This window comes from Klebsiella sp. HMSC09D12 (genome assembly GCF_001808475.1).
Classification (GTDB): domain Bacteria; phylum Pseudomonadota; class Gammaproteobacteria; order Enterobacterales; family Enterobacteriaceae; genus Klebsiella; species Klebsiella oxytoca.
This window is the reverse complement of sequence record NZ_KV793388.1, coordinates 1-57,671: the sequence shown is the minus strand read 5'-3', so window position 1 is coordinate 57,671 and position 57,671 is coordinate 1. Positions and strand designations below refer to the sequence as shown.

The 57,671-nt window shown below is 56.4% G+C and carries 50 protein-coding genes (1 of these 50 running past the window's edge); 37 read left to right on the top strand and 13 right to left on the bottom strand.

Features of this window, described 5'->3' with window-relative positions; all coding sequences use genetic code 11:
• The 4 genes from HMPREF3178_RS02915 to glnB form a co-directional block, all read left to right on the top strand.
• On the top strand, positions 1–580 hold the final stretch of the coding sequence (locus HMPREF3178_RS02915) for a sensor histidine kinase (protein ID WP_024274562.1). Its footprint begins 857 nt before the window's first position; the window shows 580 of its 1,437 coding nt (coding positions 858–1,437); the start codon falls outside the window, past its left edge; its stop codon occupies positions 578–580.
• Positions 581–593: 13 nt separating this feature from the next.
• Positions 594–1,298 (top strand): two-component system QseEF-associated lipoprotein QseG, encoded by a 705-nt coding sequence (qseG, locus tag HMPREF3178_RS02910; RefSeq protein ID WP_017145533.1) that lies wholly within the window; start codon positions 594–596, stop codon positions 1,296–1,298.
• On the top strand, positions 1,285–2,622 hold the full coding sequence (gene glrR, locus HMPREF3178_RS02905; protein ID WP_017145534.1) for a two-component system response regulator GlrR: 1,338 nt from the start codon (positions 1,285–1,287) through the stop codon (positions 2,620–2,622). The genes qseG and glrR overlap by 14 nt, the downstream gene beginning before the upstream one ends.
• Before the next feature lie 65 nt (positions 2,623–2,687).
• A complete protein-coding gene (gene glnB / locus HMPREF3178_RS02900; protein WP_002914032.1) occupies positions 2,688–3,026 on the top strand; it encodes a nitrogen regulatory protein P-II in 339 nt (112 codons plus the stop codon).
• A gap of 57 nt (positions 3,027–3,083) precedes the next feature.
• Here the strand turns inward: glnB and hmpA are convergent, their stop codons facing one another.
• Complete coding sequence (gene hmpA / locus HMPREF3178_RS02895) at positions 3,084–4,274, bottom strand: NO-inducible flavohemoprotein (RefSeq protein ID WP_017145535.1); 1,191 nt, start codon at positions 4,272–4,274, stop codon at positions 3,084–3,086.
• A gap of 325 nt (positions 4,275–4,599) precedes the next feature.
• Between hmpA and glyA the strand changes: the two genes are divergently transcribed.
• Positions 4,600–5,853: a serine hydroxymethyltransferase gene (gene glyA, locus HMPREF3178_RS02890; protein WP_004104543.1), complete on the top strand. Its 1,254-nt coding sequence runs from the start codon at positions 4,600–4,602 to the stop codon at positions 5,851–5,853.
• Between the two features lie 55 nt (positions 5,854–5,908).
• Here the strand turns inward: glyA and HMPREF3178_RS02885 are convergent, their stop codons facing one another.
• Both HMPREF3178_RS02885 and HMPREF3178_RS02880 read right to left on the bottom strand, forming a co-directional pair.
• A complete protein-coding gene (locus HMPREF3178_RS02885) occupies positions 5,909–6,331 on the bottom strand; it encodes a DoxX family protein (RefSeq protein ID WP_024274561.1) in 423 nt (140 codons plus the stop codon).
• A 74-nt stretch (positions 6,332–6,405) separates the two neighbouring features.
• Positions 6,406–7,602, bottom strand: a complete 1,197-nt coding sequence (locus HMPREF3178_RS02880) for an ROK family transcriptional regulator (protein WP_017145536.1) — start codon at positions 7,600–7,602, stop codon at positions 6,406–6,408.
• A 112-nt stretch (positions 7,603–7,714) separates the two neighbouring features.
• Between HMPREF3178_RS02880 and HMPREF3178_RS02875 the strand changes: the two genes are divergently transcribed.
• The 4 genes from HMPREF3178_RS02875 (at position 7,715) to HMPREF3178_RS02860 (ending at position 14,544) form a co-directional block, all read left to right on the top strand.
• Positions 7,715–10,990, top strand: coding sequence for a DUF5107 domain-containing protein (locus tag HMPREF3178_RS02875; RefSeq protein WP_029496793.1), 3,276 nt, complete (start codon positions 7,715–7,717; stop codon positions 10,988–10,990).
• Between the two features lie 70 nt (positions 10,991–11,060).
• Positions 11,061–12,497 (top strand): sugar porter family MFS transporter, encoded by a 1,437-nt coding sequence (locus tag HMPREF3178_RS02870; RefSeq protein ID WP_017145538.1) that lies wholly within the window; start codon positions 11,061–11,063, stop codon positions 12,495–12,497.
• Positions 12,497–13,333 carry an aldose 1-epimerase gene (locus tag HMPREF3178_RS02865; RefSeq protein ID WP_017145539.1) on the top strand — a complete coding sequence of 279 codons (837 nt, stop codon included), beginning with the start codon at positions 12,497–12,499 and terminating at the stop codon, positions 13,331–13,333. Before HMPREF3178_RS02870 ends, HMPREF3178_RS02865 begins: the two co-directional genes overlap by 1 nt.
• A 77-nt stretch (positions 13,334–13,410) precedes the next feature.
• Positions 13,411–14,544 carry a 3-phenylpropionate MFS transporter gene (locus tag HMPREF3178_RS02860; RefSeq protein ID WP_004104522.1) on the top strand — a complete coding sequence of 378 codons (1,134 nt, stop codon included), beginning with the start codon at positions 13,411–13,413 and terminating at the stop codon, positions 14,542–14,544.
• Here HMPREF3178_RS02860 and csiE read toward each other — a convergent pair.
• The gene (gene csiE / locus HMPREF3178_RS02855) at positions 14,541–15,818 is read right to left on the bottom strand and encodes a stationary phase inducible protein CsiE (RefSeq protein ID WP_004104520.1); all 1,278 of its coding nucleotides are present in this window, start codon (positions 15,816–15,818) and stop codon (positions 14,541–14,543) included. The genes HMPREF3178_RS02860 and csiE overlap by 4 nt on opposite strands.
• Positions 15,819–15,942: 124 nt before the next feature.
• On the opposite strand from csiE, the gene HMPREF3178_RS02850 reads away from it, so the two are divergent.
• Positions 15,943–16,581 carry a DUF1007 family protein gene (locus HMPREF3178_RS02850; protein ID WP_004114434.1) on the top strand — a complete coding sequence of 213 codons (639 nt, stop codon included), beginning with the start codon at positions 15,943–15,945 and terminating at the stop codon, positions 16,579–16,581.
• Positions 16,572–17,552 (top strand): nickel/cobalt transporter, encoded by a 981-nt coding sequence (locus tag HMPREF3178_RS02845; RefSeq protein ID WP_004104516.1) that lies wholly within the window; start codon positions 16,572–16,574, stop codon positions 17,550–17,552. The genes HMPREF3178_RS02850 and HMPREF3178_RS02845 overlap by 10 nt, the downstream gene beginning before the upstream one ends.
• 54 nt (positions 17,553–17,606) lie before the next feature.
• Here HMPREF3178_RS02845 and suhB read toward each other — a convergent pair whose 3' ends face one another.
• A complete protein-coding gene (suhB, locus tag HMPREF3178_RS02840) occupies positions 17,607–18,410 on the bottom strand; it encodes an inositol-1-monophosphatase (protein ID WP_004104514.1) in 804 nt (267 codons plus the stop codon).
• Between the two features lie 120 nt (positions 18,411–18,530).
• Between suhB and trmJ the strand changes: the two genes are divergently transcribed.
• The 11 genes from trmJ to sseB all read left to right on the top strand — a co-directional run bounded on the left by trmJ (position 18,531) and on the right by sseB (position 27,428).
• Positions 18,531–19,268 carry a tRNA (cytosine(32)/uridine(32)-2'-O)-methyltransferase TrmJ gene (gene trmJ, locus HMPREF3178_RS02835; protein ID WP_004104512.1) on the top strand — a complete coding sequence of 246 codons (738 nt, stop codon included), beginning with the start codon at positions 18,531–18,533 and terminating at the stop codon, positions 19,266–19,268.
• A gap of 251 nt (positions 19,269–19,519) precedes the next feature.
• Positions 19,520–20,011 carry a Fe-S cluster assembly transcriptional regulator IscR gene (gene iscR / locus HMPREF3178_RS02830; RefSeq protein WP_004104510.1) on the top strand — a complete coding sequence of 164 codons (492 nt, stop codon included), beginning with the start codon at positions 19,520–19,522 and terminating at the stop codon, positions 20,009–20,011.
• Between the two features lie 175 nt (positions 20,012–20,186).
• Complete coding sequence (gene iscS / locus HMPREF3178_RS02825; protein WP_004134936.1) at positions 20,187–21,401, top strand: cysteine desulfurase; 1,215 nt, start codon at positions 20,187–20,189, stop codon at positions 21,399–21,401.
• A 26-nt stretch (positions 21,402–21,427) separates the two neighbouring features.
• Positions 21,428–21,814, top strand: coding sequence for a Fe-S cluster assembly scaffold IscU (gene iscU / locus HMPREF3178_RS02820; protein ID WP_002913991.1), 387 nt, complete (start codon positions 21,428–21,430; stop codon positions 21,812–21,814).
• 19 nt (positions 21,815–21,833) lie between these two features.
• Complete coding sequence (gene iscA / locus HMPREF3178_RS02815) at positions 21,834–22,157, top strand: iron-sulfur cluster assembly protein IscA (protein WP_004104506.1); 324 nt, start codon at positions 21,834–21,836, stop codon at positions 22,155–22,157.
• A gap of 75 nt (positions 22,158–22,232) precedes the next feature.
• Positions 22,233–22,748, top strand: a complete 516-nt coding sequence (gene hscB / locus HMPREF3178_RS02810) for a co-chaperone HscB (protein WP_004104505.1) — start codon at positions 22,233–22,235, stop codon at positions 22,746–22,748.
• A 15-nt stretch (positions 22,749–22,763) separates the two neighbouring features.
• Positions 22,764–24,614, top strand: coding sequence for a Fe-S protein assembly chaperone HscA (gene hscA, locus HMPREF3178_RS02805; protein WP_004104504.1), 1,851 nt, complete (start codon positions 22,764–22,766; stop codon positions 24,612–24,614).
• Between the two features lies 1 nt (position 24,615).
• Complete coding sequence (fdx, locus tag HMPREF3178_RS02800) at positions 24,616–24,951, top strand: ISC system 2Fe-2S type ferredoxin (protein WP_004104503.1); 336 nt, start codon at positions 24,616–24,618, stop codon at positions 24,949–24,951.
• Between the two features lies 1 nt (position 24,952).
• Positions 24,953–25,153, top strand: coding sequence for a Fe-S cluster assembly protein IscX (gene iscX / locus HMPREF3178_RS02795; RefSeq protein ID WP_004104502.1), 201 nt, complete (start codon positions 24,953–24,955; stop codon positions 25,151–25,153).
• Positions 25,154–25,260: 107 nt separating this feature from the next.
• The gene (gene pepB / locus HMPREF3178_RS02790) at positions 25,261–26,547 is read left to right on the top strand and encodes an aminopeptidase PepB (RefSeq protein ID WP_004104501.1); all 1,287 of its coding nucleotides are present in this window, start codon (positions 25,261–25,263) and stop codon (positions 26,545–26,547) included.
• Positions 26,548–26,651: 104 nt separating this feature from the next.
• On the top strand, positions 26,652–27,428 hold the full coding sequence (sseB, locus tag HMPREF3178_RS02785; protein ID WP_004104500.1) for an enhanced serine sensitivity protein SseB: 777 nt from the start codon (positions 26,652–26,654) through the stop codon (positions 27,426–27,428).
• Between the two features lie 39 nt (positions 27,429–27,467).
• Here the strand turns inward: sseB and sseA are convergent, their stop codons facing one another.
• The 3 genes from sseA to HMPREF3178_RS02770 form a co-directional block, all read right to left on the bottom strand.
• Positions 27,468–28,313 carry a 3-mercaptopyruvate sulfurtransferase gene (gene sseA, locus HMPREF3178_RS02780; RefSeq protein WP_004104499.1) on the bottom strand — a complete coding sequence of 282 codons (846 nt, stop codon included), beginning with the start codon at positions 28,311–28,313 and terminating at the stop codon, positions 27,468–27,470.
• Between the two features lie 124 nt (positions 28,314–28,437).
• On the bottom strand, positions 28,438–29,622 hold the full coding sequence (locus tag HMPREF3178_RS02775) for a M20 family metallopeptidase (protein ID WP_004104498.1): 1,185 nt from the start codon (positions 29,620–29,622) through the stop codon (positions 28,438–28,440).
• 35 nt (positions 29,623–29,657) lie between these two features.
• Positions 29,658–30,869: a hypothetical protein gene (locus HMPREF3178_RS02770; RefSeq protein WP_004104497.1), complete on the bottom strand. Its 1,212-nt coding sequence runs from the start codon at positions 30,867–30,869 to the stop codon at positions 29,658–29,660.
• Positions 30,870–31,290: 421 nt separating this feature from the next.
• Between HMPREF3178_RS02770 and HMPREF3178_RS02765 the strand changes: the two genes are divergently transcribed.
• From HMPREF3178_RS02765 to HMPREF3178_RS02705, 13 genes are all read left to right on the top strand, one after another.
• Positions 31,291–36,237 carry an alpha-2-macroglobulin family protein gene (locus HMPREF3178_RS02765; RefSeq protein WP_017145540.1) on the top strand — a complete coding sequence of 1,649 codons (4,947 nt, stop codon included), beginning with the start codon at positions 31,291–31,293 and terminating at the stop codon, positions 36,235–36,237.
• Positions 36,238–38,562: a peptidoglycan glycosyltransferase PbpC gene (gene pbpC / locus HMPREF3178_RS02760; RefSeq protein WP_017145541.1), complete on the top strand. Its 2,325-nt coding sequence runs from the start codon at positions 36,238–36,240 to the stop codon at positions 38,560–38,562.
• 170 nt (positions 38,563–38,732) lie between these two features.
• Positions 38,733–39,164: a nucleoside-diphosphate kinase gene (gene ndk / locus HMPREF3178_RS02755; RefSeq protein WP_004114414.1), complete on the top strand. Its 432-nt coding sequence runs from the start codon at positions 38,733–38,735 to the stop codon at positions 39,162–39,164.
• A 353-nt stretch (positions 39,165–39,517) separates the two neighbouring features.
• Entirely contained in the window at positions 39,518–40,684 is a 1,167-nt protein-coding gene (locus tag HMPREF3178_RS02750; protein WP_004104488.1) for a dual-specificity RNA methyltransferase RlmN, read from the top strand.
• Positions 40,685–40,958: 274 nt separating this feature from the next.
• A complete protein-coding gene (gene rodZ / locus HMPREF3178_RS02745; protein ID WP_004104487.1) occupies positions 40,959–41,948 on the top strand; it encodes a cytoskeleton protein RodZ in 990 nt (329 codons plus the stop codon).
• 26 nt (positions 41,949–41,974) lie between these two features.
• Positions 41,975–43,096: a flavodoxin-dependent (E)-4-hydroxy-3-methylbut-2-enyl-diphosphate synthase gene (ispG, locus tag HMPREF3178_RS02740; protein ID WP_004104485.1), complete on the top strand. Its 1,122-nt coding sequence runs from the start codon at positions 41,975–41,977 to the stop codon at positions 43,094–43,096.
• A 91-nt stretch (positions 43,097–43,187) separates the two neighbouring features.
• Positions 43,188–44,462: a histidine--tRNA ligase gene (gene hisS, locus HMPREF3178_RS02735; RefSeq protein ID WP_004104483.1), complete on the top strand. Its 1,275-nt coding sequence runs from the start codon at positions 43,188–43,190 to the stop codon at positions 44,460–44,462.
• A 34-nt stretch (positions 44,463–44,496) separates the two neighbouring features.
• The gene (locus HMPREF3178_RS02730) at positions 44,497–45,117 is read left to right on the top strand and encodes a YfgM family protein (protein WP_004104480.1); all 621 of its coding nucleotides are present in this window, start codon (positions 44,497–44,499) and stop codon (positions 45,115–45,117) included.
• 10 nt (positions 45,118–45,127) lie between these two features.
• Positions 45,128–46,306: an outer membrane protein assembly factor BamB gene (gene bamB, locus HMPREF3178_RS02725; RefSeq protein ID WP_004104478.1), complete on the top strand. Its 1,179-nt coding sequence runs from the start codon at positions 45,128–45,130 to the stop codon at positions 46,304–46,306.
• A gap of 114 nt (positions 46,307–46,420) precedes the next feature.
• The gene (gene der / locus HMPREF3178_RS02720; protein WP_004104476.1) at positions 46,421–47,899 is read left to right on the top strand and encodes a ribosome biogenesis GTPase Der; all 1,479 of its coding nucleotides are present in this window, start codon (positions 46,421–46,423) and stop codon (positions 47,897–47,899) included.
• A gap of 156 nt (positions 47,900–48,055) precedes the next feature.
• Positions 48,056–48,433 carry a TonB family protein gene (locus tag HMPREF3178_RS02715; RefSeq protein WP_023321425.1) on the top strand — a complete coding sequence of 126 codons (378 nt, stop codon included), beginning with the start codon at positions 48,056–48,058 and terminating at the stop codon, positions 48,431–48,433.
• Between the two features lie 57 nt (positions 48,434–48,490).
• Positions 48,491–48,883, top strand: coding sequence for a cell envelope integrity TolA C-terminal domain-containing protein (locus HMPREF3178_RS02710; RefSeq protein ID WP_004104474.1), 393 nt, complete (start codon positions 48,491–48,493; stop codon positions 48,881–48,883).
• A gap of 118 nt (positions 48,884–49,001) precedes the next feature.
• Complete coding sequence (locus HMPREF3178_RS02705; protein ID WP_004104473.1) at positions 49,002–49,217, top strand: zinc ribbon domain-containing protein; 216 nt, start codon at positions 49,002–49,004, stop codon at positions 49,215–49,217.
• On the opposite strand, the gene HMPREF3178_RS02700 is transcribed toward HMPREF3178_RS02705, so the two are convergent.
• From HMPREF3178_RS02700 to xseA, 3 genes are all read right to left on the bottom strand, one after another.
• Entirely contained in the window at positions 49,214–49,558 is a 345-nt protein-coding gene (locus HMPREF3178_RS02700; RefSeq protein WP_004104472.1) for a protealysin inhibitor emfourin, read from the bottom strand. The two genes, HMPREF3178_RS02705 and HMPREF3178_RS02700, sit on opposite strands and share 4 nt — an antisense overlap.
• Positions 49,555–50,583, bottom strand: a complete 1,029-nt coding sequence (locus HMPREF3178_RS02695; RefSeq protein WP_004104471.1) for a M4 family metallopeptidase — start codon at positions 50,581–50,583, stop codon at positions 49,555–49,557. Before HMPREF3178_RS02695 ends, HMPREF3178_RS02700 begins: the two co-directional genes overlap by 4 nt.
• An 81-nt stretch (positions 50,584–50,664) precedes the next feature.
• Positions 50,665–52,038 (bottom strand): exodeoxyribonuclease VII large subunit, encoded by a 1,374-nt coding sequence (xseA, locus tag HMPREF3178_RS02690; protein ID WP_023321423.1) that lies wholly within the window; start codon positions 52,036–52,038, stop codon positions 50,665–50,667.
• Positions 52,039–52,196: 158 nt separating this feature from the next.
• Here xseA and guaB point away from each other — a divergent pair, with 158 nt between their 5' ends.
• Positions 52,197–53,663: an IMP dehydrogenase gene (guaB, locus tag HMPREF3178_RS02685; protein ID WP_004104469.1), complete on the top strand. Its 1,467-nt coding sequence runs from the start codon at positions 52,197–52,199 to the stop codon at positions 53,661–53,663.
• Positions 53,664–53,731: 68 nt separating this feature from the next.
• The gene (guaA, locus tag HMPREF3178_RS02680) at positions 53,732–55,309 is read left to right on the top strand and encodes a glutamine-hydrolyzing GMP synthase (protein WP_004104468.1); all 1,578 of its coding nucleotides are present in this window, start codon (positions 53,732–53,734) and stop codon (positions 55,307–55,309) included.
• A 164-nt stretch (positions 55,310–55,473) separates the two neighbouring features.
• Here the strand turns inward: guaA and HMPREF3178_RS02675 are convergent, their stop codons facing one another.
• Together HMPREF3178_RS02675 and HMPREF3178_RS29345 are read right to left on the bottom strand one after the other, a co-directional pair.
• Complete coding sequence (locus HMPREF3178_RS02675) at positions 55,474–56,178, bottom strand: fimbrial biogenesis chaperone (RefSeq protein ID WP_004104466.1); 705 nt, start codon at positions 56,176–56,178, stop codon at positions 55,474–55,476.
• A gap of 173 nt (positions 56,179–56,351) precedes the next feature.
• On the bottom strand, positions 56,352–57,524 hold the full coding sequence (locus HMPREF3178_RS29345) for a fimbrial protein (RefSeq protein WP_077270096.1): 1,173 nt from the start codon (positions 57,522–57,524) through the stop codon (positions 56,352–56,354).
• Between the last annotated feature and the right edge of the window lie 147 nt (positions 57,525–57,671).

Below are 57,671 nucleotides of genomic sequence, written 5' to 3'. Positions count from 1 at the left end.
GCAGCAGGAGATCGTGGAGATTCTGGATAACAGCAGCCGCAACCTGCAAAAGCTGATTGAGCAGCTGCTGGACTATAACCGCAAACAGGCCGATGGCCCGATTGCGCGCGAGACGGTCAACCTGGCCGAACTGATGGAAAATGTGGTTTCTGCCCATAGCCTGCCGGCAAGAGCTAAAATGATGCATACCGAACTTTTGCTCAGCGAGCGTTTTTGCGAAGCGGAGCCCGCTCTGCTGGTGAGCGTACTGGATAATCTCTACTCCAATGCGGTGCACTATGGTGCTGAATCCGGTAACATTCGAATCCATAGCTATCGGCACGGCGAGCAGGTGCGCATTGACGTCATTAACGACGGCGAGCCGATCCCGTCCGCAGAAAGAAACATGATTTTTGAGCCTTTTTATCAGGGAAGCCACCAGCGTAAAGGGGCGGTAAAAGGCAGCGGTCTGGGGCTGAGCATTGCCCGCGACTGCGTACGGCAAATGCAGGGCGAGCTGAGCCTGGTTGATGAGAAGTCAGGGCTAATCTGTTTTCGTATCACGCTCCCCGTCGCCGAGTCTGGAAAAAATAACGTCTAACTATCGGGTGAATATGTCCCACTTCTTCGCATTTGTCCGTCCCCTCAGGGGATGGCTGCTGTCAGGCATTTCCTGCCTGGCGCTGGCGGGATGTTCCGCCTCTACATCACCATACGCCGCGGATGGCAAAACGCTCTCCGCGCTGCCGCAGCATCAGGTCGCCGATTTTCTTTCGGTGGAGTGCGCTGATATCTGGAATCTGCAAAGCGAAGCCAGCGACAAAAATCCGCTCTACTGGCTGCGTGGAATTGACTGCGCCGATCGTCTTGCTCCGGTGCAGGCACGGGCGGAGGCCCGGCTGCACAGCGGCGACAGCTGGCAGGATGCCTTTAAGCGCGGCATTTTACTGGCTGATGCCAAAATTACGCCTAACGAGCGCCGGGAACTGGTCGCCAGTCTGGATAGCTTCAGCCCGCAAATCGCCCCTCAGGTGCGCCCGCTCTATCAGCTCTGGCGCGATGCCCAGGGCCGGCAGCTTCAGCTGATTGACGAGCGTTCCCGCTACGCCAAACTGCAGCAGTCAAACGATGCGGAGCTGGAGACGCTGCGACAGCAGGAAATTGAGCTACGCAGTCAGCTCGAACTGACGACCCGCAAGCTGGAGAATCTCACCGATATCGAGCGTCAGCTCTCCAGCCGTAAACCCGGCGGGAACTTCAGCTCTGACGCCGGGCACGGCGGCGATAAAGTCCCGGAGGTGATTCATGACGATCCGTAAACCCGCCCGTCTGCTATTAGTGGACGACGATCCGGGGCTGCTGAAGCTGCTGGGTATGCGTCTGGTCAGCGAAGGGTATAGCGTAGTGACCGCCGAGAGCGGGCCGGAGGCGCTGCGCACGCTAAGTCGCGACAAGGTCGATCTGGTGGTCAGCGACCTGCGGATGGATGAGATGGACGGACTCCAGCTGTTCAGCGAAATCCAGAAGGTTCAGCCGGGGATGCCGGTGATCATTCTCACTGCGCACGGTTCCATTCCGGACGCCGTTGCCGCGACCCAGCAGGGCGTGTTTAGCTTTCTCACCAAGCCGGTGGATAAAGACGCCCTTTATAAAGCGATTGATGACGCGCTGGAGCAGAGCGCGCCAACCACCGACGAGCGCTGGCGTCAGGCGATTGTGACCCGTAGCCCGCTGATGGAGCGACTGCTGGAGCAGGCCGGGATGGTGGCGCAGTCGGACGTCAGCGTGCTGATTAACGGCCAGAGCGGTACCGGCAAGGAGATTGTCGCCCAGGCAATTCATAACGCCAGCCCGCGCCGTGATAAACCTTTTGTCGCCATTAACTGCGGCGCGCTTCCCGAACAGTTGCTGGAGTCAGAATTGTTCGGCCACGCGCGCGGCGCTTTTACCGGCGCAGTCAGCAATCGCGAGGGGCTATTCCAGGCCGCGGAAGGCGGGACCCTGTTTCTTGATGAAATTGGCGATATGCCGGTTGCGCTACAGGTGAAACTGCTGCGCGTTCTGCAGGAACGTAAAGTGCGCCCGCTGGGCAGCAATCGCGATATCGATATTGATGTGCGGATTATTTCTGCGACCCATCGCGACCTGCCGAAGGCCATGGCGCGAGGCGAATTTCGTGAAGATCTGTTCTATCGTCTCAACGTGGTGAGTCTGAAAATCCCGCCGCTGGCTGAGCGTACGGAAGATATTCCGCTGCTGGCGAACCATCTGCTGCGCCAGTCTGCCGATCGCCATAAACCTTTTGTCCGCGCATTTTCCACGGATGCGATGAAGCGGCTGATGGCCGCTAAATGGCCGGGCAACGTGCGCCAGCTGGTGAACGTGATTGAGCAGTGCGTGGCGCTGACCTCTTCGCCGGTCATTAGCGACGCCCTGGTAGAGCAGGCGCTGGAAGGGGAAAACACCGCGCTGCCGACGTTTGTCGAAGCGCGGAATCAGTTTGAGCTCAATTACCTGCGCAAGCTGCTGCAAATTACCAAAGGGAACGTCACGCATGCGGCCCGGATGGCCGGGCGCAATCGCACCGAATTTTATAAGCTGCTGTCGCGCCACGAGCTCGACGCTAACGACTTTAAAGAGTAGCTCCGGATGGTGGCGCAAGTTATGATACGGTTAGCAACCGGTTACGCGACTAAAACAGGAACACCATGAAAAAGATTGATGCGATTATTAAACCCTTCAAACTGGATGACGTGCGTGAAGCGCTGGCCGAAGTCGGCATCACCGGTATGACGGTAACGGAAGTGAAAGGCTTTGGCCGTCAGAAGGGGCATACCGAGCTGTATCGCGGCGCGGAGTATATGGTCGATTTTCTGCCGAAAGTGAAAATCGAAATCGTTGTTACCGATGATATCGTCGACACTTGCGTGGATACCATTATCCGTACGGCGCAGACCGGCAAAATCGGCGACGGTAAGATCTTTGTCTTTGATGTCGCGCGCGTGATTCGTATCCGTACCGGCGAAGAAGACGACGCGGCGATTTAAGCTGTCAAACCGGATGGCGGTCCGGAATTCCCGGGCCGCCTGCATTTATCGCTCCGTTTACAGCACCTTGTGCGGGCCGAAGCACTCATAATGAATGTTGCCGCTGCTCACGCCCAGATCTACCAGCTGCTTCGCAGCAAACTGCATAAACGCCACCGGGCCGCAGAGATAGAACTGCATTTGCGGGTCGCCGATTTTGTCGGCCAGCGCCGTTAAATCCATCAAACCTTCACTATCAAACGCGCCGGATTCACGGTCCGCTTCGCTCGGGCTGCGGTACCAGACGTGAGAAGTAAACTTCGGCAGCGTTTCACCCAGCGTTTTCACTTCGTCCGCGAAGGCGTGCACGTCGCCGTTCTCTGCCGCGTGGAACCAGTTCACCTGCGCCGGATGCTGCGCTTTTGCCAGCGTGTCCAGCATTGCCAGCATCGGCGTCTGACCGACGCCGCCGGAGAGCAGCGTGACCGGGGTTTCCGGCGCCACGTTGAGGAAGAAATCACCGGCCGGCGCGGCCAGATAAATCACGTCGCCTTCTTTCGCTGAATCATGCAGCCAGTTTGAAACCTGGCCGCCGTTTTCACGTTTAACCGCGATACGATAGCCTTTACCGTCGGGTTTGCGGGTCAAAGAGTACTGGCGAATTTCCTGATGCGGAAAACCTTCCGGCTTCAGCCAGACCGCCAGATACTGGCCTGGATGATATTCCGCTACCGAGCCGCCGTCGACCGGCTCAAATTCAAAGCTGGTAATCAGCGCGCTGCGCGGCGTTTTTTTGACGATGCGGAATGCGCGGGTGCCTTCCCAGCCGCCGGTTTTGCTGGCGCTTTCGTTATAGATTTGCGCTTCACGATTAATAAAGACGTTGGCCAGCACCCCGTAGGCCTTGCCCCAGGCATCCAGTACTTCCTGGCCCGGACTGAACATCTCATCGAGGGTCGCCAGCAGGTGAGTACCAACAATATTGTACTGCTCGGGTTGAATCTGGAAGCTGGTGTGCTTCTGGGCGATTTTCTCTACCGCCGGCAGCAGGGCGGGCAGGTTCTCGAGATTGCTGGCATAGGCGGCAATAGCGTTGAACAGCGCCTCGCGCTGGTCGCCGTTGCGCTGATTGCTCATATTGAAGATTTCTTTTAATTCGGGATTGTGAGCAAACATGCGGTCGTAAAAATGAGCGGTCAGTTTTGGACCGGTTTCAACCAGCAGGGGGATGGTGGCTTTCACCGTAGCGATGGTCTGGGCGTCGAGCATAGCAGCTTCCTTTATAAGTTATCTTAATGATGCATATTAAATGCATCTTATAAAAATACCCCTGCTTTGTAAATGGTTCTTTAACGCTTTACCTTAAGACAGTTACAACATGAATTATTTGCATCACAAACCTGAAAAGAAATCCGTTGATAATCGAAGGTGCTTTATTGCTCAAAGCCTTGTGTAATGCGGAGCCAATCGTTTGCGTAAAATCCTTTGTCAAGACCTGTTATCGCAGAATGATTCAGTTATACTGTGGGCCGTTGTCCAGGTGGACCGCCTTTTTAGGCCGAAATTTTATTGTTAGCTGAGTCAGGAGATGCGGATGTTAAAGCGTGAAATGAACATTGCCGATTATGATGCCGAACTGTGGCAGGCTATGGAGCAAGAAAAAGTACGTCAGGAAGAGCACATCGAATTGATCGCCTCCGAAAACTACACCAGCCCGCGCGTAATGCAGGCGCAGGGCTCTCAGCTGACCAACAAATACGCTGAAGGATACCCGGGCAAGCGCTACTACGGCGGCTGTGAATACGTCGATATCGTAGAGCAGCTGGCTATTGACCGCGCTAAAGAACTGTTCGGCGCTGACTACGCTAACGTGCAGCCGCACTCCGGCTCCCAGGCGAACTTCGCGGTCTATACCGCTCTGCTGCAGCCGGGCGATACCGTTCTGGGTATGAACCTGGCGCAAGGTGGCCACTTGACTCACGGCTCTCCGGTCAACTTCTCTGGCAAACTGTACAACATCATCCCTTACGGTATCGATGAGTCCGGTAAAATTGACTATGACGATATGGCTAAGCAGGCTCAGGAACATAAACCGAAGATGATTATCGGTGGTTTCTCGGCTTATTCCGGCGTGGTTGACTGGGCAAAAATGCGTGAAATCGCTGACAGCATCGGCGCATACCTGTTCGTCGATATGGCTCACGTTGCCGGTCTGATCGCCGCAGGCGTTTACCCGAACCCGGTTCCGCATGCTCACGTCGTGACCACCACCACCCACAAAACCCTGGCTGGTCCGCGCGGCGGCCTGATCCTGGCGAAAGGCGGCAGCGAAGAGCTGTACAAAAAACTGAACTCTGCCGTATTCCCGAGCGCCCAGGGCGGCCCGCTGATGCACGTTATCGCGGCGAAAGCCGTCGCGCTGAAAGAAGCGATGGAGCCAGAGTTCAAAGTTTACCAGCAGCAGGTAGCGAAAAACGCTAAAGCGATGGTCGAAGTGTTCCTGAACCGCGGCTACAAAGTGGTTTCCGGCGGCACTGAAAACCATCTTTTCCTGCTGGATCTGGTCGATAAAAACCTGACCGGTAAAGAAGCTGACGCAGCCCTGGGCCGCGCCAACATCACCGTCAACAAAAACAGCGTGCCGAACGATCCGAAGAGCCCGTTTGTGACCTCCGGTATCCGTATCGGTTCTCCGGCGGTGACCCGTCGCGGCTTTAAGGAAGCAGAAGTCAAAGAGCTGGCCGGCTGGATGTGCGACGTGCTGGACAACATCAATGACGAAGCGGTCATTGAGCGCGTGAAGGGTAAAGTGCTGGATATCTGCGCACGCTTCCCGGTCTATGCGTAAGCGTTAGCGTTGAGCTAAAAAAGGCCGCTGATGCGGCCTTTTTTGTGCCTGTTGATTAGCGGCGGTCGAGCGAAATCGCTCCGGGCCCGGTTATTGCCAGCAGCAGGAAGGCTCCGGCAATACTGACGTTTTTCCAGAAGTTAATCATGTTCGGTAGTACCGCATCGCCGGACATATTCCAGTAGTGATGGCCAATCACCGCGGTGCCAAGAGTATAAAAAATAAAGATCACCGCCAGCGGGCGGGTGAAAAAGCCCAGCACAATTAAAATGGCCGCCGGCACCTCCATAATAATGGCAATGATGGCCGCAAGCGTTGGCATCGGCGCGCCGGAGGAGGCCATATACTGCACCGTGCCGCTAAAGCCGAGCAGCTTGGGATAACCGAAAAGAATAAACAGCACCACTACCGCGATACGCGCAATCAGCAGCAGCAGAGAGCGGGAGGAACCAAAGTCAAAGTAGCGTAGAGTGTTCATGATCAGCTCGTTATGAGAGACGTGTGATTTAAACGTAATACACAAATTTGCGCTCCGCCACGTCCCCCTGACGATTAACGCAGCGTCTGCAGTTGCTCCTCAACATACAGATAACCGATCCCCATCAGCTGCTGAGCGCGGGTCAGTGTGCCAAAACCGATTTGGGTGGCATGCGCTCTCGGCGTATCGCCGTGGTCAAACGGATTAAAGCCGGTTTGTTTGACGATACTCTCCAGCCACTGTTCGCCAAAAGCACAGCTGCGACCGTATAGCCAGATCTGGTTAATATTCAAAATATTTAAGAAATTATAAAGACTTAAGCCAATAGCGTTGGCGGCGTTATCAACCCATGCGCGAATATGCACGTCTCCCTGTTCCCAGGCCTCAATGAGCGATGCCGTGGTTAACTGCTCCGGAGATCGCTGCGCCTCAGGCTGGGTTTTAAGCCACATCCGCGCCTGTTTTTTCAACGCGCTGAGGGAGGCTACGGTTTCAAGACAGCCATATCTCCCGCAGTCGCAGGCTTTGCCGTCAGGGTTCACAATCGTGTGTCCAATCTGCCCGCTGCCGTAGAGGCTTCCTCGATAAATCTGATCGTTAATCACAAACGATGATCCAATACCGTAATCGACGTTGATCACGCAAAAATCCGGTTGTGGGCCCGGATGCTGCCATTTCTCCGCCAGCGCCAGCATCACGCAGTCATTATCTACCCGTACCTGCACGCCGAGCTGTTCTTCCAGCAGATACTTTATTTCAATCGGCGTTTTCCAGCGCGCCTGGGGCATGGTTTGTGAAACGCCGGTGATCGGATCAACCTGACCATGGACGCCAAGGGCGAGATTGATGCTGTGCTGCGGGTAGAGGCGGTGGATACGCCGCCAGCATTCCACGATGGCCTCCAGAAGGGCCTGCGGCGTAGGGGCATCGATGGGCAAATGCTGGTGGCCGTCAACCGCCAGTAGACGGGCATCGGCAAGCTGATACTCAATACTGGTCGGCGTAATATTCATGCATAGCGTCCAGGCTCCGCGCGCGGGGATCTGGTAGCTTCCGCTGTTCACGCCGCGTTTGCTCATTTTTTCCGTGGAGTGATCGATCAGTCCCTCGCTGAGCAGCTCTTCAAGAATATTGCTCACCGCCGGAATAGAGAGTCCGGTGAGCTGAGAAAGCTGGGATTTACTCAGCTGCTTCTCCCGCCAGAGATGAGCCAAAAAAATGGATTTATTGGCCTGTCTGACCCGGGCATTATTTAAACCGGTACGCTGCATACACTTAACTCCCTTAACTTTATTGCGTGAGCATTGCGCATTTTAGCAGCTAAGTGACGATATAAACTCCTCTCATAGCGAATTTTACCTTACTTTGTTTAGTGGAGGCGTCATGTACGGTTCGGTTAAGGTCTGGCAGGAAATAATTACATTACCTACGTGGACAACGGGGGCGGAGGATCCGAACCCCATGTTTCTGGAAAAACGCGTTTATCAAGGTTCTTCAGGTAACGTCTATCCCTACGGCGTGATTGACACCCTGACCGGCGAACGTGAGATGCGCGATTATCAGGCAGTATGGATGGAGAATGATTTCATTCGAATTATGCTGTTACCGGAACTCGGCGGCCGTATACATCGGGCGTATGACAAGGTTAAACAGCGCGATTTCGTGTATTACAATGAAGTTGTGAAGCCCGCCCTGGTGGGGCTGCTGGGGCCATGGATCTCCGGCGGTATCGAGTTCAACTGGCCGCAGCATCATCGCCCGACGACCTTTATGCCGGTCGACTTTTCGATCCAGTGCGGGGAAAACGGCGTGCAGACCGTATGGATGGGGGAAGCGGAGCCCATGCGCGGTTTGCAGGTCATGACCGGGTTTACTCTCTATCCTGACCGCGCGCTGATTGAAATTACCGGTAAGGTCTTTAATGGTAACGCCACGCCGCGCCATTTCCTGTGGTGGGCCAACCCGGCGGTAAAAGGCGGCGATGCTCACCAGAGCGTTTTCCCGCCCGACGTCACCGCCGTGTTCGATCACGGCAAGCGCGATGTTTCCGCTTTCCCTATTGCCACCGGTACCTACTACAAAGTCGACTATTCTGCGGGCGTCGATATCTCCCGTTATAAAAACGTTCCTGTGCCCACCTCGTATATGGCGGAGAAATCGGATTACGATTTTGTCGGCGCTTATCACCATGACGAGCGCGGTGGGCTACTGCATGTTGCCGATCATCACATCTCTCCGGGCAAAAAACAGTGGAGCTGGGGCTATGGCGACTTTGGCCAGGCATGGGACCGCAATCTGACCGACGAAAATGGCCCTTATATTGAGCTGATGACTGGCGTCTACACCGATAACCAGCCTGACTTTACCTGGCTTGCGCCTTATGAAGAGAAGATTTTTGTGCAAAATTTCCTTCCCTATAGCGAGCTGGGAATGGTGCAAAATGCCAATACGCAGCTGGCGCTGAAGCTGGTTCGCGAGTCTGAGCAGCTACAGCTCGGCGTTTACGCCATTGCGCCGCTGGAAAATATCGTTGTTGAACTCAGTGCTGAACAGCAGCCGCTGTATGAAACTCAGCTTACGCTGAAGCCCGGCGAGAGTTGGCGGCATACGCTGCCGGAACATGACGTCGGTCGCTTGACCATCAAGGTGAAAAGTGCAGACAAGCAAGTGCTACTGGATTATCACGAACATATTACTCAGCAGACGCCGCTGCCCGAACCGGCCTCAGCGCCAGCGATGCCGGAAGAGATTCACAACGGTGATGAGCTCTATTTTATCGGCCAGCATCTTGAACAATACAATCACGCCAGCCGCTATGCCGCAGATTACTATCGCCGGGCGATAGCCCTCGATCCGCAGGATTATCGCAATAATGTTGCCCTCGGGACGCTGGCGTTTAACCAGGCCGACTGGGTTTTAGCGGAGCAATGCTCCCGCGCCGCGCTACTTCGCGCCCATCGTCTGAATAAAAATCCGCGCGATGGCGAAGCCAGTATGCTGCTTGCCAGCGCGCTGGAAAGGCAGGGAGATGAACAAGGCGCCTGGGATCACTATTACAAAGCATCCTGGAGCGGTAACTGCCGCGATGCTGCATGGTGGGCGCTGGCAAGGCTGGCGATGAAGCGTGGTGATACGGCCGACGCGCTGGAAAAGGTCAACACCAGTCTGCAGTTCAACGCCAGCAACAATCTGGCTATGGGGCTGAAAGCGCTGGCGTTAGCGGACAGCGGGCGGACGAAAGCGGCGCAGGAGTATATTTTCGCCTGTCTTAAACAATACCCGTTGAGCTATCCGCTGCACTGCGCGCGCTGGATGATTGAGCCCAGCGACGAAGCGCGAGAGAACCTACTGCGGGTAACGGGGCGCAGAGGGATCAACGGCAGCCTGCTGGCGGGCTGGCTGCTTTCTATCGGACAGAAGCAGGCGGCGAAAGAGATGCTTGAGGTGCTGGATTGCCAGGAAGCGCTGCCGATGCTGTGGCGAGCCTCGTTAAGCGATGACGCAAATAAACGGCAATGGTTGATTGCCGAAGCCGAGCGCTGCCATCCGCAAAAAGTGCGTTTCCCCAATACGCTCGAAGAAGTTCAGATGCTGCAAACCCTGAGCGACAGCGCTTTCGCCCGCTATCTGCTCGGTTGCTTCTGGTACAGCAAACGACGCTATGAAGAGGCGGTCAGTTGCTGGCGCGAGACGCTGGCAAAATCACCCGACTATGCGCCCGCTCATCGCCTGCTCGGGGTTTACGCCTGGAACAAACAACAAGATGCAGCGCAGGCGCTGGCTTATCTACAGCGCGCCGTAGAGCTTGAGCCCGAAAACGCGCGCTTCCTCTTTGAGCTTGATTTTCTGCAAAAATCACTGGGTACGCCGGTAAACGAACGACTGGAGAAGCTGGCGGCGCGCAAATCGGTGGTGCTGAAGCGGGACGATCTGACCGCTGAGCTGCTAAGCCTGTGGAATGCTTCCGGCCATTATGCCGATGCCGCCGCTATTCTCGGTACGCGCGTGTTTCATCCCTGGGAAGGCGGGGAAGGGAAAATCACCGGTCAGTATTTGCTCAATCAGCTGCATCGGGCTTTGCAGTTTATTGAACGCGAGGCGTTTAGGCAGGCTGCGGACTGTCTGAAAGACGCATTACGCTATCCCGATAATCTGGGGGAGGGGCGACTGCCCGGGCAGACGGACAACGATATCTGGTATTTGCTGGGCTACTGCACGGAACAGGCTGGGGATGCGCAGCAGGCAGAGGAATATTATCAGCTTGCCCTACAAGGAGGCTCAACGCTGGACGCCGGGCGTTACTACAACGATCAGCCCGCTGATTACCTTTTCTGGCAGGGCATCGCGCTGCGTAAGAGCGGTAACCCGGCGCAGGCCGAGCAGCACTTCCAGAATTTTATCACCTGGGCCGGGCAGCATCGGGATGACGTTCCGCAAGCCGACTTTTTTGCCGTCTCTCTTCCGGATTTGGTGGTGCTTGATGTCTCAGCGCAGCAGCAACATCAGCAGCACTGCTTGTTTATTGAAGCGCTGGGCCATCTGGGGCTGGGGAATGTATCCGCCAGCCAGCAGGCGATGCAGCGGCTTCTGCAACTGAACCCGGCTCATGATAAGGCGCATTTGATTCGTCATGCCCTGCAAAGCGGCATTTTTTCCTGAACCTCAAATGGGCGGGCCTGGCTCGCCTGTACCCTACTGTTCCCTGCGTTTCCCTTATAGAGGAATCATTATGAATAACGCGCAGACACATCTCAAAATGGGCTACGTCTGGACTATCTGTCTGGTCGCCGCCTGCGGTGGTTTACTGTTTGGCTATGACTGGGTAGTCATCGGCGGCGCTAAGCCATTTTATGAAGCCTGGTTTTCCATTACCGACCCGGCACAATCCGGCTGGGCTATGAGTTCGGCGCTGGTGGGCTGCGTTTTCGGCGCATTAATCTCGGGATGGTGCGCCGATAAACTCGGGCGCAAGCTGCCCTTAATACTTTCCGCCGTGCTGTTCAGCGCGTCGGCGTGGGGGACGGCGGTCGCCAGCAGTTTCGACATGTTTGTGGTTTACCGCATTGTGGGCGGCGTGGGGATTGGTCTGGCATCCGCTCTCAGCCCGCTTTACATCGCCGAAGTCAGCCCGGCAGAAAAAAGAGGGCGCTTTGTTGCGGTCAACCAGCTCACTATCGTGATTGGCGTGCTGGCCGCTCAGCTTATTAACCTGATGATTGCGGAACCCGTAGAGACGGGGGCGACGCAGCAAATGATTGTAGAAACCTGGAACGGGCAGATGGGCTGGCGCTGGATGTTCGGCGCAGAACTGGTTCCGGCGCTGGCGTTTCTGGTACTGATGTTTTTTGTTCCCGAATCGCCGCGCTGGCTTATGAAAGCCGGTAAGCCTGAGCGTGCCCGAGCCGCGCTGGAACGTATTGGTTCTGCCGACTATGCCGACAGAATATTACGCGACATTGCGCACACGCTGGAAAAAGATAACCATAAAGTATCCTATGGCGCACTGCTGGCTCCGCAGGTGAAACCGATCGTTATCATTGGCATGGTTCTCGCCGTTTTCCAGCAGTGGTGCGGAATCAACGTCATCTTTAACTACGCACAGGAGATTTTTGCCTCAGCGGGCTTCGATATTAACAGCACGCTTAAATCGATCGTCGCGACGGGGGTTGTAAACCTGGTATTTACCCTCGCCGCGCTGCCGCTGGTGGATAAAATCGGCCGCCGTAAACTGATGCTGCTTGGCGCTTCAGGCTTGACGCTGATCTATGTGCTGATTGCCGGCGCTTACGCCATGGGCATTATGGGCTGGCCGGTACTGCTGCTGGTGCTGGCGGCTATTGCCATTTACGCCTTGACCCTGGCGCCGGTCACCTGGGTACTGCTGGCTGAAATCTTCCCCAACCGCGTTCGCGGACTCGCCATGTCTTTAGGTACCCTGGCGCTGTGGATTGCCTGTTTCTTGTTAACCTACACTTTCCCTCTGCTTAATGCCGGACTGGGCGCGGCGGGCAGCTTCTTGCTGTATGGCATCATTTGCGCTGCCGGCTATCTCTATATTCTGCGCAACGTGCCGGAAACAAAGGGGATCACTCTCGAAGCCCTGGAAGAACAGCTGGCGCAACGCCATACGGGCGTTAATGCGGCGAAGCAGGAGCCGACGCGCTAATGGCGGAAGAGTGGATTATGGAGAACGCGCATCTGCGGATGTGCGTCTCTTCTCTGGGCGGCAAAGTGCAAAGTTTATTCTCGCGGCAATATCAGGCGCCGGTGCTATATGAAAATCCCGCTGGCGGCATGTTTCCGATGCTGCCGATGGCCAATCGCGTTGCCGGAAATCGCTTCATTTTTCAGGGCCGCGAGATAGTCCTGCCACGTCACCACGCCGACGCGCATTTTTTTCTCCACGGCGACGGTTGGCTGCAGTGCTGGGATATCATTGCGCGCGGCGGCGATTTTTGCGTGTTACAGCTGCGTCGGCAACATGTCTGCGGTTTCGATTACCTGGCGCAGATCCGCTATCAGTTGCTGCGTAACCAACTGATAGCGTCGCTGACGCTTACCCACTGCGGTAGCACGCCTATCCCCTACGGCTGCGGTTTTCATCCCTTTTTCTCCTTTGATAAGCGCAGCACGGTGCAGTTTGCCGCCAGTGGCTACTGGCCGGAAGGGGAACAGCACCTTCCTCTGAACTGGCAAAGCCCTCTTCCCGGCTATGCCGATTTCAGTCACCCGCAGTACGGTGAGGATCGCTGGCTAAACGTCGGCTATTCCGGCTGGAGTGGACGAGCGAGGATAGTAAGTAATGTGATGAATATCGCAATTCTTTCGCAAACTTCGTGGTTGATGCTCTTTAGAATGCAGGGTGAACCGTTCCTTTGCCTCGAGCCGCAAACTCACCCGGTAAACGCCCATAACATGGACGGCCAGCCGGGGCTGCGGGTTTTGGGCACCGGAGATACGCTGAATTTTTCGCTAAAAATAGACGTTCAGGGGCGCGAGTAGCGCCATTTTTGGGGCGAGGGCATCTTGCACCCGCCCCGCTTTATCGCCAGACTGTCGCCTCCATTCGGGAGGGAATCATGGTCTTACACTCCACGCGCTGGCTGGCGCTTAGTTACTTCACCTATTTCTTTAGCTACGGTATCTTCCTGCCTTTCTGGAGCGTCTGGCTTTCCGGACTTGGCCTGACGCCGGAAACCATCGGTATGCTGCTCGGCGCCGGGCTGGTGTCGCGTTTTCTTGGCAGCCTGCTGATTGCGCCGCGGGTCAGCGACCCGTCCCGACTGATCTCTTCTCTACGCATTCTGGCTTTGCTGACGCTGCTTTTTGCGCTCGCATTTTGGGTCGGCCATCATGTCGCCTGGCTAATGGTGATTATCGTCGGCTTTAACCTCTTTTTCTCGCCGCTGGTGCCGCTCACCGACGCGCTGGCGAATACCTGGCAAAAGCAGATCACCATGGACTACGGGCGCGTGCGTCTGTGGGGATCGATAGCTTTCGTCATTGGTTCGGCGCTAACCGGGAAGCTGGTCAGCCTGTATGACTACCGGATGATACTGGTGATGCTCAGCGTCGGTATTGCTTCAATGCTGCTCGGCATGCTGCTGAAACCGTCGGTGCAGCCGCAGGGAGAGTCCCGCCAGCAGGAAGCGGCCGGCCTGGCGGCCTGGCTTACGCTGGTGCGGCAAAGCTGGCGCTTCCTCGCCTGCGTCTGTTTGCTGCAGGGAGCGCACGCCGCCTACTACGGATTTAGCGCTATCTACTGGCAGGAGGCGGGGTATTCGGCCTCCGCGGTGGGCTATCTGTGGTCGCTTGGCGTGGTGGCGGAAGTGGTGATTTTCGCGCTGAGCAAAAAAGTCTTCCGTCGCTTTAGCGCCCGCGATCTACTGCTGCTGTCCGCGGTGTGCGGGCTGATTCGCTGGACGTTGATGGGCTGGACGACGGCGCTACCCTGGCTTATCGTCGCGCAGATCCTCCACTGCGGCACCTTTACGGTGTGCCATCTGGCGGCGATGCGCTATATCGCAGCGCGTCAGGGCAGCGAAGTGATCCGCCTGCAGGCGGTCTACTCCGCCGTCGCGATGGGCGGCAGCATTGCGGTGATGACGGTATTTGCCGGTTTCCTCTACCAGCATCTGCACCAGGGCGTGTTCTGGGTAATGGCGTTGGTGGCCTTACCGGCGCTGGTGGTGAGGCCAAAAGCGGTAGCCTAGGCCTCCAGCATTTTGCAAATCTGCTGCTGCTGATGATCGCTGAACGCCTCTTCAGCATGAAACAGCGGCGGTGAAAACAGCGGTAGCGCGGTGGTATAGGGAGTGACGATCAGCGTCACTTCCTTCGGGGCGCCCTCTTTCTGAAAGGTGCTCACGCTCAAATACTTGATATTGAGCGGCAACAGGGTTAACTCGCGCAGCTGCTGCTCCAGCGACTGCTCAAGATCCGGATTATCATCGGTAAGCAGCACCACCTGCTTCTCTTGCAGATCGCTTTTTTGCATCAGCCATGCGCCGAAAATCACCGCGATCAGGCTGACTTCCTCCTGGCTAAACCGCACTTGCCAGCTGGCTTCAAACTCCTCCAGTGCGGCCTGGGTGGTGCGCATCAGGCGGGGATAAAGACGGCCAATTTCCTCCGGCAGCGCGTTATCGATACCGATAGCGAAAACGCTGCGATGTAACGCCTGCGAGAGGTGGATATAGAGTTGATCGCTGAGCCCCTGTTCATCGCTAAACGGACGACCCGCCAGGTTCTGAAAGCGGTGAATCAGGCCAGATATAGCCAGATGCAGACGTCGATCCTGCTGATGACCATCGCGAATAGGATCGGGAGTTTTCAACAGCATAAACAGCAGGGTCAAAAACAGCTGTTCTCCTGCGTGGGGCGCTGCCGCAACCCGCCGCTGCCAGTGGCGGACAATCTCCTCCGCGAGGGCAAATTCGGCGGCGGCCTGCGCCCAGCGCTGCTGCTCGTGAGTGAAAGAGGGACTCTGCCCAAGGTGGTGCTGCAGCAAACAATACTGTAAATAAAGACGCAGAAAATGCACGTCGCGGCAGTCAAACTGCCGGTTCAGGGCGCGCGAGCAGCGGTTGACCAATGCCTGAAGATTGGTGTCATCATAGAGCGTGCGTGCGATACCTTGCTGTTTAAGCTGCGTTTTCAGAGCCGGGGTAAAATGGTGGCTGACAAAATGCGGGCACAGGCGCAGCCCGCGGCGCAGGCCGTGCAGCAGGCATAAGCGTTGATCGAGCGCGGCGCCTTCCATCCGATAGCTGCCGTCCGCTTGTGAAGTCAGGGTCAAGCGGTGATAACGCTGAATTTCGCGTCCCGTCTCCGCGATGTCCTGCCGGGCGGTATCCTCATCAACCTGGGTGAGGTTACCCAGCCATTCGGGCGTCACGGACTGCCCGGGCAGATAAAACATCAGGAGCACCTGGCTACGGCGCTGTGGACTGGAAAGCACAGATGGTGGTTCAATCACTGTCATCATCCGGTTAGTTCCAGTTAGGGTTTTCGTTAAGAGTAGTTAATGTATTGCGGGTGAACAGGGCATTTCCGGGTCTTTACATCAGGATTGCTGGCGGGGTTCACAGAATTTTTCACGCGAGGAACAGATGAAGAGAGTGAAACAATGCGTCAGCGTAGCGTTTTTCATGTTTTTATCGCTATCTGCGGCGGCGCATCCGCACAGTTTCATTAGTCTGCAAACCGAGGCCGTAGCGGAAAATGGGCAACTTACCGGCTTTAAAATGCGCTGGACGATGGATGAAATCACCTCCGCCGATCTGCTCTATGATGCGGGCAACGCCAAACCCGGTAGCGAAATCTGGAAAAAGCTGGCGGCGGAAGTGATGGCTAACGTACTGGGCCAGCACTATTTCAGCGAGCTGTGGCATAACGGTGAGAGAGTGAAGTTTGATAATCGGCCCGATGGCTATGGCCTTGAGCGCAGCGGCCATCAGGCGGTACTCTCTTTTACTCTGCCGCTGGCGAAGCCGCAGCCTCTGGCCGGGCAAACCTTCACCTTTTCCACCTACGACCCAACTTATTATGTTGATATGTATTATGACCAGGACGCAGACTTTGTTCTGCCGGCTGCAATGACAGCGGGCTGCACGGCAAAAGTGATGACGCCGAAACCTAATGAAAAAATGTTGTCCTACGCGCAGTCGCTGGATAAAGCGGATGCGCCGCCGGAGGATATGGAACTGGGGAATTACTTCGCGCAAAAGGTAACGCTGCAATGTCAGTGATTTTTGCACAAAACGGCCGTTCGCCGCGCTGGCGTCAGCTGTGGCCGCTGGCGCTGTTTCTGCTGCTGGCAGCCGGAGCTGGCTTCTGGCTATGGCGGGCCTGGCCGCAGGTGCTGCTGCAAAGCGCGGTCTGGCAGCGCGCGCTGAATGTCGAACTGAGTCGGCTTCTGCAGGCGGTTGCGGAGAATCCTGCCGCTGCCGGGCTGTCGCTGCTGGGATTTAGCTTCGCCTACGGCGTCCTGCATGCGCTGGGGCCGGGGCATGGCAAGGTGGTCATAACCACCTGGCTGGCAACCCATCCATCGAAGCTGAAATCGAGCATCGGTCTGACCCTGGCCGCCTCGCTGCTGCAGGGGCTGGTGGCCATCGCCTTAATCGTCGTGGTGCTGACGCTGCTGCGGCTGCCGGCAAGACAGCTGCATCTGAGCAGCTTCTGGCTGGAAAAGGGAAGCTATCTGCTGGTCGGCGCGCTGGGCCTTTTGCTGTGCTGGCGTGCGCTAAAAAAGCTGCGCGTACTGCTGCGCCGGCCGACATTCACCGCCTTCACCGCGCATCACGTTCATCACGCCAACTGCGGCTGCGGGCATCAGCATCTGCCGGCGCCGGAACAGCTGCAAAGCGGCGACGACTGGCGGGCGCGGCTGGCTATCGTGCTGTCAATGGGGATGCGGCCCTGCTCCGGAGCGATTATGGTGCTGTTATTCAGCAAGGTTATCGGCGTATTTAGCTGGGGCATGGCGGCCGCGATGGCGATGGCGGCAGGTACCTCGTTAACGATTAGCGCGCTGGCCCTGCTGGTGCATGGCTTCCGTCAGCTGGCGGTCAGGCTGAGCGCCGGCCGGGCGCCGGCGCTGTGGAAGCAGATTGGCTGGGCAACGCTGGCGCTGGCCGGAGGCGTCATCTTACTGGCGGCGGCGATAGTGATGTGGAGCAGCGCGATGCCATCGGGCGGCGGCCTGCGTCCGTTTTGAAGCGATAAAAAAAGGAAGCCGCGGCTTCCTTTTTGTTTTTCATGCGGTGAGAAATTAACGCTTCAGCGCTTCGCTCAGCTGCTCGCGCATATTGGCCAGCATCGCTTTCACAACGCGCGGGTTGCCTGCAACGATGTTGCCGGTCAGCAGGTAGTTATGGCCACCGGTAAAGTCGCAGACGATAGCGCCGGCTTCACGGGCGATCAGCTCGCCGGCCGCGAAATCCCACGGTTTCAGCGCGATTTCAAAGTAGCCGTCAACGCGGCCAGCAGCAACGTAGGCCAGATCCAGGGCGGCGGAACCGGTACGGCGGAAGTCCGCGCATTCGGTAAACATGTTGCCGAGGATGTTCATGTAGGAGGTCGCGTGCTGTTTTGCTTTGAACGGGAAGCCGGTGGCGATGATCGTGCCATCGAGATCGCGAGCGCTGCTGCCGCGCAGGCGGTAGCCGTTCAGCTGCGCGCCCTGACCGCGGGTTGCGGTAAACAGTTCGTTACGCATTGGATCGTAAACCACGGCTACTTCAGTACGGCCTTTAATGCGTACGGCAATGGAGACGGCGAAGTGGGGCAGACGTTTTACAAAGTTGGTGGTGCCATCCAGTGGATCGATAACCCATTGAACATCCTGATCTTCACCAGCGTGCTCACCGCTTTCTTCGGTGATGATGGTGTGCTGCGGGTAAGATTTGCGAATGGTTTCGATAATCATCGCCTCTGCGGCTTTATCGACGTTGGTCACAAAATCATTGCTGCCTTTCTGGCTGGTTTCTACGGAGTCAGGGGTTTCGTAGTGCTTGGCAATTAAATTACCCGCCTTGCGCGCTGCGCGCACGGCGATGTTCAGCATCGGATGCATCGGTATCTCTCACTGGATGTTAAAGAACGGGAAAAAACGGCGCATATAGTAACAGTGAAATCTGCTTATGTCTCCGTTTTATGATAGCATGCACGAATAATCTTTAGCCGAAGAACCATAATGCTGCAAAATATTCGAATCGTACTGGTAGAAACCTCACACACCGGCAATATGGGCTCCGTCGCCCGCGCAATGAAAACCATGGGGTTAACCAACCTCTGGCTGGTTAATCCTCTGGTTAAACCTGATTCTCAGGCCATCGCTCTGGCGGCCGGAGCCAGCGACGTGATTGGCAATGCCAACATCGTTGATACCCTCGATGAAGCCCTGGCGGGGTGCAGCCTGGTAGTGGGAACCAGCGCGCGTTCCCGCACGCTGCCGTGGCCGATGCTCGATCCGCGTGAATGCGGTCTGAAAAGCGTTGCGGAAGCGAAGCATGCGCCGATCGCGCTGGTATTTGGCCGCGAACGCGTAGGCCTGACTAACGAAGAGCTGCAGAAGTGTCACTACCACGTGGCGATTGCCGCGAATCCGGAATACAGTTCGCTGAACCTGGCGATGGCGGTACAGGTTATCTCCTATGAAGTCCGGATGGCCTGGCTGGCGGCGCAGGAACAAAATGAACCTGTCGCTGAGCATGAGGAAACCCCGTATCCGCTGGTGGATGATTTAGAGCGTTTCTACGGTCATCTGGAGCAGACGCTGCTGGCAACCGGATTTATTCGCGCCAGCCACCCGGGTCAGGTGATGAACAAACTGCGCCGTTTGTTTACTCGCGCCCGTCCGGAAAGCCAGGAGCTAAACATCCTGCGCGGCATGCTGGCGTCAATTGAGCAGCAGCAGAAAAATAAAGAATAATAGTGCCCGCCGTTGCCCGGCGGCGCGATGCTGGCACGGTCGTTGCGGGTTCCCCTCTCCCTGTGGAAGAGGGGCGGAGTGAGGGCGTCAGGCCGCGCTGAAGTGAAACGGCACGGAAAGCCAAATACCTGACTAAAACAGTCAAGTAAATAGTTGACCAATTTACTCGGGAATGTCAGACTTGCCCTTGCTATGCAATACCCATATTAATAAAAAGCCCGGGCAGGGGCGAGTTTGAGGTTAAGTAAGACATGAGACTGACATCTAAAGGGCGTTATGCCGTGACCGCGATGCTTGACGTTGCGCTCAACTCTGAATCGGGTCCGGTTCCGTTGGCTGATATTTCAGAGCGTCAGGGAATTTCGCTTTCCTATCTGGAACAGCTGTTCTCTCGCCTGCGCAAAAATGGTCTGGTTTCCAGCGTACGTGGTCCAGGCGGCGGTTATCTGTTAGGTAAAGAAGCGGGTAGCATCGCGGTTGGCGAAGTTATCAGCGCAGTAGACGAATCCGTTGACGCCACCCGTTGTCAGGGTAAAGGCGGCTGCCAGGGCGGCGATAAGTGCCTTACTCACGCGCTGTGGCGCGATCTGAGCGAGCGACTGACCGGTTTTCTGAATAACATCACGCTGGGCGAACTGGTGAATAACCAGGAAATCCTCGATGTCTCCGGTCGTCAGCACAACCATGAATCCCAGCGTAATACCCGTGCTCAGGACGCTATCGACGTCAAACTGCGCGCGTAGTTCTCGTTCAGTTTCATCTTGCAGCGATGTGCTGCAAGCTGAAACGAACTGAGTAAAAAAGATAAAAAGATTTTCGAATCAGGCCGGGATGCTCCGACATCCTGTGTACTCGGTCGTACATCCAGCCGGTTGCCTGATTCCTTGCATTGAAGCGATGTACGGAGTTTATAGAGCAATGAAATTACCGATCTATCTCGATTACTCCGCAACCACGCCGGTGGACCCGCGTGTTGCCGAGAAAATGATGCAGTTCCTGACCCTGGACGGGACCTTTGGTAACCCGGCCTCTCGTTCACACCGTTTTGGCTGGCAGGCTGAAGAGGCGGTAGATATCGCCCGTAATCAGATTGCCGAGCTGGTCGGCGCTGACCCGCGCGAAATCGTTTTTACCTCCGGCGCGACGGAGTCCGATAACCTGGCGATTAAAGGTGCAGCCAACTTTTATCAGAAAAAAGGCAAGCACATCATCACCAGCAAAACCGAACACAAAGCCGTGCTGGATACCTGCCGTCAGCTGGAGCGCGAAGGGTTTGAAGTGACCTACCTCGCCCCGCAGCGTAACGGCATTATCGATTTAAAAGAGCTGGAAGCCGCGATGCGTGATGACACCATCCTGGTTTCCATTATGCACGTGAATAACGAAATCGGCGTGGTGCAGGATATCGCTACCATCGGCGAGATGTGCCGCGCCCGCGGTATCATTTACCACGTTGACGCGACCCAGAGCGTGGGCAAGCTGCCTATCGATCTGAGCCAGCTGAAAGTGGACCTGATGTCCTTCTCCGGCCACAAAATCTACGGCCCGAAAGGCATCGGCGCGCTGTACGTGCGTCGTAAGCCGCGTATCCGTATCGAAGCGCAGATGCACGGCGGTGGTCACGAGCGCGGTATGCGTTCCGGGACGCTGCCAGTCCACCAGATCGTCGGTATGGGTGAAGCTTACCGTATCGCGAAAGAAGAGATGGAAAGCGAAATGGCCCGCCTGCGCGGCCTGCGTAACCGTCTGTGGGACGGCGTAAAAGATATGGAAGAGGTCTACCTGAACGGCGATCTCGAGCAGGGCGCGCCGAACATTCTCAACGTCAGCTTTAACTACGTTGAAGGCGAGTCGCTGATTATGGCGCTGAAAGACCTGGCGGTCTCCTCCGGTTCAGCCTGTACTTCCGCAAGCCTCGAGCCGTCCTACGTGCTGCGTGCGCTGGGGATGACCGACGAGCTGGCGCATAGCTCTATTCGTTTCTCTTTAGGTCGTTTTACTACCGAAGAAGAGATTGACTACACCATCAATCTGGTCCGTAACTCCATCGGCCGTCTGCGCGAACTCTCTCCGCTGTGGGAAATGTTCAAGCAGGGCGTGGATTTGAACAGCATTGAATGGTCACATCACTAATTCGGCACCAATAAGGAGAATTCATCATGGCTTACAGCGAAAAAGTTATCGATCATTACGAGAATCCGCGCAACGTCGGCTCTTTCGACAATAGCGACGAAAACGTCGGCAGCGGTATGGTTGGCGCACCGGCGTGCGGCGACGTGATGAAGTTGCAGATTAAAGTCAACAATGAAGGTATCATTGAAGACGCGCGTTTCAAGACCTACGGCTGCGGTTCCGCTATTGCCTCCAGCTCCCTGGTGACCGAATGGGTGAAAGGGAAGTCGCTGGACGAAGCTCAGGCGATTAAAAACACCGATATCGCCGACGAGCTCGAACTGCCGCCGGTGAAAATTCACTGCTCTATTCTGGCGGAAGACGCGATTAAAGCCGCGATTGCGGATTACAAAAGCAAACGTGAAGCAAAATAATTAAGAGTTGAGGTTTGTTATGTCGATTACTTTAAGCGACAGTGCAGCAGCGCGAGTCAACACCTTTCTGGCCAACCGCGGTAAAGGGTTTGGTCTGCGCCTGGGAGTCAGAACTTCCGGCTGCTCGGGTATGGCTTATGTACTGGAGTTTGTTGACGAGCCGGCGGCAGAAGACACCGTGTTTGAAGACAAAGGCGTGAAGGTCGTGATCGACGGCAAAAGCTTGCAGTTCCTCGACGGCACGCAGCTGGACTTCGTCAAAGAAGGTCTTAACGAAGGGTTTAAGTTCACCAACCCGAACGTGAAAGACGAGTGCGGCTGCGGCGAAAGCTTTAACGTGTAATTGCAATGTCATCTTAACCCCACTGCGGACATCCGTAAGTGGGGTTTGCTTTATCTCGTTAACCCTGAGGTTGTTATGGACTATTTTACCCTCTTCGGGTTACCGGCCAGCTATACCCTTTCGTTAGAACCTCTGGCTGCCCGGTACCAGGAGCTACAGCGCCAGTATCATCCGGACAAGTTCGCCAGCGGCAGCGCGGCCGAACAGCTTGCCGCGGTGCAGCAGTCCGCCACCATCAATCAGGCGTGGCAAACCCTTCGCCACCCGCTGACCCGCGCCGAATATCTCCTTTCGCTTCACGGATTCGATCTCGCCAGCGAGCAGCATACCGTGCGCGATACCGCGTTCCTGATGGAACAGCTGGAACTGCGCGAAGAGCTTGATGAGATAGGCAAGGCGAAAGATGAAGCGCGGCTGGAAAGTTTTATCAAGCGGGTCAAAGCGCAATTTGATACCCGGCATCAGCTGATGGTTGAACAACTGAATAACGAGACGTGGGAGGCGGCGGCGGATACCGTGCGCAAGCTGCGTTTTCTCGATAAACTGCGAAGCAGTGCGGAACAACTCGAAGAAAAACTGCTCGATTTTTAATTTTCGGAAGCAATTATGGCCTTATTACAAATTAGTGAGCCTGGCCTGAGCGCCGCGCCGCACCAGCGACGTCTGGCGGCGGGTATCGACCTGGGCACCACCAATTCACTGGTTGCTACCGTGCGTAGCGGCCAGGCCGAAACCCTGCCCGACCATCAGGGGCGCTATTTGCTGCCATCGGTGGTGAACTATCAGGCTTCGGGTTTGACGGTGGGCTACGACGCGCGACAAAACGCCGCTCAGGATCCGGTCAACACCATTAGCTCCGTCAAACGCATGATGGGGCGCTCTTTGGCCGATATCGAGGCCCGCTACCCGCATCTGCCTTATCACCTGCAGGCCAGCGAAAACGGCCTGCCGATGATTCAGACAACGGGCGGACTGCTCAATCCGGTTCGCGTTTCTGCCGATATTCTGAAGGCGCTGGCCGCACGCGCCACCGAGGCGCTGGCGGGCGAGCTTGACGGCGTAGTGATCACCGTGCCGGCCTACTTCGATGATGCCCAGCGTCAGGGTACCAAAGATGCCGCGCGTCTGGCGGGCCTGCACGTCCTGCGTCTTCTGAACGAACCCACTGCGGCGGCGATTGCCTACGGTCTGGACTCCGGTCAGGAAGGAACTATCGCGGTTTACGATCTCGGCGGCGGCACTTTTGATATCTCCGTGCTGCGCTTGAGTCGCGGCGTATTTGAAGTCCTGGCGACCGGCGGCGATTCCGCGCTCGGCGGTGACGATTTCGATCATCTGTTGGCCGATTATCTGCGCGAGCAGGCTGGCCTGAACGATCGCAGCGATAACCGCCTGCAGCGTGAGCTGCTCGACGCGGCCATCGCGGCAAAAATCGCCCTCAGCGATGCCGATACGGCGCGGGTGAATGTCGGTGGCTGGCAGGGTGAAGTGACCCGCAGCCAGTTTAATGAGCTGATCGCGCCGCTGGTAAAACGTACATTATTGGCCTGCCGTCGCGCGTTGAAAGATGCAGGCGTTGAGGCGCAAGAGGTTCTGGAAGTGGTGATGGTGGGCGGCTCGACCCGCGTGCCGCTGGTGCGTGAACGCGTCGGCGAGTTCTTTGGCCGTACGCCGCTGACCTCTATCGATCCGGATAAAGTCGTCGCCATCGGCGCGGCGATTCAGGCGGACATTCTGGTAGGCAATAAGCCGGACAGCGAACTGCTGCTGCTTGATGTCATCCCACTCTCCCTGGGGCTGGAAACCATGGGTGGCCTGGTGGAAAAGGTTATTCCGCGTAACACCACCATACCTGTCGCGCGCGCGCAGGAGTTCACCACCTTCAAAGATGGCCAGACGGCGATGTCTATCCATGTTATGCAGGGCGAGCGCGAGCTGGTGCAGGACTGCCGTTCCCTGGCGCGCTTTGCGCTGCGCGGCATTCCGGCATTACCGGCGGGCGGAGCGCATATTCGCGTGACCTTCCAGGTGGATGCCGACGGTCTGCTGAGCGTGACGGCGATGGAGAAATCGACCGGCGTCGAGGCCTCAATTCAGGTGAAGCCGTCCTACGGTCTGACCGACGGCGAGATCGCCAGCATGATTAAAGATTCGATGAGCTACGCCGAACAGGACGTCCAGGCGCGTATGCTGGCCGAGCAAAAAGTTGAAGCCGCACGCGTGCTGGAAAGTCTGGTCAGCGCGCTGGCCTCCGACGCCGCGCTGTTAAGCGCCGCAGAGCGTCAGGCTATCGATGACGCCGCGGAGCAAGTACGCGCCGCAGCGGCAGGCGATGATGCCGATGCAATCAAAGAAGCGATTAAAAATATCGACACACAAACCCAGGAATTTGCCGCACGTCGTATGGATCAATCGGTCCGTATCGCGCTGAAAGGCCAATCCGTGGACGAGGTTTAAAATGCCAAAAATTGTTTTTCTGCCCCACCAGGACCTGTGTCCGGATGGCGTAGTTGTGGAAGCTGAGACCGGTGAGACCATTCTTGATGCTGCTCTGCGTAGCGGCATTGAGATTGAACACGCCTGCGAAAAATCCTGTGCCTGCACCACCTGCCACTGCATCGTGCGCGAAGGCTTTGACTCGCTGGCTGAAAGTACCGAAGATGAAGACGACATGCTGGATAAGGCCTGGGGGCTTGAACCCGACAGCCGTCTGAGCTGCCAGGCGCGGGTGACTGACGAAGATTTGGTCATCGAAATTCCGCGTTACACCATCAACCACGCACGCGAGCATTAATATGGGACTGAAATGGACCGATAGTCGTGAAATCGGCGAAGCGCTGTACGACGCTTTCCCGGATCTCGACCCGAAAACCGTTCGCTTCACCGATCTGCATCAGTGGATTTGCGACCTGGAAGAGTTTGATGACGATCCAAACGCATCCAATGAAAAAATTCTTGAGGCGATTCTGCTAGTCTGGTTAGACGAAGCCGAATAATTTTCGCGTCATGATTTACCCGGTGGTTTTAAGCCGAGTGAATCAACGAGCGAAAGAACTTTACGGGCTGCCATACGGCGGCCCGTTTGCTAAGAAGGATAATGATAATGACCGAAGCTATGAAAATTACGCTTACCGCTCAGCCAGCCGATGCGCGCTGGGGAGAAAAAGCGTCTTACAGCATGAATAACGACGGCATCGCCCTGCACCTGAACGGCAAAGACGACCTGGGTTTGATTCAGCGCGCGGCGCGTAAAATTGACGGCATGGGTATTAAACATGTCGCGCTTGACGGCGAGGGCTGGGATACCGACCGCGCATGGGCGTTCTGGGCGGGTTATAAAGGCCCGAAAGGCAGTCGCAAAGTTGAGTGGCCAGCTCTTGACGATGCGCAGAAAAGCGAACTGGATAACCGCCTGACCATTATTGACTGGGTGCGCGACACCATCAACGCCCCGGCGGAAGAGCTGGGGCCGGAACAGCTGGCGCAGCGTGCGGTAGACCTGCTGTGCAGCGTGGCCTGCGATAACGTCTCTTATCGCATCACTAAGGGCGAAGATCTGCGCGAGCAGAACTACCTGGGCCTCCACACCGTCGGCCGCGGATCCGAGCGTCCGCCGGTCCTGCTGGCGCTGGACTATAACCCGACTGGCGACAAAGAAGCTCCGGTATACGCCTGTCTGGTCGGCAAAGGCATTACCTTTGACTCAGGCGGATACAGCATCAAGCAGAGCGCATTTATGGACTCAATGAAGTCCGATATGGGCGGCGCGGCGACGGTAACCGGCGCGCTGGCGTTCGCCATTACTCGCGGCCTGAACAAGCGCGTGAAGCTGTATCTGTGCTGTGCCGATAACCTGATTAGCGGTAACGCCTTCAAACTGGGCGATATTATTCACTATCGCAACGGCAAAACCGTGGAAATCATGAACACCGATGCGGAAGGTCGTCTGGTGCTGGCGGACGGCTTGATCGATGCTTCGGCGCAAAAGCCGGAGCTGATCATCGATGCCGCCACGCTGACCGGCGCGGCGAAAACCGCGCTGGGCAATGACTATCACGCCCTGTTCAGCTTTGACGACAGGCTGGCGAATCGCCTGCTGGCGAGCGCGCAGGCTGAAAACGAAGCTTTCTGGCGTCTGCCGCTGGCTGAGTTCCACCGCGGCCAGCTGCCGTCCAACTTTGCTGAACTGAACAATACCGGCAGCGCGGCCTATCCGGCCGGCGCCAGCACCGCGGCGGGCTTCCTGTCCCACTTCGTGGAGAATTACCATGAAGGCTGGCTGCACATCGACTGCTCGGCGACCTACCGCAAATCTGCGGTTGAGCAGTGGTCGGCGGGCGCGACCGGCCTCGGCGTGCGCACTATTGCGAATCTGTTGACCGCGGAATAACTCTTTCCCCTCACCCTGACTCTCTCCCTGAGGATGAGACAACGTTCGGTTTTCTCCCGCTGAGGAGAGCGTCGGGGCGGAGGGATCATCGTTGTGGAACTACTATGTCCGAAACTAAAAATGAGCTAGAAATCCTGCTGGAGAAGGCGGCTATAGAACCAGGCCATCGTCCGGCTTTTTTCCGCAGTTTGCTGGAAGCCACCGTTTGGGTACCGGGAGCCGCCGCGCAGGGCGAGCAGGTCGTTGAAGACAGCGTACTGGATCTGCAGCACTGGGAAAAAGATGATGGTACATCGGTCATTCCTTTCTTCACCTCGCTGGCGGCGCTGCAGCAGGCCGTTGAGGACGAACAGTCTTTCGTGGTGATGCCGGTGCGCACGCTATTTGCCATGACCCTCGGCGAGACGCTCTATCTCAATGCCAAACTCGCCACCGGCAAAGAGTTTGCGCCGCGTGAGATCAGCCATCTGCTGGGCGAAGAGGGCAGCCCGCTCAGCACCCAGACCGTGCTGGAAGGCGGAGAGTCGCTGCTGCTGTCTGAGGTTGCCGAGCCGCCCGCGCAGATGGTGGACTCGCTGACCACGCTGTTTAAGACGCTGAAAACGGTGAAGCGCGCGTTTTTATGCTCTATCAAAGACAGCGCCGATGCGCCAGCCAACCTGCTGATTGGCATTGAAGCGGAAGGCGATATTGAGGAGGTTATTCAGGCGACCGGCAGCGTGGCGACCGATACGCTTCCCGGCGATGAGCCGATTGACATCTGTCAGGTGGTGGAGGGTGAAAAGGGAATTAGCCACTTTATGATCGCCCACATTACGCCGTTTTATGAAAAGCGCTGGGGCAGCTTCCTGCGCGACTTTAAGCAAAATCGAATTATTTAACACAATGGGGGCCCGGGCCCCCATTGTGCTATCTACTGCCTACTGGGCCGGCTCAATCGGTAAATCCGTCCGCGCGCCCCATTCGCTCCATGAGCCGTCGTACAGGCTAACGCCGTTAACGCCGAGAGTAGTGAGCGCCAGCACGACGACCGCCGCCGTTACGCCGGAGCCGCAGCTGGCAATAATCGGCCGTTCAAAATCGACGCCCTGACGCGCAAAAATCTCGTTGAGTTCATCGGTGGTTTTAAGTTCGCCGTTAATCACCAGTTCAGTCCACGGCACGTTTAGCGCGCCGGGAATATGCCCGCAGCGCAGGCCCGGTCGCGGCTCTGCCACCTGGCCATTAAAGCGCCCTGCCGGACGCGCATCGACGATCTGCGCCGATCCTTCATGGCTGACCAGCAGCACATCGGTCAGCCGCTTGATCGCCAGCGGATCGACGCGTCCGTCAAAATCCCCTTCCGGCAGTTCGGGAAGGCCTTGCTCCAGCGGTAGCCCATCGCGGCGCCAGCCTTCCAGCCCACCCGCAACAATCGACACCTTTTCAACGCCGAACGTGCGCAGCATCCACCAGGCGCGCGGCGCAGAGAAGAGATTACCTTCATCGTATACCACCAGGTGCTTATCGCTGCTGACGCCTAGTTCGCGCATGGCGACGGCAAACGCCTCCGCGCGCGGCATCATGTGCGGCAGCGGGCTGGTGTGATCGGAGAGGGCTTCGATATCAAAAAAGACGGCGCCGGGAATATGACCGGCCTGATACTCAGCGTTAAGATCGCGCTCTTCCTGTCCCGGCGGCGCCATCCGCGCGTCGATAATCTGGATTTCCGGGTCATCAATATGCTCTGCCAGCCAGTCGGCAGCGACAAAAAACGAGGTAGACATGAGTGCCTCCGTGTCATCAACAATAGAGTGATTGTTGTTGTTTTTTGCGATATCGACAAGGCATTTTCAAGAAGAGGCGGTGGGAATGTGATGCTCCCCCGAGCAGCGTCGGGGGAGGGGGGGCTTAAAACGCGTTTTGCTGCAGATAGCGCCAGGCGTACTGCGCGTACAGTTCAGCGCCGCTTTTCATCACCTGCTCGTCAATATTAAAGCAGCCGTGATGGTGCGCGTAGTCGCTGCCTTTCTCTTTATTTCCTGAGCCAAGCAGCGCAAAGGCGCCGGGGATATTTTCCATATAAAAACTGAAATCTTCTCCGCCGGTAGTCGGCTTTTCGTTGAAAAGGACGCTATCGCCGAATGCGTCGCGGATAACCGACTGCGCCAGCAGCGCGCTGCGCTCTTCGTTGATCACCGGTAGCGTACCGTAGCAGTAGTCAACCTGAGCGGTCGCCCCATACACTGCGGCAGTATGCTCGGCATAGCGGCTAATCGCCGTCTCCAGCCGCTGGCGCGCTTCAAGACTAAAGCAGCGTACGGTACCGTCAAGAACGGCGTTTTCAGCGATGACGTTAAAGCGCGTGCCGACATCCATTTTGCCGATAGTCACTACCGCAGATTCCAGCGGGGAAGTTTCTCGCGCCACAATAGCCTGTAGATTCATCACGAAAGCGGAAGCGACGACCGCCGCATCGACGCAGGCCTCCGGCATCGAACCATGGCCGCCGCGGCCGCGGAAGGTCACTTTCAGTAAATCGGCTGAGGCAAAGGATGAACCGACGTTACAGGAGATTTTGCCGGACGGCGTGCCCGACCAGATATGCATTCCGAAAACGTTATCCACGTTATCAATCGCTCCCTGCTGTATCATCGCCTTTGCCCCTTCGGCAATCTCTTCCGCAGGCTGAAAGATGAGCCGTACGTTGCCCGTCAGCTGTTCGCGAACATCATATAATGCATGGGCGGCGGTCAGCAGCATGGCGGTATGGGCGTCGTGGCCGCAGGCGTGCATTTTCCCGGGCGTTTGTGATTTATAGTCGAGCGGATCGTTCAGCTCCCGTACCGGCAGCGCATCCATATCGGCGCGCAGAGCCACAGTTTTACCCGGCTTGCCGCCGATGATGTCGGCGATGATTCCGGTGGGATGAGTGCGGCGGTAAGGGATACCGATAGCCTCCAGTTCGGCGGCGACGCGATCCGTCGTGCGCTTCTCCTCCCAGGGAAGTTCCGGATGGGCGTGCAGGTCGCGGCGAAAAGCGATCATCGCCTGTTCTTGTCTGGCGATAATCGCGGTGATATCAGGGTTAATCATCAATGGCTCCATAATTTGCTAAAAATTCAACGCGCTCAACCGAGCACCGGCGTCAGATAGCCGACCAGAATTCCGGCTAACACCACCGAAACCATGGTGACGGAGACGAATCCGCCAACCAGCATCGGGCCCAGCATATGGTGGGTGAGCATCTGGCGCTCTTTTTCATCGTGGGTGAGGGCGTTGATGGCCTCGTTGGTAATAATGTAGTCGGCGGGAAAACCGTACAGCGCGGTCAAAGAGATGGCGAATGCCATCGGACCGCTGACGCCAAGCAGTTTTCCGACCAGCCAGGAGACAACAAACATACCTATCACCGCCGTGGCGATTAACACTACCATCGGGAATAGCAGACGCAGCAGCATCTCCGGCGTGGCTTTGTTCAACGTATCAAAGATAAAGAGCATCAACGCCATAATGGCGAAGCCAAAGCCGTTAGCCTTATGCAGGGTATGTTTTTCAAGGAAGCCTAACGAGGTAAATACGACGCCAAAAAACAGACACAGTACGAAGGGGCTGATATTCACGATTGGCTTTGCGAGGTCAGCGACGATCCAGGCCAGACAGCCGACCAGCGCCAGACGCAGGAATTTAAAGTAATTGCTGTTGTAGCTGACGGGGATTTTACTGAACAGGCGCGGCATTTTCTCCTCGCCGACGGCGAGCATCGCGTGCTCTTCGGCAATGTCATCAGGGCGCTGTTCGCCGCTGCGGTAGCGGGCAAGCAGCGTTTTGCCTTCTCGTTGCAGCATAATCGCGGTCAGCGGATATCCGGCGAACCCCTGCATCACGTAAATCAAAATGGCAAAAACCGACAGGTCTACCAGGCCGGCGTTACTGGCGCCCTGCGACATAATCAGCGATGACACGATACCCCCGACCAGCGGAGGAATGGTGACCAGCGCGGTGTTAAGATCGAATAGCATCATGCTCACCGCAAAGACGGCCACCGCGATCCCGGCAATACCGGCGAGAGAGATGACCACGGTCTTCCACTGCTGCGCCAGCTCTTTCAGCGACAGCAGGGTGCCCATATTAGTGATTAACAAATACATGAGCATTATGGCAACTGGCGTACCGATCCCGGCCCGGCTAATGATATCTGCCGGAAAAAATGTCCAGTAGCCGACTAAAAACAGAACGGCGCAGACAAATACCGAGGGAATCCAGGCTTTTGTGCGGGTAGAAACAACGTCGCCGATATAAAGAATTAAAATAATAATCGACAGTGCGACCATTTGAGACATAAATAACTTCCATATTATTTATCCCATATAAGGAATATGAGATGGGTTGATGTTGTGCTTTCTGGAAGACTGTGGAACGGACAGTCACTATCATCGCCAGGGTAATGATTTATATTTTAAAGGCATTGATATCCCGAACAATAAATAGAAAGCTCGCGCCTTGTCAATTTATATGGCCGGAGAGAGGGGAATTTCAGAATAAAAAGTGCCAATGGTTGAGGATATTAAAGGTCGAGGTAAGAAAAATCGTAGCGCGATATATCCGCTAAATTAATTCACTCCAGCTATCCGTGGTTCGCGGGGTCGCCGCCCCGGTTATCTACCAATATTGCGGGCTGGCGGGCTATTGGTAATTCTGCCGTTAACGCATAATAATGTGTTCACTGAATGTATCTGGCCTGCGGGCCGAGGGGTTAGAAGGATGAAACCATTTCGTTTGGCGGCGCTGTCTCTGGCGCTACTTACCGCGCTATCGATAACCGGCTGCGACGACAGCGGCAAACCGCAGGCGGCCGCGCCGGCGGCATCCGCAGCGGCGGATAACGCGCCCGCGAAGCCGGACAGCGCCCAGCTGGCGGCGCTGGCTGAGAAAAGCAAAGGCAAAGCGTTAACGCTGCTGGATGCCTCTGAAGTTCAGCTCGACGGCGCGGCGACGCTGGTGCTGACTTTTTCTATTCCTCTACAGCCGGATCAGGATTTCTCCCGCAGCGTGCATCTGGTCGACAAAAAAAGCGGCAAAGTTGACGGGGCATGGGAGCTGGCGCCCAACCTTAAAGAGCTGCGTCTTCGCCATCTTGAGCCAAAACGCGAGCTGATCGTTTCGGTGGATCCCACCCTGGCGGCGCTGAATAAAGCGACTTTTGACAGCAGCTTTGAAAAAACCATTACCACCCGCGACATCGCCCCGAGCATCGGCTTTGCCAGCCGCGGCTCGCTGCTGCCGGGGAAAGTCGTGGCCGGACTGCCGGTGATGGCGCTGAATGTCGATAACATCGACGTCAATTTTTTCCGGATTAAACCTGAATCACTTTCGGCCTTCGTCAGCCAATGGGAATACCGGAATTCCTTGAGCAACTGGGAGTCGGACGAGCTGCTGAAGATGGCCGATCTGGTCTACACCGGCCGTTTTGACCTCAACCCCGCGCGCAATACGCGCGAAAAACTGCTGTTGCCGCTGGCGGATATCAAGCCACTGCAGGAGCCGGGCGTCTATATCGCGGTGATGAATCAGGCGGGCCGCTACAGCTATAGCAACGCTGCGACGCTGTTCACCCTCAGCGATATTGGCGTATCCGCGCACCGTTATCACCATCGGCTGGATGTCTTTACCCAGAGTCTGGAAAACGGCGCGGCGCAGTCCGGTATCGATGTGCAGCTGCTGAACGCCAAAGGGCAAACCCTGGCGCAGGCGAAGAGCGACGCTCAGGGGCACGTGACGTTGCAAACGGATAAAGACGCGGCGCTGCTGCTGGCGCGTAAGGACGGGCAAACCACTCTGCTGGATCTTAAACTTCCGGCGCTGGATCTGGCTGAGTTTTCTATTGCCGGCGCGCCGGGCTTTAGCAAGCAGCTGTTTATGTTTGGTCCGCGCGATCTCTACCGCCCGGGCGAAACGGTGATCCTCAACGCGTTACTGCGCGATAGCGACGGCAGGCCGCTTCCCGAACAGCCGGTAAAGCTGGAAGTGGTGCAGCCGGATGGCCAGGTAATCCGCTCGACGGTCAGCAAACCGATCAATGGTCTGTATCAATTTACTTATCCGCTCGATAGCGGCGCGGCGACCGGGATGTGGCATATTCGCGCCAGTACCGGCGATAACCAGCCGCGCGAGTGGGATTTTCACGTTGAAGATTTTATGCCTGAGCGCATGGCGCTGAATCTCACGCCGCAAAATGCCCCCGTTTCGCCGGCTGCGGATGTCAGCTTTGCCGTAAGCGGGGCGTATTTGTACGGCGCGCCGGCCAGCGGCAACTCGCTGCAGGGTAAACTGTTCCTGCGTCCGCTGCGCGACGCGGTACCTGCGCTGCCGGGCTTCCAGTTTGGCGACATTGCCGAGGAGAATCTTTCCCGCAGCCTGGATGAAGTGCAGACCACCCTGGATGACCAGGGACATGCGGAAGTCACCGCCGCCAGCCAGTGGCAGGAGAGCCGCTCGCCGCTGCAGGTGATCCTGCAGGCCAGCCTGCTGGAGTCCGGCGGCAGACCGGTTACGCGCACCGTCAGGCAGCCGATCTGGCCGGCCGAAACGCTGCCTGGCATCCGTCCGGAATTCGCCCTGAAAGAGGTTTATGACTATCGCACCGACAGCACGATCAAGCAGCCGGTAGTGGATGAAAACAGCAACGCCACATTTGAAATTGTCTACGCCGATGCCAAAGGCGAAAAGAAAGCGGTCTCCGGGCTGCAGGTGCGATTAATTCGCGAACGTCGCGACTACTACTGGAACTGGTCCGAGAGCGAAGGCTGGCAGTCACAGTTCGATCAAAAAGATCTTCAGGAAGGTGAGGAATCGCTCGATCTCTCTGCCGGGCAAACGGCGAAAGTCAGTTTCCCGGTCGAGTGGGGCGCCTATCGCCTGGAAGTCAAAGGGCCGGATGATGTCGTCAGCAGCGTACGCTTCTGGGCAGGGTACAGCTGGCAGGATAACAGCGAAGGCCAGGGGGCGGCGCGTCCGGACCGCGTTACCATGAAGCTGGATAAACCGGCCTATAAACCCGGCGATACGATCAAGCTGCATATTGCCGCTCCGGCTGCCGGTAAAGGCTACGCGCTGGTGGAATCAAGCGAAGGGCCGCTGTGGTGGCAGGAGATTGACGTCCCGGCGGAAGGGATGGAATTATCTATCCCGGTGGATAAAGCCTGGAATCGTCACGACCTGTACCTCAGCACCCTGGTGATTCGCCCGGGGGATAAATCCCAGTCCGCAACGCCAAAACGGGCCGTGGGGCTGCTGCACCTGCCGCTTGGCGATGATAACCGTCGCCTGAATCTGGCGCTGGAAGCACCGGATAAAATGCGTCCTGACCAGCCGTTGAAAGTGAAGATTAAGGCCAGCCTCAAAGAAGGCGAGACGCCGAAACAGGTTAACGTTCTGCTCTCTGCCGTCGATAGCGGCGTACTCAATATTACCGACTACGCCACGCCGGATCCCTGGAACGCGTTCTTTGGCCAGAAACGCTACGGCGCCGATATTTACGATATCTATGGTCAGGTCATTGAAGGACAGGGGAGGCTCGCCAGCCTGCGCTTCGGCGGCGACGGCGATGAACTGAAACGCGGCGGTAAGCCGCCGGTTAATCACGTGACGATTATCGCCCAGCAGGCACAGCCGGTTGTGCTGGATGAGAAAGGCGAAGGGACGGTGACCCTGCCAATCGGCGACTTTAACGGCGAACTGCGGATCATGGCGCAGGCGTGGACGGCTGATGATTTCGGCAGCAGCGAAGAAAAAACGATCGTGGCGGCGCCGGTGATTGCGGAGCTGAATATGCCGCGTTTCCTCGCCAGCGGAGATACCACTCGCCTGGCGCTGGATCTCAGCAACCTGACCGATAAGCCGCAGACTCTCAACGTTGCGCTGGCAGCCAGCGGTCTGCTGCAGCTTGCAGGGGGAGAAATACCGCCGGTGCATCTGGCGCCCGGCGCGCGCAGCACCCTGTTTGTGCCCGTTCGCGCCCTACAAGGCTTTGGCGATGGTGAGGTAAATGCCACCATCAGCGGCCTGAACCTGCCGGGTGAAACTTTCACGCCAATGCAGAAGCAGTGGAAGCTGGGCGTGCGTCCCGCCTTCCCGGCGCAAACCGTGAATTCCGGCGCTGTCCTCCAGCCGGGGGAAAGCTGGCAGGCTCCGGCGGCGCAAAGCGAGGGTTTCTCGCCGGCCACGTTGCAGGGGCAGTTGGTGTTTAGCGGCAAGCCGCCGCTGAACCTGGCGCGCTATATTCGCGACCTGAAGGCCTATCCTTACGGCTGCCTGGAGCAGACCACCAGCGGGCTATTCCCGTCGCTCTATACCAACGCCGCCCAGCTTAAAGCCCTGGGGATCGGCGGCGATAGCGATGAAAAACGACGCGCGGCGGTGGATATCGGCATTTCTCGCCTGCTGCAGATGCAGCGCGATGACGGCGGTTTCGCCCTGTGGGACAGAGAGGGGCCGGAAGAGTACTGGCTAACCGCCTACACGATGGACTTCCTCGTCCGGGCGGGCGAGCAGGGCTATAGCGTACCAACCAATGCCGTCAATAACGGCAACCAGCGCCTGCTGCGTTATTTACAGGAGCCGGGGCTGATCGCCGTCCGCTACAGCGATGATGCCCAGGCCAGCCGTTTTGCCGCTCAGGCCTACGCCGCGCTGGTGCTGGCACGGCAGCAGAAAGCGCCGCTCGGCGCGCTGCGCGAAATCTGGAGCCGTCACGACCAGGCGCGTTCCGGTCTGCCGCTACTGCAGCTGGGCGTGGCCCTGAAATTGATGGGCGATGCGCCGCGCGGCGACGAAGCCCTGAAGCTGGCGCTGAGCACGTCGCGGCAGGAGGCGAACCGCTGGCTCGGCGATTACGGCAGCGAGCTGCGCGACGATGCGCTGAAGCTGGCGCTGCTGGAGGAGAACAAACTGCTGCCGGAAGCGCAAAATACGCTGCTCAGCAATCTGGCGGAAGAAGCCTACGGCCAGCGCTGGCTCTCGACGCAGGAGAGTAATGCCCTGTTCCTGGCCGGACGTACGTTGCAGGATCTTCCCGGCAGCTGGCAGGCGCAAACCTCCGTGCAGGCCGAACCGCTCTCCGGCGAGAAAGCGCAAACCCGTAACCTGACCGGCGATCAGCTGGCGGCCTTGCAGGTGACCAATACCGGTCAGCAGCCGCTGTGGCTGCGTCTCGATAGCAGCGGCTACCCGCAGAACGCGCCGCAGCCGGGGGGCAACGTACTGGGCATTGAACGGCAAGTTTTCGATACCCAGGGTCAGCAGAAATCGCTCTCTTCGCTGCGCAGCGGCGAACTAGTGCTGGTGAAGCTGGAGGTGACGGCTAAGCGTAACGTCCCGGACGCGCTGGTAGTGGATTTACTCCCGGCGGGGCTGGAGCTGGAAAACCAGAATCTGGCCAACAGCAGCGCCAGTCTGCAGGAGAACGGCGAGGTGGTGCAAAATCTGCTTAACCAGATGCAGCAGGCCGATATCCAGCACATTGAGTTTCGCGACGATCGCTTTGTGGCCGCGGTAGCTATCAATGAAGGCCAGCCGGTGACGCTGGTTTATCTGGCGCGCGCGGTGACGCCGGGCACCTATCAGGTACCGCAGCCGCAGGTTGAGTCGATGTACGTGCCGCAGTGGCGGGCAACTGGCGCAGCCAGCGGACCGCTAACCGTTGCGCCATAAATGCGGGCGCTGAGGCGTATCAAACGCCGCTGGCGCTGGCTGGCGGCGTTTATTTTTTTGCTGTGGCTATTGCTGCTGGCGGCAGACCGGCTGTGGCCGCTGCCGCTGCGTGAGGTTACCCCTGCCAGAGTAGTGGTGGCGGAAGACGGTACGCCGCTGTGGCGCTTTGCCGATGCGCAGGGCGTCTGGCGCTATCCGGTAACGCTGGCTGATGTTTCGCCGCGCTATTTGCAGGCGCTGATCCACTATGAAGATCGCTGGTTCTGGGAGCATCCCGGCGTTAACCCGTTGGCGATCGCTCGCGCCGCCTGGCAGGATCTCACTTCCGGGAGAGTGATCTCCGGAGGGAGCACCCTGACCATGCAGGTGGCGCGCCTGCTCGATCCTCATCCCCGCACCTTCGGCGGCAAGCTGCGTCAGCTATGGCGGGCGCTGCAGCTGGAGTGGCATCTGTCAAAAAGCGAGATCCTCACGCTCTATCTCAATCGGGCGCCGTTCGGCGGCACGCTGCAGGGGATTGGCGCGGCCAGCTGGGCTTATCTCGGTAAACCGCCCGCACAGCTAAGCTACGGCGAAGCGGCGCTGCTGGCCGTTCTGCCGCAGGCGCCAAGCAGGCTGCGCCCGGACCGCTGGCCGGAACGAGCGCAGGCGGCGCGCGATAAAGTGCTGCTGAGAATGGAAAATCAGGGCGTGTGGCCGCCGCAGCCGGTGCGAGAAGCTATCGAAGAGCCCGTCTGGCTGTTTCCGCGGCAGATGCCGCAGCTGGCGCCGCTTTTCTCCCGCCGCGCGCTGGCGAGCAGCCGGTCTGAGAAGGTAGTAACGACGCTGGATGCCGGGCTGCAGCGGCAGCTGGAAGATCTGGCGCTGAACTGGAAATCGCGCCTGCCGCCGCGCAGCTCTTTAGCGATGGTGGTGGTCGACCATACCAATATGAAGGTGCGCGGCTGGGTAGGATCGGCGGATATCAGTGATGATAGCCGCTTTGGCCACATTGATATGGTATCGGCGATCCGCTCCCCGGGTTCGGTACTGAAACCGTTTGTCTACGGCATGGCGCTGGATGAGGGACTGATCCATCCGGCTTCGCTATTACAGGATGTCCCGCGCCGGTTTAGCGACTACCGGCCGGGCAACTTTGACAGCGGTTTTCACGGGCCGGTAAGCGCCAGCGAAGCGCTGGTTCGCTCGTTGAACCTTCCGGCTGTGCAGGTGCTGGAGGCCTACGGGCCGAAGCGTTTTGCCGCCAGGCTGCGCAATGCCGGATTGCCGCTGATGCTGCCCGCCGGCGCGGAGCCGAATCTATCGCTGATCCTCGGCGGCGCCGGCGCGCGTCTGGCGGATATCGTGGCGGCGTACAGCGCGTTCGCCCGTCACGGTAAGGCGGGGCAACTGCGCATCACTCCTGATTCACCGCTGGTTGAACGACCGCTGCTGTCGCCGGGGGCCGCCTGGATTGTGCGGCGCATTCTGGCCGGCGAAGCGCAGCCGGTTCCCGATGCGTCGCTGGTACAGGTGGTGCCGCTGGCGTGGAAAACCGGAACCAGCTACGGCTATCGCGATGCCTGGGCAATCGGCGTGAACGCCCGCTATCTGATAGGTATCTGGACCGGAAGACCTGACGGCACGCCGGTTGTCGGACAGTTTGGCTTCGCCAGCGCGGTGCCGCTGCTGAATCAGGTCAATAATATGTTGCTGGCGCGGCCGGCAATGAGCCACGGCGGATTGCCGAGCGACCCGCGTCCCTCATCGGTCAGCGCCGGGACGGTTTGCTGGCCCGGCGGGCAGTATTTACCTGCGGGGGATGCGAACTGCCGCCGACGGCTGGCCACCTGGCTACTTGATGAGAGTCAGCCGCCGACCTTGCTGCTCCCTGGACAGGAAGGTATGCGAGGGATCCGCTTTCCGGTCTGGCTGAACGAAAAAGGACAGCGGGTGGCGGCAGATTGCCCCGGCGCGGTAGAGAAAAGCTTCGACGTCTGGCCGCTGCCGCTCGAACCCTGGCTACCCGCAGGCGAACGACGTCGGGTCAGGCTGCCTGCAGTTTCGGCGGCGTGTCCGCCGGTCCAAAGCGCTGATGCCGCACCGCTGGTGCTCTCGGGCATACGCGAGGGCGCAGTCGTTAAACGACTGCCCGGCGAGCAAAAGGTGATGCTGCCGCTGCAAACGACCGGAGGGGAAGGGCGGCGCTGGTGGTTTCTGAACGGCGAGCCGCTGCTGGCGGAAGGGGGCAGTGCGACGCTTGGCATCGATCGCCCTGACCGTTATCAACTGGTGGTGATGGATGAGGCGGGGCAAATTGTTGCCGCGAACTTCACGGTGCAATAAACAGAACTTGCCGTAATGGGCTGGATTTGTTGTTTAAGGTCGCTTTTTTTTAAAAAAATGTTACCTAAACAGATAGGCAATCGCCTTAGATGATGATTATAATTCGCGCCGTATTTATCGGTCTCATCTGCTCATCTGCAAAACAGAACAACATATATAAAGAGGTTATCATGGCTATTGAACGTACTTTTTCCATCATCAAACCAAACGCGGTGGCAAAAAACGTTATTGGCGGCATCTTTTCTCGCTTTGAAGCTGCAGGGTTCAAAATCGTTGGCACTAAAATGCTGCATCTGACCGTTGAGCAGGCTCGCGGCTTCTATGCTGAGCACGAAGGTCGCCCGTTCTTTGACGGTCTGGTTGAGTTCATGACTTCCGGGCCGATCGTTGTTTCCGTGCTGGAAGGCGAAAATGCGGTTCAGCGTCATCGTGACCTGCTGGGCGCAACCAACCCGGCGAACGCGCTGGCGGGTACGCTGCGCGCAGACTACGCTGACAGCTTCACCGAGAACGGCACCCACGGTTCCGATTCCGTTGAATCCGCTGCGCGCGAAATCGCGTTTTTCTTTGCTGAAGGCGAGGTTTGCCCGCGCACCCGCTAATCTCCCGCGTCTTTCACGCCACCGCTTTGTTGGCTTCATTCGCGCACCCCGGTCACATCGTTATCTATACTCCCGGGGATTTGCGAACTCGCCGTCTCGCCGTGACGTAAAATGCTTTGGAGATACCATCCTCGTCGCCTTTTCGACCGTCGCGGTGTTGGCTGCGCGCGTTCACCCCGGTCACGAGGAGCTGCCTGGCAGTTACAGATTTTTTCATCATTGCTGCGTGCAGACGTAGTATTGATGGGCCAGAATTTGTAGAATACAGCGCCCCGGCTGAGCAGTCGCTCCCGGGGCGTTTCTTTTTAACCCTCCAGGGGCCATAACGTGTAATAACGAGGCCGGAATCAATTATGTCTGAACAAATAGTCACACCTGATAGCGCCGCACTGACGGTGCCGAACAAAGATGCCAAAATCAACCTGCTGGATCTGAATCGTCAGCAGATGCGCGAGTTTTTCAAAAACATGGGCGAAAAGCCTTTCCGCGCCGATCAGGTGATGAAATGGATGTATCACTACTGCTGCGATAACTTTGACGAGATGACCGACATCAACAAAGTTCTGCGCGGCAAATTAAAGGAAGTCGCGGAAATCCGTGCCCCGGAAGTCGTGGAAGAACAGCGCTCCAGCGACGGCACCATCAAATGGGCGATTGCCGTTGGCGATCAGCGCGTCGAAACCGTGTATATCCCGGAAGACGATCGCGCCACCCTGTGCGTTTCTTCTCAGGTGGGCTGTGCGCTGGAGTGTAAATTCTGCTCCACGGCGCAGCAGGGCTTTAACCGCAACCTGCGGGTTTCGGAAATTATCGGCCAGGTCTGGCGCGCGGCGAAAATCGTCGGTGCGGTGAAGACCACCGGCGTGCGTCCGATTACCAACGTGGTAATGATGGGCATGGGCGAGCCGCTGCTGAACCTGACCAACGTGGTTCCGGCTATGGAAATCATGCTCGACGACTTCGGTTTTGGGCTCTCAAAACGTCGCGTCACGCTCTCCACTTCCGGCGTGGTGCCTGCGCTTGATAAGCTTGGCGATATGATTGACGTCGCGCTGGCTATCTCTCTGCACGCGCCGAACGATACCATTCGTGACGAAATCGTGCCGATCAACAAGAAATATAATATCGAGACCTTCCTGAACTCGGTACGTGGTTATATTTCGAAGTCCAATGCCAACCAGGGCCGCGTGACGATCGAATACGTCATGCTGGATCACGTCAACGACGGTACCGAGCATGCCCACGAGCTGGCGGCGCTGTTAAAAGATACGCCGTGCAAGATCAACCTCATCCCGTGGAACCCCTTCCCGGGAGCGCCGTATGGCCGCAGCTCTAACAGTCGCATCGACCGTTTCTCCAAGGTATTGATGGAGTATGGTTTCACCACTATCGTGCGTAAAACTCGCGGTGACGATATCGACGCAGCCTGCGGCCAACTGGCCGGCGACGTTATCGACCGAACCAAACGTACGCTGCGTAAACGTATGCAGGGCGAAGCGATCGACGTGAAGGCAGTCTGATAAATGATGCAGCGCACAGCCTGGGCGGTGCGCTGCATATTTATGTTGTATAGCCGGGCGAAATACGCTGTTCTGGTTAATAATTACGGTGCGTTTTTGTCGACTTTGAGGCAGTATGTAGCGGTACAACAACCGCTTAGCATTCAATATTGATAAGTCTCTGTGATAGTACGTCATACGGACTTATACTGTTTGTCTGACGTTGAGCAGATGTCTCGCGGCGCGGGGTCACCGGCGCTGAATTTTAAATTTCACGTACCAGTAGTTGTAGCGAATGAATACTGAAGCCACTCAAGACCATCAAGAAGCAAACACTACGGGCGCGCGTTTGCGTAACGCCCGCGAACAACTCGGGCTCAGCCAGCAAGCGGTGGCTGAGCGCTTATGCCTGAAGGTTTCCACGGTTCGTGATATTGAAGACGATAAGGCACCCGCCGATCTGGCTTCAACCTTCCTGCGCGGCTATATCCGCTCTTATGCCCGCCTCGTGCACATCCCTGAAGAAGAACTGCTGCCGATGATGGCGAAGCAGGCTCCCATTCGTGCGGCAAAAGTGGCGCCAATGCAGAGCTTCTCGCTGGGTAAACGTCGCAAAAAACGCGACGGCTGGCTAATGAGTTTTACCTGGCTGGTGCTGTTCGTGGTGATTGGCCTCAGCGGCGCGTGGTGGTGGCAGGACCACAAAGCGCAGCAGGACGAGATCTCCACCATGGCCGATCAGTCCTCCGCCGAGCTGAACGCTGGCGATAACAACAGCCAAAGTATTCCTCTGGACAATGGTTCGGCGAATTCTTCCGCCGATACCGCTGCTAACAGCGCGCCGGCAGAGACCTCTTCTGCGCCAGCCACCTCGGCTCCGGCTGCGACTGCGGCCCCGGTCGATAACAACGCCGTTGTTGCGCCTTCTCAGGCGAACGTTGACACGGCGGCTACCCCAGCGCCCGCCAGTCCAACTTCGCCGCTACCGACCGACCAGGCAAACGTGGCCGCTGCGCCGGCCTCGGCTCAGGATCTGGTGCTGAATTTCACCGCCGACTGCTGGCTGGAAGTGAGCGATGCGACGGGTAAAAAGCTGTTCAGCGGGTTGCAGCGTAAAGGCGGTAATCTCAATCTGAGCGGCCAGGCACCTTATAAACTGAAAATCGGTGCACCGGCGGCGGTACAGATACAGTATCTGGGTAAACCAGTCGATTTGAGTCGTTTTATCAGAACTAACCAGGTTGCACGTCTGACCCTTAATGCCGAACAATCACCGGCGCAGTAACAGACGGGTAACGCGGGAGATTTTTCATGCATAACCAGGCTCCGATTCAACGTAGAAAATCAAAGCGAATTTACGTTGGGAATGTGCCGATTGGCGATGGCGCCCCCATCGCCGTACAGTCGATGACAAACACGCGCACCACCGATGTGGCGGCGACGGTAAATCAAATTAAAGCCCTTGAGCGCGTTGGCGCGGATATCGTTCGTGTTTCGGTGCCAACGATGGACGCGGCAGAAGCCTTTAAGCTTATCAAACAGCAGGTGAGCGTACCGCTGGTTGCCGATATCCACTTCGATTACCGCATTGCGCTGAAGGTAGCGGAATACGGCGTTGATTGTCTGCGTATTAACCCGGGCAATATCGGTAACGAAGAGCGTATCCGCATGGTGGTGGACTGCGCTCGTGATAAAAATATTCCCATCCGTATCGGGGTAAACGCTGGTTCTCTGGAAAAAGATCTCCAGGAGAAATACGGTGAACCGACTCCGCAGGCGCTGCTGGAATCGGCAATGCGCCATGTCGATCATCTCGATCGTCTCAATTTCGATCAGTTTAAAGTCAGCGTAAAAGCTTCCGATGTGTTCCTCGCGGTCGAATCCTATCGTCTGCTGGCGAAACAGATCGACCAGCCTCTGCATCTCGGGATTACCGAAGCGGGCGGCGCGCGCAGCGGCGCGGTGAAGTCCGCGATCGGCCTCGGACTGCTGCTGTCTGAAGGGATCGGCGATACCTTGCGCGTTTCTCTGGCAGCGGATCCGGTTGAAGAGATCAAAGTTGGCTTCGATATTCTCAAGTCGCTGCGCATTCGCTCTCGCGGGATCAACTTCATTGCCTGCCCGACATGTTCACGTCAGGAGTTTGACGTTATCGGTACCGTTAACGCCCTGGAGCAGCGCCTGGAAGACATCATTACGCCGATGGACATTTCGATCATTGGCTGCGTGGTGAATGGCCCAGGCGAGGCGCTGGTGTCGACGCTCGGCGTGACCGGCGGCAACAAGAAAAGCGGCCTGTACGAAGACGGCGTCCGTAAAGACCGACTGGATAACGACGATATGATCGATCAGCTGGAAGCGCGTATTCGCGCTAAAGCATCGATGCTGGATGAGGCGCGTCGTATCGATATTCAGCAGGTTGAAGCGAAATAACGTGTTGGGAAGCGATACGCTTCCCGTGTATGATTGAACCTGCGGGCGCGAGGCGCCGGGGTTCATTTTTGTATATATAAAGAGAATAAACGTGGCAAAGAACATTCAAGCCATTCGCGGCATGAACGATTATCTGCCGGGCGAAACCGCTCTCTGGCAGCGCATTGAAGGCTCACTGAAGCAGGTGCTTGGTAGCTACGGTTACAGCGAAATCCGTATGCCGATTGTAGAGCAGACCCCGTTATTCAAACGCGCTATCGGCGAAGTGACCGACGTGGTTGAAAAAGAGATGTATACCTTTGAGGACCGTAACGGCGATAGCCTGACCCTGCGTCCGGAAGGTACGGCGGGTTGCGTACGCGCCGGCATCGAACATGGTCTCCTGTACAATCAAGAACAGCGCCTGTGGTATATCGGGCCAATGTTCCGCCACGAGCGTCCGCAAAAAGGCCGCTATCGTCAGTTCCACCAGATTGGTGCGGAAGCGTTCGGTCTGCAGGGGCCGGATATCGATGCCGAGCTGATCATGCTGACCGCCCGCTGGTGGCGTGAACTGGGGATCTCCAGCCACGTTGCCCTTGAGCTGAACTCTATCGGTTCGCTGGAAGCTCGCGCCAGCTATCGCGACGCGCTGGTGGCTTATCTTGAGCAGTATAAGGATAAGCTCGATGAAGACTGCAAACGCCGCATGTACACCAACCCGCTGCGCGTGCTGGATTCTAAAAACCCGGAAGTTCAGGCGCTGCTGAACGATGCGCCGACGCTGGGTGATTATCTTGACGAAGAGTCCAAAGCGCACTTCGCCGGGCTTTGCGCGCTGCTGGACGATGCCGGTATTCGCTATACCGTGAATCAGCGTCTGGTGCGCGGTCTCGACTATTACAACCGCACCGTGTTTGAGTGGGTTACCACCAGCCTCGGCTCACAGGGAACCGTCTGTGCCGGTGGGCGTTATGACGGTCTGGTTGAGCAGCTTGGCGGTCGCGCAACGCCTGGCGTCGGCTTTGCGATGGGGCTGGAACGTCTTGTTTTACTGGTTCAGGCAGTGAATCCGGAATTTAAAGCCGATCCTGTTGTCGATATATACCTGGTAGCCTCCGGAACTGACACCCAGTCCGCAGCAATGCGTCTGGCTGAACAGGTACGCGATGCGTTACCCGGCGTTAAGCTGATGACCAACCACGGCGGCGGCAACTTTAAGAAGCAGTTTGCTCGCGCTGATAAATGGGGCGCTCGCGTTGCGCTGGTGCTGGGCGAAGCAGAAATCGCTGACGGAAACGTGGTAGTGAAAGATTTACGCTCAGGTGAGCAAACTACCGTAACGCAGGATAGCGTTGCCGCGCATTTGCGCACACTTCTGGGTTAATTTCCCGGGAAACATTAGTCAGGAGAAGGACTGCGTGGAACTTTACAATAACGAAAACGATCAGGTCGACGCGCTGAAGCGCTTCTTTGCTGAAAATGGCAAAGCGCTGGCCGTTGGGGTGATTTTGGGCGTTGGCGCGCTGGTTGGCTGGCGCTACTGGACCTCCCATCAGTTGGATACCGCCAGAGGCTCGTCTCTGGCTTATGAAAATGCGATTTCCGCGCTTAAAGCGGATAAACCAGAGGCGCTGAACGCGGCGCAGAAATTTGCCGCCGACAGCAAAAACACCTATGGTGCGTTTGCTTCTCTTGAGCTGGCGCAGCAGTTTGTTGAGAAAAACGATCTGCAGAACGCTGAAAAGCAGCTTCAGCAGGGGCTTGCCGCTGCTTCTGATGATAACCTGAAATCGGTTATCAATATGCGTCTTGCTCGCGTACAGCTACAGCTTAAGCAGCCTGATGCCGCGCTGAAAACCCTGGATGCCGTGAAAGGCGAAGGCTGGACCGCGATTGTCGCCGACCTGCGCGGCGAGATCCTGCTGAGCAAAGGCGATAAGCAAGGGGCGAAAGCGGCCTGGGAAGCGGGCGCGAAAAGCGATGCTTCGCCGGCGCTCAGCGAAATGATGCGTATGAAAATAAATAATTTGTCCATCTGAGAGGGACTCGATGCAATTGCGTAAATTACTTTTGCCAGGGCTGCTTTCCGTTACCTTATTGAGCGGTTGTTCGCTGTTTAACAGCGAAGAAGATGTGGTGAAAATGTCGCCACTGCCGACGGTGGAAAACCAGTTTACGCCGTCCACGTCCTGGAGCACCTCCGTTGGCGGCGGTATTGGCGAATTCTACTCTAACCTGCACCCGGCTTTTGCTGATGGCGTTGTGTATGCCGCCGATCGTAAAGGCACCGTTAAAGCCCTGAATTCAGGCGACGGCAAAGAGGTGTGGTCGGTTAACCTGGCCGAGAAAGACGGCTGGTTCTCCCGCGCGCCTGCGCTGCTCTCCGGCGGCGTGACCGTCTCGGGTGGCCATGTGTATATCGGTAGCGAAAAAGCGAAAGTTTACGCGCTGAATACCAGCGACGGCACCGTCGCATGGGAAGCGAGCGTAGCGGGTGAAGCGATTTCCCGTCCGGTCGTCAGTGACGGTATGGTGTTGATTCACACCACTAACGGTCAGCTGCAGGCGCTGAACGAAGCTGACGGCGCGGTGAAATGGACCGTTAACCTGGATATGCCAGCGCTCTCTCTGCGCGGCGAATCCGCTCCGGCTACCGCATACGGCGCAGCGATTGTGGGCGGCGATAACGGTCGCGTCAGCGCGGTGCTGATGCAGCAGGGGCAGATGATTTGGCAGCAACGTATCTCTACCGCCACCGGTCCGACGGAAATCGACCGTCTTAACGACGTCGATACGACGCCGGTTATCGTGAACGGTGTGATTTATGCGCTGGCCTATAACGGCAACCTGACGGCTTTGGATCTGCGCAGCGGCCAGATTATGTGGAAACGCGAGCTGGGTTCAGTGAACGATTTCATCGTCGACGGCAACCGTATTTACCTGGTTGATCAAAACGACCGTCTGCTGGCGCTCACCACCGACGGCGGCGTGACGCTGTGGACGCAAAGCGATCTACTGCACCGTCTGCTGACGGCGCCTGTGCTGTATAATGGCAACCTGGTTGTTGGCGATAGCGAAGGCTATATGCACTGGGTCAACCCGGAAGATGGTCACTTTGTGGCTCAGCAGAAGGTAGACAGCTCAGGCTTCCTGACCGATCCGGTTGTTGCTGACGGCAAACTGCTGATTCAGGCGAAAGACGGTACGCTGTACGCGATTACGCGTTAACAACAGCGGTAGTCTATTTTTGAGAAACGGCCCCTGGCAGACAGGGGCCGTTTTGGCTTTTTTAAAAACGCCGTGAAAATGGCGTTGTATCGATTTTAGTATGAGGCATTTAACATGATACCTGTGGTCGCGCTTGTCGGGCGCCCTAACGTTGGAAAATCCACGCTTTTTAACCGCTTAACGCGCACTCGCGATGCGTTGGTCGCGGATTTCCCGGGGCTGACTCGTGACCGTAAGTACGGTCGTGCTGAAGTGGAAGGCCGCGAATTTATCTGTATCGATACCGGCGGGATCGACGGTACCGAAGATGGCGTAGAAACGCGGATGGCGGAACAGTCGCTGCTGGCGATTGAAGAAGCGGACGTGGTGCTGTTTATGGTCGATGCGCGGGCGGGCCTGATGCCGGCGGACTCGGCAATCGCTAAACATCTGCGCTCCCGCGAAAAGCCGACCTTCCTGGTGGCAAACAAAACTGACGGCATCGATGCCGATCAGGCGATCGCCGATTTTTGGTCGCTGGGGTTAGGCGAGATTTATCCTATCGCCGCTTCACACGGTCGCGGCGTCACCAGTCTGCTGGAGCACGTCCTGCTGCCGTGGGTTGATGAGGTGAACCCGCCGGAAGAAGTGGACGAAGACGCGGCATACTGGGCACAGTTTGAAGCCGAGCAGAACGGCGAAGCAGTTGAAGAGCCGGAAGAAGATTTTAACCCACAGGATCTGCCGATTAAGCTGGCGATAGTGGGTCGCCCGAACGTGGGTAAGTCAACGCTCACCAACCGTATCCTGGGCGAAGACCGCGTAGTGGTCTACGACATGCCCGGAACGACCCGCGACAGCATCTACATCCCGATGCAGCGCGACGAGCGTGAATATGTGCTGATTGACACCGCCGGCGTGCGCAAACGCGGTAAGATCACCGATGTCGTCGAGAAATTCTCGGTGATTAAAACCCTGCAGGCGATCGAAGACGCCAACGTGGTGCTGCTGGTGATTGATGCGCGGGAGGGGATTTCCGATCAGGATCTCTCTCTGCTGGGCTTTATCCTCAACAGCGGTCGCTCGCTGGTGATTGTCGTTAACAAATGGGACGGCCTGAGCCAAGAAGTTAAAGAGCAGGTGAAAGAGACTCTGGACTACCGTCTGGGCTTTATCGACTTTGCCCGCGTGCACTTTATCTCCGCGCTGCACGGTAGCGGCGTAGGCAACCTGTTTGAATCCGTGCGCGAAGCGTACGACAGCGCAACCCGTCGCGTGGGTACCGCTATGCTGACCCGCATCATGACCATGGCTGCCGAAGACCATCAGCCGCCGCTGGTGCGCGGTCGTCGCGTGAAGCTGAAATATGCCCACGCCGGGGGGTATAACCCGCCGATCGTGGTTATTCACGGTAATCAGGTTAAAGATCTGCCGGATTCGTATAAGCGCTACCTGATGAACTACTTCCGTAAATCACTGGAAGTGATGGGCACGCCAATTCGCATTCAGTTCAAGGAAGGGGAAAACCCGTTTGCCAACAAACGTAATACTCTGACGCCTAATCAGATGCGTAAGCGTAAGCGCTTGATTAAACACATCAAGAAAAGCAAATAAGCTATCCGTCAGCATTAAAAATAGAAAGCCCGCATCCGTCGGGCTTTTTTATTATCGGCCACCGATCATGCGCAGAATAATAAACTCGCTTGAGGCTGCGTTATAAATGTGAGAAAAACCAGGGAGGATAAATATTTTTGTGACAATGAGGTCAGAATGAAAAGCTTCTTAACTCTCCTGATGCTGTTTCTTTTTCCCATAGCCTGTACCGCTGAATCACAACCTGTTGAACCGCGCGTTAAGCCTGCTTATCCAGCGAAAGCCGCAAAAAAAGGGATACCGGGTCAGGTTAAAGCGCAATTTGACGTTGACGAGAATGGGCGGGTGACTAACATTCAGTTATTAAGCTCCGATCCCTCCGGAATGTTTGATAATGAAGTCAGGGCCGCAATGGGAAAATGGCGATACGTTAAAGGGAAGCCTTCCAGCAATAACATCATTACCATTCATTTCACGCCGGGGCCGTGTTCCGTTGAGGTGCCAGCGCCAAATCAGCCCGGCAGTATTCGAAGCGGTGGCGTCCCTTTTCGCTAAGATGAATGCACGTGAAATAACGAAGGGACAATCGAAATAAACGCCGGGAACAGGGATATGAAAAAAACAATCGTGATGTTCGCTTTGGTCATATTAACCAGCAGCTGTACGCCGTTTCATCCTGCTGACTGTCATAAAACCTCAGCGCTTGGGAGCTGTAGCTCTGGACGATTCAGCGATGATGATGAATATGGCAGGCAGGCGAGATCGATAAAAGAGTCTATTGATTCCCGATTATCCAATCGCTACGGCTGGACGGGGAAAAAATGCACGATCCATGTGAGTTTCAGCTATGAGGGGAAACTGAATAGCATCACAACGAGTGAAGGTAATAAAAAATATTGCGCTGCGCTGATTGATGCCGCTAAACGGGCCACCTTCCCGCCGTTCACCGATAAGCAGGTGTACGACGCTTTTGCTCAGTCCCGGTTCAGTATGCAGGGTGAGTAAAATAAACGCGGCGATCCGCTCGGGAGCGAATAGTCTGCTGGAGTTCAGTGGCTGGCAGCAGCCACAGATTGTGCAACCGTGATAAAATAAAGCCACATACCCGTCGTCAGGAGTCACCATGGAATTTGATTGCCCCGTGTGCCATGCGCAGCTTGCTGTGCAGGGCAATAGCGCCCACTGCGCGCATTGCGCGAAAGAGTATGTTGTTGAAGCCCGCTGCCCGGACTGCCACAAGCCGCTGGAAGTATTAAAAGCCTGCGGCGCGGTAGATTATTTTTGTCAGAATGGCCACGGGCTGATTTCAAAAAAACGCGTCGAGTTTGTGCCGGTTTAATTTTTATCGCTGACGCAGCTTTCACCGTCGCGCCAGAGTTCAACCAGTGATTCTGGCGCACGCTCCTCCGGGATGAGAATAATCAGGCTGTGGTAGTGCTGCTCGCTGACGATCTGAATGCGAAAAAAACGCTGGTCGCCGCTGCCCGGCGAGTCGGGCTGCCCCGGCGGCTTGCCCAGCGGTAGCGATTGTTGAAGAATTGAAGCGATCCGCTGCTTCTGTTGCTCGTTGAGCTTCGCAACCACAATCTTACGCATTCCACTGAGCGCCGGGATCCAGGCGACGCCCCCCTCGCGAGCCAGTTCAATAATCGCATCATCGCTAAGATCGGCAAGATTCATAGCACCACTCCGACGCGCCCCCAGGCTTGAGTAATGGCATCAGCGATCTCTTTGCCAAAACGTTTTTCGCCATGGCGAACCGTGAGCCTGGCAAAGGTTGAAAAATCAGCGTCTTTTGCCAGAGAGTTATCACACACCGCGTCATACCAGGCGTGGCCCGCTTTTTGCCACGCAAAACCGCCGATCGCGCGGGCGGCGAGATAAAAGGCGTGATTAGGAATGCCGGAATTGATATGTACGCCGCCGTTATCCTGCTGGGTATGCACAAAATCTTTCATGTGAGCGGGCTGCGGATCTTTGCCAAGGATGGGGTCATCGTAAGCGGAGCCGGGCTGAGACATAGAGCGCAGACCTTTGCCGTGAATGCCTTTCGCGAGCAGTCCCTCACCTATTAGCCAGTCCGCCTTGTCCGCCGTTTGCTGGCGCTGATATTGTTTGACCAGCGAGCCAAAGACGTCCGAGAGTGATTCGTTAAGCGCGCCAGATTGTTCGAAGTAGATAAGACCGGCTTCGCTCTCCGTCACGCCATGGCTTAGCTCGTGCGCGACGACGTCAATGGCGATAGTAAAGCGATTAAAAATCTCGCCATCACCGTCGCCAAATACCATTTGCTGGCCGTTCCAGAACGCATTTTGATATTCGTGGCCATAGTGGACGCTGCCGGTGAGCTTTAGCCCGCGGTTATCCAGAGAATCGCGCTGGTAGCTCTTCCAGAAAAACTCATGGGTGATGCCGAGATAGTCATAGGCTTCATCAACGGCCACATCACCGTTGGAGGGCTGCCCCTCAAAACGGACCTGCGTTCCCGGTAGTTCCTGGGTTTGCCCGGCATCGTAAATGTCGCGCTCAAGCTGGCCCGGCGTGGTGACATGGGGAGCAGCGGGGCGTCCGGGAACATGCGCCATCAGGGACTGAACATGGCTGAGGGTATTCTGCGCGCAGCGCTGCTGCTGAAGCGAGCCATGGTCGACAATGCGGCGTAAAATATAGGGCGGAATCACATAACGAGGATAAGCAACAGGCATATCACGCTCCTTAGCCGGATAGAACCGTTTAAAAAGGGCATGAGAGCAGTATAGTTATCCCCGGTTGAAAAGGCAGAATAATCAGGCTTTTTTACGGGAGCGCGTTTTCTTCGCCGGCGTGATGTTTTTCACTTCGCTCTCCACCCAGCCATCGTTCAGGCGGGTAGTGAGAAGGTCTCCCTCGCGTACCTGTTTGGTCTGCTTCAGCACTTTGCCGTCGCTGGCGGAAGTCACGCTATAGCCGCGGGCGAGCGTCGCCAGCGGGCTGACGGCTTCCAGATGCGTGACCATATTGCCGAAGCGCTCGCGCTGCTCGCCGAGGCGGCTGCGGATATTTTCCGCCAGGCGATATTCCAGCTGTTGAATACGGCTCTGGGCACGGTGAATACGCGGCTGCGGATTTTGCTGATTCAGACGCTGCGTAGCGCGCTGCTGGCGCTGATCGGCGCGCTTCATCTGCGTCTCAAGAGCGAAACGCATGCGCTGACGCAACCTTTCCAGCTCCGTTTGCTGGCGAGCAAGGCGCAACTGAGGATGCTGCTGCTGCAGGCGGTGAAATATCTGGGTAAAGCGACGATGGCGGTTGGCAAGGAAGTAGTCCATCGCCATCTCAAGACGCTGCTGTCCTGACTGGAGCTGGCGCAGCAGCTCCAGCTGGTTACGGCTGACCATTTCTGCCGCCGCGGAAGGCGTTGGCGCGCGCAGGTCGGCGACGAAATCGGCAATAGTGACGTCAGTTTCATGGCCCACGGCGCTGACGATGGGAATCGGACTGCTAAATATCGCCCGCGCCACCCGCTCGTCGTTAAAACTCCATAAATCTTCCAGCGAACCGCCGCCGCGTCCGACGATAAGTACGTCGCATTCGCGGCGCGCGTTGGCCAGTTCAATCGCGCGAACAATCTGCCCCGGTGCGTCTTCGCCCTGAACGGCGGTCGGATAAATAATCACCGGCAGGGAAGGGTCGCGACGCTTGAGCACCTGTAAAATATCATGCAGCGCGGCGCCGGTTTTAGAGGTAATGACGCCTACGCAGTGCGCAGGGGAGGGAAGCGCTTTTTTATGCTGCTGATCGAACAAGCCTTCCGCCGCCAGGGCGGCCTTCAGCTGTTCATACTTCTGCTGAAGCAGTCCTTCGCCCGCAGGCTGCATGCTCTCCACGATAATCTGATAATCGCCGCGCGGCTCGTAAAGGGTGATGTTGGCGCGAACCAGTACCTGCTGCCCGTGCTGCGGACGGAAGGTCACCCGGCGGTTGCTGTTGCGAAACATTGCGCAGCGCACCTGGGCGTTATCGTCTTTTAAGGTAAAGTACCAGTGACCGGAAGAGGGCTGGCTGAAATTGGAAATCTCGCCGCTGATCCATACCTGGCCCATTTCACGTTCCAGCAGCAGCCGGACCGACTGATTGAGGCGGCTAACCGTGTAAATTGAGGGGGATTGAGATGGCAACATGTGAGCAAGATCAAATTCTAAATCAGCAGGTTATTCAGTCGATAGTAACCTGCTGAGATGGGATCGCAAGTATTATTTGCAAAAAAGGGTAGATGCAATCGGTTACGCTCTGTATAATGCCACGGCAATATTTATCCACCCTGGTCGAGATATTGCCCATGCTACGTATCGCTAAAGAAGCTCTGACGTTTGACGACGTCCTCCTCGTTCCCGCTCATTCAACCGTTCTGCCAAACACCGCCGATCTCAGCACCCAGCTGACGAAAACCATTCGCCTGAATATTCCTATGCTCTCCGCAGCAATGGATACCGTGACGGAAGCGCGTCTGGCGATTGCCCTGGCACAGGAAGGCGGCATCGGTTTTATTCATAAAAACATGTCTATCGAGCGTCAGGCGGAAGAAGTTAAGCGCGTGAAGAAGCATGAGTCCGGCGTGGTTACCGACCCGCAGACCGTTCTGCCGACTACGACTCTGCGCGAAGTTAAAGAGCTGACTGAACGTAACGGTTTTGCTGGCTATCCGGTTGTGACCGAAGACAATGAGCTGGTCGGCATCATTACCGGCCGCGATGTGCGTTTCGTCACCGACCTGAACCAGCCGGTTAGCGTATATATGACGCCGAAAGAGCGTCTGGTTACCGTTCGCGAAGGTGAAAGCCGCGAAGTGGTCTTTGCCAAAATGCATGAAAAACGCGTTGAGAAAGCCCTGGTTGTGGATGACAGCTTCCATCTTCTCGGCATGATCACCGTTAAAGATTTCCAGAAAGCGGAACGTAAACCGAACGCCTGTAAAGATGAGCAGGGTCGCCTGCGCGTTGGCGCAGCGGTTGGCGCGGGCGCGGGTAACGAAGAGCGCGTTGATGCGCTGGTTGCCGCGGGCGTCGATATTCTGCTGATCGACTCTTCTCACGGTCACTCTGAGGGCGTATTGCAGCGTATTCGCGATACCCGCGCAAAATATCCTGACCTGCAAATCATCGGCGGCAACGTGGCGACCGGCGCGGGCGCACGTGCGCTGGCGGAAGCAGGCTGCAGCGCGGTGAAAGTGGGTATCGGCCCTGGCTCCATCTGTACGACGCGTATCGTGACCGGCGTGGGTGTTCCACAGATCACCGCCGTTTCTGACGCGGTTGAAGCGCTGGAAGGCACCGGTATACCGGTTATCGCCGACGGCGGTATTCGTTTCTCCGGCGATATCGCCAAAGCCATCGCCGCTGGTGCTTCAGCCGTCATGGTTGGCTCGATGCTGGCGGGTACCGAAGAGTCCCCGGGCGAAATCGAACTCTACCAGGGGCGTTCTTACAAATCTTACCGCGGTATGGGTTCCCTTGGCGCGATGTCTAAAGGCTCCTCCGATCGCTACTTCCAGACCGATAACGCCGCCGACAAACTGGTACCGGAAGGTATCGAAGGTCGCGTCGCCTATAAAGGCCGTCTGAAAGAGATTATTCACCAGCAGATGGGCGGACTGCGCTCCTGTATGGGCCTGACCGGTTGTGGTACCATCGACACCCTGCGGACCAAAGCGGAATTCGTGCGCATCAGCGGCGCGGGTATCCAGGAGAGTCACGTTCACGACGTGACCATTACCAAGGAATCCCCGAACTACCGCATGGGCTCCTGATTTTCATCGCCCGGCCACGCGCCGGGCGATTTATTTAACCTGTATCACTTGCCTCGGAATTATCGTCAATGACGGATAACATTCATAAACATCGTATTCTTATCCTGGACTTCGGTTCTCAGTACACCCAGCTGGTTGCGCGTCGCGTTCGTGAATTGGGTGTCTACTGCGAACTGTGGGCATGGGACGTGACGGAAGCTCAAATTCGTGAGTTCAATCCTAACGGCATCATTCTTTCCGGCGGCCCGGAAAGCACTACCGAAGATAACAGCCCGCGCGCGCCGCAGTATGTCTTCGAAGCTGGCGTGCCGGTCTTTGGCATCTGCTACGGTATGCAGACCATGGCGATGCAGCTGGGCGGCCACGTTGAAGCCTCTAATGAGCGTGAATTTGGCTACGCGCAGGTTGAAGTTCAGACCGATAGCGCGCTGATCCACGGCATTGAAGATGCGCTGAGCGCGGACGGCAACGCTATGCTGGACGTCTGGATGAGCCACGGCGACAAAGTCACCGCCATCCCGTCTGACTTCGTTACCGTTGCCAGCACCGAAACCTGCCCGTTCGCCATTATGGCCAACGAAGAGAAGCGCTTCTACGGCGTGCAGTTCCACCCGGAAGTGACCCACACCCGTCAGGGCCTGCGCATGCTGGAGCGTTTTGTACGCGAGATTTGCCAGTGTGAAGCGCTGTGGACCCCGGCCAAAATTATCGACGACGCCATCGAACGTATTCGTCAGCAAGTGGGCGACGACAAAGTCATTCTCGGCCTCTCCGGCGGCGTGGACTCGTCTGTTACCGCAATGCTGCTGCATCGCGCTATCGGCAAAAACCTGACCTGCGTCTTCGTGGATAACGGTCTGCTGCGTCTTAATGAAGCTCAGCAGGTTATGGATATGTTCGGCGATCGTTTCGGTCTGAACATCGTTCACGTCGAAGGCGAGGCGCGTTTCCTGGCTGCGCTGGCGGGCGAAAACGATCCGGAAGCGAAGCGTAAAATCATCGGCCGCGTGTTTGTTGAAGTGTTTGACGAAGAAGCGCTGAAGCTGGAAGACGTGAAATGGCTGGCGCAGGGGACTATCTACCCTGACGTGATCGAGTCTGCGGCTTCCGCAACCGGCAAAGCGCACGTTATCAAATCTCACCACAACGTGGGCGGCCTGCCGAAAGAGATGAAGATGGGCCTCGTTGAACCGCTGCGCGAGCTGTTCAAAGATGAAGTGCGTAAGATTGGCCTCGAGCTGGGCCTGCCGTACGACATGCTGTATCGTCACCCGTTCCCGGGCCCGGGTCTCGGCGTGCGCGTGCTGGGCGAAGTGAAGAAAGAGTACTGTGACCTGCTGCGTCGCGCGGATGCCATCTTCATTGAAGAGCTGCACAAAGCTGACCTGTACAACAAAGTGAGCCAGGCGTTCACCGTATTCCTGCCGGTGCGTTCCGTCGGCGTAATGGGCGATGGCCGTAAGTACGACTGGGTGGTCTCCCTGCGCGCAGTTGAAACCATCGACTTTATGACCGCTCACTGGGCGCACCTGCCGTACGATTTCCTCGGCCGCGTGTCCAACCGCATCATCAATGAAGTTAACGGTATCTCCCGCGTGGTGTATGACATCAGCGGTAAGCCGCCGGCTACCATTGAGTGGGAATAAGCTGATTTAGCACATTGATTTAATTCAATAAAAATAATGCCATTAATGATTTCTTACCTCATTAATGGCATTTTTTATGGAGTGTGAAAAGGTATGGGCTAGCGCTACAAGGTGATAAGCGTACGTTTTCGCCGATGGTTTGTGAACGATAACGGATTTCAATATTAGGGGATGATCTGCTGCGCAAAGGAATTAATCGCTCCCTCATCACTAATATAAGATGGATAAATCGTCGCGAGGTGCTTCTTCATGGGGAAAACGCTCTTTCCTCCCGGTGCAATCATCCCTCCGTTGGCAACCACTGTTTTCCCTTCTTTATCCTCGGTGATATTCGCCAGGGAGACAAAGTACGGGGTAGGATTTGAACCTTCAATTCCACCATTGACCTTTTTCCAGATGATTGACTTTCCTGCCTGATTGGCGCTGCCGGCTAATCCCTGCGGGCGGTAAAAAATTTTAATTCTTGAACGAACCGCCATTTTTAGCTGGTTTTTATTGTCTTTTTTCGTCGCCGGAATTTCCAGCACGTTTAGCCAGAATAAGGATTCTTTATCACCGGGCAGCTTTTCTCCCGTATATATCATGCGCAGCGTCTGGCCTTTACCGCCGTTGATGCGGTTAATAGGAGGAGTAATCGTAAAGGGCGCTTTGGCCGTCTCCGGCGTGGCATTAGGGTCCCCGGCGTCAATCCAGACCTGTGCGAGAGCCGGCTTATCTCCAACATTATCAATTTTTACCGTTACTTCACGCTCTTTTTCCGGATAGACGAAGCGGGTTCCGGTGATGACAATATCGGCTAAAGCAGAACTTATCCCGCAAAAAGCGAAAATGATTATCATGATATGACTGTAAATTATTTTTCGAGGCATAATATATTTCTCCCTTATAAACTATAGCGTGCAGACCAATGCTAAATCGTAAGGTTATCCTTCATTGTTACGCTTTATCGTGCCTCAGTTTTAATGGGTAAAATTTAAAAAAGAAATTTTACCCACCATATTAAAAAAGAGACGAATATGACTTTACTTTCCTGAAACCACCGTCACAAATAGGTAATAGTAAAAATGACGGAACCATTAGCTGGCCCTGCCGTGACGTTGGTATCAGACTGAACATAGCGAGCTTTTAGCGGGATGGTATAGGTGGCGTTATCTTGTTGTGTAAGATTGGTCAGGTTAAAGCCGCCGGAACCATCCAGCGGTATGCTGCCGGATATATTTCTTTGTGATAATTCAATGCCGACCCCGGTGGCTGCATTGGCTCCAGAATCCAGTTTGGCCAGTGAAGGGTTGCCTTCAATGACGCCGTTAGCGCTTTTAAAGGTAATAGAGACAACGTTTTCGGCATTGGAACCGGTAAGTTTGTCCGTTTTTTCAGTATAGGTGTAATTGCCATAACCATAGAATGGTGGGCATCCCTGCAGTACGATATCAAAATCCTTCCACTCGGTAACCGTTCCCGGGCTGGTAAAATCACCAACCGCATGGTTGTCAAGATTCACATCAATATTGGACGTTGCCAGCTGACAGGTTTTGGTGTGGATCATTGTTGAACCCACGAAATTCAAATTGACAAAAACATTGTTTACAATGAAAGGGGAGTTTGAACCAGAGGTAATCTGAAATGTTGGAAAGGATGAACCATCAACCTGCTGAGTACCTCCTGCAATAGGACCGGTCTTGATAAGTTCTACGGTTACTTTCCAAAATTGGCCCAGACCTTGGGTAAGAGTGCCATAGCTTATACTTTGACTTCTCTCCCAAAGGTGAGGGAAGGAAGTATAATCTACCTCTATCCCGGAAAGATAAAAAATAGCCCCAATACCGGAAACGTTGGTTGGGAATATATCTTTACCACCTGACTTCACTGCCGGCCCCGACGGCGTGGATATAACCTCAGTTTTTGTATATGTGTTCATTGTGTATGGCGCGGATGCAATATCTTCAAGCTCAACGGTACATGCGAATGATGTAGTTCTGCTGGCACTTCGATAGTCCTGGCGATATAAAATTTTACCTACCGGAACGTCTTCACCGGCGGTGGATATTCCGAGACCAACAACGGGGATTGAAATGTTATCGGTATATAACTCTGTGAATTCACAATGAAGAGCCTGGGCCTGAGATGTGAATATGCAGGCCAGACCGAGGCTCAGGTATTTTACCGGCCGGAATTGTGTTTTAAAAAAACGAACGACAGTTAATAACACTTTCATTTAAACCCTCACAAATTACCATCAGTGCATATCATGTTCAACCGGATTCGGGAGAAACGGTAAACGTCCATTGTTAACCAGAGAGGCGTTATCGCCGGTGGCTTGAGTGCTTTCCGGCTTTGTTGAATAAATCAGATTTCGGGTAAG

Bases quoted from the DNA above. Each gene is read 5' to 3' on its own strand.
- HMPREF3178_RS02865 (WP_017145539.1), top strand. From the start codon at position 12,497: ATGGCGGAAGAGTGGATTATGGAGAACGCGCATCTGCGGATGTGCGTC.
- HMPREF3178_RS02850 (WP_004114434.1), top strand. From the start codon at position 15,943: ATGAAGAGAGTGAAACAATGCGTCAGCGTAGCGTTTTTCATGTTTTTA.
- iscU (WP_002913991.1), top strand. From the start codon at position 21,428: ATGGCTTACAGCGAAAAAGTTATCGATCATTACGAGAATCCGCGCAAC.
- HMPREF3178_RS02710 (WP_004104474.1), top strand. From the start codon at position 48,491: ATGAAAAAAACAATCGTGATGTTCGCTTTGGTCATATTAACCAGCAGC.
- HMPREF3178_RS02700 (WP_004104472.1), bottom strand. From the start codon at position 49,558: ATGAATCTTGCCGATCTTAGCGATGATGCGATTATTGAACTGGCTCGC.
- glnB (WP_002914032.1), top strand. From the start codon at position 2,688: ATGAAAAAGATTGATGCGATTATTAAACCCTTCAAACTGGATGACGTG.
- iscS (WP_004134936.1), top strand. From the start codon at position 20,187: ATGAAATTACCGATCTATCTCGATTACTCCGCAACCACGCCGGTGGAC.
- fdx (WP_004104503.1), top strand. From the start codon at position 24,616: ATGCCAAAAATTGTTTTTCTGCCCCACCAGGACCTGTGTCCGGATGGC.
- sseA (WP_004104499.1), bottom strand. From the start codon at position 28,313: ATGTCTACCTCGTTTTTTGTCGCTGCCGACTGGCTGGCAGAGCATATT.
- HMPREF3178_RS02775 (WP_004104498.1), bottom strand. From the start codon at position 29,622: ATGATTAACCCTGATATCACCGCGATTATCGCCAGACAAGAACAGGCG.
- iscX (WP_004104502.1), top strand. From the start codon at position 24,953: ATGGGACTGAAATGGACCGATAGTCGTGAAATCGGCGAAGCGCTGTAC.
- qseG (WP_017145533.1), top strand. From the start codon at position 594: ATGTCCCACTTCTTCGCATTTGTCCGTCCCCTCAGGGGATGGCTGCTG.
- HMPREF3178_RS02845 (WP_004104516.1), top strand. From the start codon at position 16,572: ATGTCAGTGATTTTTGCACAAAACGGCCGTTCGCCGCGCTGGCGTCAG.
- HMPREF3178_RS02885 (WP_024274561.1), bottom strand. From the start codon at position 6,331: ATGAACACTCTACGCTACTTTGACTTTGGTTCCTCCCGCTCTCTGCTG.
- HMPREF3178_RS02870 (WP_017145538.1), top strand. From the start codon at position 11,061: ATGAATAACGCGCAGACACATCTCAAAATGGGCTACGTCTGGACTATC.
- HMPREF3178_RS02880 (WP_017145536.1), bottom strand. From the start codon at position 7,602: ATGCAGCGTACCGGTTTAAATAATGCCCGGGTCAGACAGGCCAATAAA.
- HMPREF3178_RS02860 (WP_004104522.1), top strand. From the start codon at position 13,411: ATGGTCTTACACTCCACGCGCTGGCTGGCGCTTAGTTACTTCACCTAT.
- HMPREF3178_RS29345 (WP_077270096.1), bottom strand. From the start codon at position 57,524: ATGAAAGTGTTATTAACTGTCGTTCGTTTTTTTAAAACACAATTCCGG.
- trmJ (WP_004104512.1), top strand. From the start codon at position 18,531: ATGCTGCAAAATATTCGAATCGTACTGGTAGAAACCTCACACACCGGC.
- csiE (WP_004104520.1), bottom strand. From the start codon at position 15,818: ATGATGACAGTGATTGAACCACCATCTGTGCTTTCCAGTCCACAGCGC.
- HMPREF3178_RS02770 (WP_004104497.1), bottom strand. From the start codon at position 30,869: ATGTCTCAAATGGTCGCACTGTCGATTATTATTTTAATTCTTTATATC.
- HMPREF3178_RS02715 (WP_023321425.1), top strand. From the start codon at position 48,056: ATGAAAAGCTTCTTAACTCTCCTGATGCTGTTTCTTTTTCCCATAGCC.
- glyA (WP_004104543.1), top strand. From the start codon at position 4,600: ATGTTAAAGCGTGAAATGAACATTGCCGATTATGATGCCGAACTGTGG.
- pbpC (WP_017145541.1), top strand. From the start codon at position 36,238: ATGCGGGCGCTGAGGCGTATCAAACGCCGCTGGCGCTGGCTGGCGGCG.
- glrR (WP_017145534.1), top strand. From the start codon at position 1,285: ATGACGATCCGTAAACCCGCCCGTCTGCTATTAGTGGACGACGATCCG.
- HMPREF3178_RS02675 (WP_004104466.1), bottom strand. From the start codon at position 56,178: ATGCCTCGAAAAATAATTTACAGTCATATCATGATAATCATTTTCGCT.
- hscB (WP_004104505.1), top strand. From the start codon at position 22,233: ATGGACTATTTTACCCTCTTCGGGTTACCGGCCAGCTATACCCTTTCG.
- rodZ (WP_004104487.1), top strand. From the start codon at position 40,959: ATGAATACTGAAGCCACTCAAGACCATCAAGAAGCAAACACTACGGGC.
- sseB (WP_004104500.1), top strand. From the start codon at position 26,652: ATGTCCGAAACTAAAAATGAGCTAGAAATCCTGCTGGAGAAGGCGGCT.
- HMPREF3178_RS02750 (WP_004104488.1), top strand. From the start codon at position 39,518: ATGTCTGAACAAATAGTCACACCTGATAGCGCCGCACTGACGGTGCCG.
- hscA (WP_004104504.1), top strand. From the start codon at position 22,764: ATGGCCTTATTACAAATTAGTGAGCCTGGCCTGAGCGCCGCGCCGCAC.
- suhB (WP_004104514.1), bottom strand. From the start codon at position 18,410: ATGCATCCGATGCTGAACATCGCCGTGCGCGCAGCGCGCAAGGCGGGT.
- ndk (WP_004114414.1), top strand. From the start codon at position 38,733: ATGGCTATTGAACGTACTTTTTCCATCATCAAACCAAACGCGGTGGCA.
- HMPREF3178_RS02875 (WP_029496793.1), top strand. From the start codon at position 7,715: ATGTACGGTTCGGTTAAGGTCTGGCAGGAAATAATTACATTACCTACG.
- HMPREF3178_RS02695 (WP_004104471.1), bottom strand. From the start codon at position 50,583: ATGCCTGTTGCTTATCCTCGTTATGTGATTCCGCCCTATATTTTACGC.
- der (WP_004104476.1), top strand. From the start codon at position 46,421: ATGATACCTGTGGTCGCGCTTGTCGGGCGCCCTAACGTTGGAAAATCC.
- guaB (WP_004104469.1), top strand. From the start codon at position 52,197: ATGCTACGTATCGCTAAAGAAGCTCTGACGTTTGACGACGTCCTCCTC.
- pepB (WP_004104501.1), top strand. From the start codon at position 25,261: ATGACCGAAGCTATGAAAATTACGCTTACCGCTCAGCCAGCCGATGCG.
- guaA (WP_004104468.1), top strand. From the start codon at position 53,732: ATGACGGATAACATTCATAAACATCGTATTCTTATCCTGGACTTCGGT.
- iscA (WP_004104506.1), top strand. From the start codon at position 21,834: ATGTCGATTACTTTAAGCGACAGTGCAGCAGCGCGAGTCAACACCTTT.
- HMPREF3178_RS02765 (WP_017145540.1), top strand. From the start codon at position 31,291: ATGAAACCATTTCGTTTGGCGGCGCTGTCTCTGGCGCTACTTACCGCG.
- ispG (WP_004104485.1), top strand. From the start codon at position 41,975: ATGCATAACCAGGCTCCGATTCAACGTAGAAAATCAAAGCGAATTTAC.
- xseA (WP_023321423.1), bottom strand. From the start codon at position 52,038: ATGTTGCCATCTCAATCCCCCTCAATTTACACGGTTAGCCGCCTCAAT.
- bamB (WP_004104478.1), top strand. From the start codon at position 45,128: ATGCAATTGCGTAAATTACTTTTGCCAGGGCTGCTTTCCGTTACCTTA.
- HMPREF3178_RS02705 (WP_004104473.1), top strand. From the start codon at position 49,002: ATGGAATTTGATTGCCCCGTGTGCCATGCGCAGCTTGCTGTGCAGGGC.
- hmpA (WP_017145535.1), bottom strand. From the start codon at position 4,274: ATGCTCGACGCCCAGACCATCGCTACGGTGAAAGCCACCATCCCCCTG.
- iscR (WP_004104510.1), top strand. From the start codon at position 19,520: ATGAGACTGACATCTAAAGGGCGTTATGCCGTGACCGCGATGCTTGAC.